The organism is Rothia sp. HMSC065C12 (genome assembly GCF_001812085.1).
Lineage (GTDB): Bacteria > Actinomycetota > Actinomycetes > Actinomycetales > Micrococcaceae > Rothia > Rothia mucilaginosa.
This window is the reverse complement of the sequence record NZ_KV807670.1, coordinates 115343-173013: the sequence shown is the minus strand read 5'-3', so window position 1 is coordinate 173013 and position 57671 is coordinate 115343. Positions and strand designations below refer to the sequence as shown.

At 58.4% G+C, this 57671-nt stretch carries 41 protein-coding genes (2 of these 41 running past the window's edge); 24 read left to right on the top strand and 17 right to left on the bottom strand.

Features of this window, described 5'->3' with window-relative positions; all coding sequences use genetic code 11:
- The 5 genes from ligA to HMPREF2836_RS00895 all read right to left on the bottom strand — a co-directional run.
- On the bottom strand, window positions 1-410 hold the beginning of the coding sequence (ligA, locus tag HMPREF2836_RS00915) for an NAD-dependent DNA ligase LigA (protein ID WP_070629085.1). 1798 nt of this gene lie to the left of the window's left edge; the window shows 410 of its 2208 coding nt (coding positions 1-410); it begins with the start codon at window positions 408-410; the stop codon falls past the left edge of the window.
- Window positions 411-622: 212 nt separating this feature from the next.
- On the bottom strand, window positions 623-1516 hold the full coding sequence (locus HMPREF2836_RS00910) for a PP2C family protein-serine/threonine phosphatase (protein WP_070629083.1): 894 nt from the start codon (window positions 1514-1516) through the stop codon (window positions 623-625).
- Window positions 1513-2664 carry an adenylate/guanylate cyclase domain-containing protein gene (locus tag HMPREF2836_RS00905; RefSeq protein WP_070616794.1) on the bottom strand — a complete coding sequence of 384 codons (1152 nt, stop codon included), beginning with the start codon at window positions 2662-2664 and terminating at the stop codon, window positions 1513-1515. The genes HMPREF2836_RS00910 and HMPREF2836_RS00905 overlap by 4 nt, the downstream gene beginning before the upstream one ends.
- A 324-nt stretch (window positions 2665-2988) precedes the next feature.
- Entirely contained in the window at window positions 2989-3477 is a 489-nt protein-coding gene (locus HMPREF2836_RS00900) for a hypothetical protein (protein WP_005508853.1), read from the bottom strand.
- Window positions 3478-3585: 108 nt separating this feature from the next.
- A complete protein-coding gene (locus HMPREF2836_RS00895; RefSeq protein ID WP_070629082.1) occupies window positions 3586-4527 on the bottom strand; it encodes a biotin--[acetyl-CoA-carboxylase] ligase in 942 nt (313 codons plus the stop codon).
- Window positions 4528-4748: 221 nt separating this feature from the next.
- Between HMPREF2836_RS00895 and HMPREF2836_RS00890 the strand changes: the two genes are divergently transcribed.
- From HMPREF2836_RS00890 to HMPREF2836_RS00870, 5 genes are all read left to right on the top strand, one after another.
- Window positions 4749-5030 carry a YciI family protein gene (locus HMPREF2836_RS00890; RefSeq protein WP_005507003.1) on the top strand — a complete coding sequence of 94 codons (282 nt, stop codon included), beginning with the start codon at window positions 4749-4751 and terminating at the stop codon, window positions 5028-5030.
- A 325-nt stretch (window positions 5031-5355) separates the two neighbouring features.
- Window positions 5356-6957, top strand: a complete 1602-nt coding sequence (locus tag HMPREF2836_RS00885; RefSeq protein WP_070629080.1) for an acyl-CoA carboxylase subunit beta — start codon at window positions 5356-5358, stop codon at window positions 6955-6957.
- Window positions 6958-7023: 66 nt separating this feature from the next.
- A complete protein-coding gene (locus HMPREF2836_RS00880; protein ID WP_246822789.1) occupies window positions 7024-7422 on the top strand; it encodes an acyl-CoA carboxylase subunit epsilon in 399 nt (132 codons plus the stop codon).
- 298 nt (window positions 7423-7720) lie between these two features.
- The gene (locus tag HMPREF2836_RS00875; RefSeq protein ID WP_246822788.1) at window positions 7721-8809 is read left to right on the top strand and encodes a restriction endonuclease; all 1089 of its coding nucleotides are present in this window, start codon (window positions 7721-7723) and stop codon (window positions 8807-8809) included.
- A 487-nt stretch (window positions 8810-9296) separates the two neighbouring features.
- Entirely contained in the window at window positions 9297-11708 is a 2412-nt protein-coding gene (locus HMPREF2836_RS00870) for a restriction endonuclease (RefSeq protein ID WP_070629074.1), read from the top strand.
- A 1-nt stretch (window position 11709) separates the two neighbouring features.
- On the opposite strand, the gene HMPREF2836_RS09180 is transcribed toward HMPREF2836_RS00870, so the two are convergent.
- Window positions 11710-11919, bottom strand: a complete 210-nt coding sequence (locus tag HMPREF2836_RS09180) for a hypothetical protein (protein WP_141752087.1) — start codon at window positions 11917-11919, stop codon at window positions 11710-11712.
- A gap of 22 nt (window positions 11920-11941) precedes the next feature.
- Here HMPREF2836_RS09180 and HMPREF2836_RS00865 point away from each other — a divergent pair, with 22 nt between their 5' ends.
- Window positions 11942-13699, top strand: coding sequence for a DUF885 domain-containing protein (locus tag HMPREF2836_RS00865; RefSeq protein ID WP_070616783.1), 1758 nt, complete (start codon window positions 11942-11944; stop codon window positions 13697-13699).
- 155 nt (window positions 13700-13854) lie between these two features.
- Here HMPREF2836_RS00865 and HMPREF2836_RS00860 read toward each other — a convergent pair whose 3' ends face one another.
- Both HMPREF2836_RS00860 and HMPREF2836_RS00855 read right to left on the bottom strand, forming a co-directional pair.
- Complete coding sequence (locus HMPREF2836_RS00860) at window positions 13855-15147, bottom strand: glutathionylspermidine synthase family protein (RefSeq protein ID WP_070616781.1); 1293 nt, start codon at window positions 15145-15147, stop codon at window positions 13855-13857.
- 140 nt (window positions 15148-15287) lie between these two features.
- Window positions 15288-16205, bottom strand: a complete 918-nt coding sequence (locus HMPREF2836_RS00855) for a hypothetical protein (RefSeq protein WP_070629072.1) — start codon at window positions 16203-16205, stop codon at window positions 15288-15290.
- A gap of 434 nt (window positions 16206-16639) precedes the next feature.
- Here HMPREF2836_RS00855 and HMPREF2836_RS00850 point away from each other — a divergent pair, with 434 nt between their 5' ends.
- The 4 genes from HMPREF2836_RS00850 (at window position 16640) to HMPREF2836_RS00835 (ending at window position 22841) form a co-directional block, all read left to right on the top strand.
- On the top strand, window positions 16640-18058 hold the full coding sequence (locus HMPREF2836_RS00850; RefSeq protein ID WP_070629070.1) for a dicarboxylate/amino acid:cation symporter: 1419 nt from the start codon (window positions 16640-16642) through the stop codon (window positions 18056-18058).
- Between the two features lie 320 nt (window positions 18059-18378).
- Window positions 18379-19086: a Maf family protein gene (locus HMPREF2836_RS00845; protein ID WP_070629067.1), complete on the top strand. Its 708-nt coding sequence runs from the start codon at window positions 18379-18381 to the stop codon at window positions 19084-19086.
- A gap of 151 nt (window positions 19087-19237) precedes the next feature.
- The gene (locus HMPREF2836_RS00840; protein ID WP_070629065.1) at window positions 19238-21058 is read left to right on the top strand and encodes an acetyl/propionyl/methylcrotonyl-CoA carboxylase subunit alpha; all 1821 of its coding nucleotides are present in this window, start codon (window positions 19238-19240) and stop codon (window positions 21056-21058) included.
- Window positions 21059-21440: 382 nt separating this feature from the next.
- A complete protein-coding gene (locus HMPREF2836_RS00835; protein WP_005508870.1) occupies window positions 21441-22841 on the top strand; it encodes an MFS transporter in 1401 nt (466 codons plus the stop codon).
- A 154-nt stretch (window positions 22842-22995) separates the two neighbouring features.
- Here HMPREF2836_RS00835 and HMPREF2836_RS00830 read toward each other — a convergent pair whose 3' ends face one another.
- A complete protein-coding gene (locus tag HMPREF2836_RS00830; protein WP_070629063.1) occupies window positions 22996-24414 on the bottom strand; it encodes an NAD(P)H-quinone dehydrogenase in 1419 nt (472 codons plus the stop codon).
- Window positions 24415-24568: 154 nt separating this feature from the next.
- Window positions 24569-28318: a transcription-repair coupling factor gene (mfd, locus tag HMPREF2836_RS00825; protein WP_070629060.1), complete on the bottom strand. Its 3750-nt coding sequence runs from the start codon at window positions 28316-28318 to the stop codon at window positions 24569-24571.
- 557 nt (window positions 28319-28875) lie between these two features.
- On the opposite strand from mfd, the gene HMPREF2836_RS00820 reads away from it, so the two are divergent.
- From HMPREF2836_RS00820 to HMPREF2836_RS00765, 12 genes are all read left to right on the top strand, one after another.
- The gene (locus HMPREF2836_RS00820) at window positions 28876-31242 is read left to right on the top strand and encodes a fibrinogen-like YCDxxxxGGGW domain-containing protein (RefSeq protein ID WP_049355948.1); all 2367 of its coding nucleotides are present in this window, start codon (window positions 28876-28878) and stop codon (window positions 31240-31242) included.
- Window positions 31243-31770: 528 nt separating this feature from the next.
- Window positions 31771-34239, top strand: a complete 2469-nt coding sequence (locus HMPREF2836_RS00815; RefSeq protein WP_070616767.1) for a fibrinogen-like YCDxxxxGGGW domain-containing protein — start codon at window positions 31771-31773, stop codon at window positions 34237-34239.
- 344 nt (window positions 34240-34583) lie between these two features.
- The gene (locus tag HMPREF2836_RS00810) at window positions 34584-35444 is read left to right on the top strand and encodes a hypothetical protein (protein ID WP_070616766.1); all 861 of its coding nucleotides are present in this window, start codon (window positions 34584-34586) and stop codon (window positions 35442-35444) included.
- 189 nt (window positions 35445-35633) lie between these two features.
- Window positions 35634-39041, top strand: a complete 3408-nt coding sequence (locus HMPREF2836_RS00805) for a fibrinogen-like YCDxxxxGGGW domain-containing protein (RefSeq protein WP_246822787.1) — start codon at window positions 35634-35636, stop codon at window positions 39039-39041.
- Between the two features lie 476 nt (window positions 39042-39517).
- Complete coding sequence (locus tag HMPREF2836_RS00800) at window positions 39518-40306, top strand: CDP-alcohol phosphatidyltransferase family protein (protein WP_070616762.1); 789 nt, start codon at window positions 39518-39520, stop codon at window positions 40304-40306.
- An 11-nt stretch (window positions 40307-40317) separates the two neighbouring features.
- Window positions 40318-41268 (top strand): glycosyltransferase family 2 protein, encoded by a 951-nt coding sequence (locus HMPREF2836_RS00795; protein WP_005506972.1) that lies wholly within the window; start codon window positions 40318-40320, stop codon window positions 41266-41268.
- Between the two features lie 17 nt (window positions 41269-41285).
- Window positions 41286-42641 carry an O-antigen ligase family protein gene (locus HMPREF2836_RS00790; RefSeq protein WP_070616760.1) on the top strand — a complete coding sequence of 452 codons (1356 nt, stop codon included), beginning with the start codon at window positions 41286-41288 and terminating at the stop codon, window positions 42639-42641.
- Window positions 42638-44590 carry a lipopolysaccharide biosynthesis protein gene (locus HMPREF2836_RS09380; RefSeq protein WP_005506968.1) on the top strand — a complete coding sequence of 651 codons (1953 nt, stop codon included), beginning with the start codon at window positions 42638-42640 and terminating at the stop codon, window positions 44588-44590. The genes HMPREF2836_RS00790 and HMPREF2836_RS09380 overlap by 4 nt, the downstream gene beginning before the upstream one ends.
- A gap of 66 nt (window positions 44591-44656) precedes the next feature.
- Window positions 44657-45889: a Wzz/FepE/Etk N-terminal domain-containing protein gene (locus HMPREF2836_RS09375; protein WP_070629057.1), complete on the top strand. Its 1233-nt coding sequence runs from the start codon at window positions 44657-44659 to the stop codon at window positions 45887-45889.
- Window positions 45890-46095: 206 nt separating this feature from the next.
- On the top strand, window positions 46096-46578 hold the full coding sequence (locus HMPREF2836_RS00775) for a UDP-N-acetylglucosamine--LPS N-acetylglucosamine transferase (protein WP_005508881.1): 483 nt from the start codon (window positions 46096-46098) through the stop codon (window positions 46576-46578).
- A 278-nt stretch (window positions 46579-46856) separates the two neighbouring features.
- Entirely contained in the window at window positions 46857-47567 is a 711-nt protein-coding gene (locus tag HMPREF2836_RS00770; RefSeq protein ID WP_070616757.1) for a glycosyltransferase, read from the top strand.
- 248 nt (window positions 47568-47815) lie between these two features.
- Entirely contained in the window at window positions 47816-48313 is a 498-nt protein-coding gene (locus tag HMPREF2836_RS00765; protein ID WP_005508885.1) for a DUF2505 domain-containing protein, read from the top strand.
- A 169-nt stretch (window positions 48314-48482) separates the two neighbouring features.
- Here the strand turns inward: HMPREF2836_RS00765 and HMPREF2836_RS00760 are convergent, their stop codons facing one another.
- From HMPREF2836_RS00760 to rfbB, 7 genes are all read right to left on the bottom strand, one after another.
- Window positions 48483-48980: an FAD synthase family protein gene (locus HMPREF2836_RS00760; protein WP_005508886.1), complete on the bottom strand. Its 498-nt coding sequence runs from the start codon at window positions 48978-48980 to the stop codon at window positions 48483-48485.
- 530 nt (window positions 48981-49510) lie between these two features.
- On the bottom strand, window positions 49511-49981 hold the full coding sequence (gene sufU, locus HMPREF2836_RS00755; protein ID WP_070616754.1) for a Fe-S cluster assembly sulfur transfer protein SufU: 471 nt from the start codon (window positions 49979-49981) through the stop codon (window positions 49511-49513).
- 65 nt (window positions 49982-50046) lie between these two features.
- Window positions 50047-51345, bottom strand: a complete 1299-nt coding sequence (locus tag HMPREF2836_RS00750; protein WP_070629056.1) for a cysteine desulfurase — start codon at window positions 51343-51345, stop codon at window positions 50047-50049.
- Between the two features lie 186 nt (window positions 51346-51531).
- Window positions 51532-52119: an aminoacyl-tRNA hydrolase gene (gene pth, locus HMPREF2836_RS00745; RefSeq protein ID WP_070629054.1), complete on the bottom strand. Its 588-nt coding sequence runs from the start codon at window positions 52117-52119 to the stop codon at window positions 51532-51534.
- A 187-nt stretch (window positions 52120-52306) separates the two neighbouring features.
- Window positions 52307-52927 carry a 50S ribosomal protein L25/general stress protein Ctc gene (locus tag HMPREF2836_RS00740; protein WP_005506952.1) on the bottom strand — a complete coding sequence of 207 codons (621 nt, stop codon included), beginning with the start codon at window positions 52925-52927 and terminating at the stop codon, window positions 52307-52309.
- A gap of 243 nt (window positions 52928-53170) precedes the next feature.
- Window positions 53171-54595: a dTDP-4-dehydrorhamnose reductase gene (gene rfbD, locus HMPREF2836_RS00735; protein WP_070629052.1), complete on the bottom strand. Its 1425-nt coding sequence runs from the start codon at window positions 54593-54595 to the stop codon at window positions 53171-53173.
- The gene (rfbB, locus tag HMPREF2836_RS00730; protein ID WP_044142793.1) at window positions 54595-55593 is read right to left on the bottom strand and encodes a dTDP-glucose 4,6-dehydratase; all 999 of its coding nucleotides are present in this window, start codon (window positions 55591-55593) and stop codon (window positions 54595-54597) included. The genes rfbD and rfbB overlap by 1 nt, the downstream gene beginning before the upstream one ends.
- Window positions 55594-55667: 74 nt before the next feature.
- Between rfbB and rfbA the strand changes: the two genes are divergently transcribed.
- Window positions 55668-56528 (top strand): glucose-1-phosphate thymidylyltransferase RfbA, encoded by an 861-nt coding sequence (rfbA, locus tag HMPREF2836_RS00725; protein ID WP_012904014.1) that lies wholly within the window; start codon window positions 55668-55670, stop codon window positions 56526-56528.
- Between the two features lie 96 nt (window positions 56529-56624).
- Window positions 56625-57671: the 5' portion of a tyrosine-protein kinase domain-containing protein gene (locus HMPREF2836_RS00720; protein ID WP_070616748.1), read on the top strand. The gene runs 426 nt beyond the window's last position; 1047 of the gene's 1473 nt are visible here — the first part of the coding sequence; the start codon lies at window positions 56625-56627; its stop codon lies beyond the right edge, outside the window.

Sequence of the window (57671 nt, the reverse complement as noted above, 5' to 3'; positions counted from 1 at the left end):
ATCTTCAGCTCGGTCAGCCACTGCGGTGCGCTACCGGTGAGGTTCCGGGCGCTCTCTTCGGTCTTGGTCAGCCAGGCGCGCAGCTCTTCGAAGGAGAAGACGTCCTCGAGGGAGTACATGCGCTGCAGGTGGGTGACGGGCGCGAAAGCTTCGATGGCTTCGCCGCCGACTTCCTGGGTGGGCGAGTCGTTGGCGATGATGAGCGGGTGCTCCGCCTCAATGATTTCGAGGCGGCGGTAGAGCTTATCGTACTCGGCGTCAGAGAGGAAGGGCGCATCCTCGTTGTAGTAGGCGCGGCGGGCGGCACGAATCTTATCGGTCAGTTCCGCGTACTCAGCACGCAGGGCCTCGGTAATCTCTGCGGTGTTCTCGGCGGGGGCAGTCTGCTGGGTGGTGTTGTTCTCAGTCACCCGTCCAGTCTAGCGTTTTTGCTCCGCCTCTCCCCTATCGCTCGTCATATTGCTCAGGTCCCGCCAGCGCAAACACTGGCGTAAGAACACCGTAGCTACTTCCCGGATTGCGCTTCCTTAGTTTCTGTACGCGGACGCAATTCACCCCCGCCTTCTACAAGCACTCGCATGAGCACCCATAGAAAATGGGGGTGAATCAACAGGTATGAAGTTTAGGCTTCGACAGCGTCAGCAACAATCACGGTAATGTTGTCGCGGCCACCGGAGCGTAGCGCCTCGTGCTGGAGCACGTCAGCGGCGTCCTGCGGGTGGCGAATCGAAGTGAGCACACGCGCCATGTACTCGTGCGAAAGCTCACCGGAAAGGCCATCGGAGCAGAGCATCAGGCGGTCACCCGGACGAGCGGGCAGAACCCAGAAGTCCGGCTCCCAGTAGTTACCGGTACCCAGCGCACGGGTAATCACGTTGCGGCGCGGGTGGGTCAGCGCCTCCAGGGCGGTAATCTGACCTTCATCGACCAGGTACTGCACCTCGGAGTGGTCGCTAGTGACCTGCTCCAGCGAGGCGGAGCCCTCGGAACCGGGCAGCTTCTCCATGGCGGAGTGGTGAATACCCTCGTCCTCACGCAACAGGCGGTAGGTGCGGGAGTCACCCACGTTGAAGATAACCCACAGGTTACGGTCGCCAATGCGGGTCAGCCATGCACCCGTCACAGTCGTACCGCCGGAGCGGGAAAGCGCCTGCTTAATCTCCTCGTTAGTTTCGCCAATGATGTCGTGCAGGCGGTTGAGGGTGCCCACAATTTCGTTGTTAAGCAGGGTGTTCGCGCGGCGGCGGCGCTTGGTGGGGTCTTCCTCGTCAATAGCGGCCAGGCGCTCAACGTAGGCCTGCTGTTCCTCTTCGCTACGGCCACCGGGCATGGTGAAGAAGGGCGAGTAGGCGAGCTGACGCACGCACAGGCGCGAAGCAACCTCGCCCGCCTCGTGGCCTCCCATGCCGTCCGCGACCACGCAAAGGGAACCTGCGACGACCATCGAATCTTCGTTATTTTCTCGATGTGCGCCGCGGTGCGTTGCACCACCGGTACGTAGTTTCAGTTCAGTCATGAGAGGTCTATCTCCATTGTGTAGTTCACGCGACGAGTCACCGCCACGGGGTCTACGTTACCAAAGCTTCTAACGTTTCGCGTTCCTTGAGAGGTGAGAGTATAGCGATTTCCCACCTGTCGGAGCGTGTTTGCTGTCTCATTATCGGTCAGCACGGTACCCGGTTCAGCCAGGGAAACCAGGCGAGCAGCCAGGTTCACGCTGGAGCCGTACACGTCACCGCGGTTCGCCAGGACCTCGCCCCAGATGAAGGCGACGCGGGAGTCCGGCAGCTGCGGGTCGGCACCGATTTTTTCGGACAGACGCAGGCTGATTTCTGCGATAGCGTCCGGGGTTTCGGTGAGGAAGAAAACTTCGTCACCGAGAGTCTTAATAATGCGACCACCCAGGGGTGCGATAACGTCCAGGCAGCTCTGCTCAAAGTGGTTGATGAGCTGAGAAAGTGCCGCTGCATCCAGGTTACGCACCAGGGATGTGTAGGAGACCAGATCCACGAATCCCACGCCACGCACCAGGGGCAGGCGGGAAAGGCCGGAGGTGGTCACATTGTTCTCACGCAATCCCAGGCGCAGGATTCCGGCGTACATCTGACGGCGGTATGCGTACAGCGCCAGACGCTCGAGAACCTCAAGGTAGCGTGGGAAGTCTTTAAGAAGCTTGCGGCGGGCATCATTATCGCTGAGGTTTTCGGTGACCATGATGTTGTGCACGAGCGCCTCAATCTGCCAGGCGACGGTGCGGTCGGTCAGTTGACCTTCGGCGCGCACGAGGGATGCCACATATTCCATGCGGATGTCGCCTTCTGCGTCCAACTTCTGTAGGTCGGCTAGCATCTGCACGTCTGTTTCAGTGAAGTAGGGCGAGTGGTTGGGAATCGTCGGGAAGCCCATGTTGTGCCAGATGCGCTGGGCGGTTTCGAAGGGAAGTCCGGCGCATTCTGCGGCTTCTACGGGGGTGTAGCGGCGACCCTGTCCCAGGAGCGACTTTTCGAGGGCTCGGATTCCTGCTTTGGATTCCTCGTCGCGGTAGATATTATTCTGCGCGAGATTCTGCAGGATTTTGAGGTTGAGCATTTGGGTTTCGGGGCCCATGGTGGCGCCGGTGTCCTGCGGAGAGTGCGCAGGTTCATGGCGGTCTGCCGTGCTCATTGCCGCTGCCGCTCCTTTCATCCCTGCCGGAAAATACTGTCCGGTTTATACCGTGGTGGCGCTAGGTTACGTGGTACACCGTTGTGCTCTGCGGGTTTCGCATTGCGTCACTGCGATGATGCTCACCGTGTAGCGCCTTGTTAATATACCCCTCCGCTGTGGTGTTTGGGTCACAAAAGCGCCCGCACCCTAGGATAGTTTAGTGGAGTAATTCACATTTAAGAATACTCTAGTCCGCATTTTTTCGGCAGATTTAGCGGCGAGTTTAGGCTCTGAGCCACCCCGATGGTTCCCTCCCAACTCGGTCACAGAGGCGATGAAGCCCTAAATATAGCGAGCGCGCAGGGCGTAGTAGTCGCGTCGGGCGGCTTTAATTTCTTTTTCAAAGCGCTTGGGATCGGGCACGTAGGTCAGGCGGTGGTGCACCCCGCGGCACACCACGTACACCGACCCGTACCCCAGCCAGGCTCCCGGACCGGGTTGTTTTGCCCAGCGCTCCCCCATGGAGTCCAGGTAGAGCGACTCATCTCCGCTGCGGGTCATGATGCCGCGGCGCACCACGAGCCGGTGGGTGGTCAGCAGGTAGTAGGTGGTTGCCCAACGCCAGGCGGTGCGCACGGCACCGAGCAGGGTACCTACCGCACAGATTGTGCCGAGAGTCCACAGAATCGGTGAGGACCGTGCCGTGGAGGCGAAGGTTGACGCGGCGATTGCAACCAGCAGGTAGGCAAGCGTGGGCAGCAGGGCACCGTAGTGCTGTCGGGTCGCAATGATGACATGCTCACCGGGGTTGAGTTTTCCGCGCAAACGCATGGTGTTCCTTAGCTGTGCTGGTTGTTGTATTCCGGCTAGAGGCGCCGGTTGAGGTGGTGCGGGTTCGTTGAGTGTAGCCGTGCCGGGCTGAAATTTTAGGGGCTGCTTCTAGTGTGCCTGCTGAAAATCTCCGTAGCTACCGTTGGCGGGGCGAAGGTGCTCAATATCGCCCACCGCGTAGGGCTCCAGGGTTCCGTCCTCGCGGCAAATAAGGATGCGCCCCTGCGCGTCGAGGTCTTCAGCAACGCCTTCTACGGTGCTTTCGTCGGGCAGGCTCAGGCGCACGCTGGCTCCGAGGGTTGCGGTGGCAGCGCGCGCCTGGTCAAGCAGGCTGAGGCTCTCCGGGTTGAGCGGGTCGGGGCGTTCCGGGTCGCCGCCGGCGCGCACGAAGGCGCGGTAGCGGCGAGCGAAGATGCTCAGCAGTCGGGTGAGGACCTCGGAGGAGTCAACCGCGGCACCTGTGCATAGACTCAGGCTGGTGGCGGTGGGTACGGGCAGCTGTTCGGCGGACATATTCGTGTTCTGACCGATGCCCACAATGATGCTGCGCTGCCCCTCGGTGGAGCCGCTTTCAGGGACGAGCTGGGCGAGGATTCCACAGCCTTTGGCTCCCTGTGCGATGACGTCGTTGGGCCATTTGAGGGCTGCGTCCACGCCGTAGCCGCGCCAAATATCGACCACGCTGAGCCCGGCGATGAGGGTCAGCCAGTGGTAGCTGTCTTCGGGTAGCTCTCGGGCGAGCGGGTCTGCAGAGGCGTGCGGGCGCACCACAATGCTTGCGGCGAGGCAGGCCCCGGGAGGGGCAGTCCAGGCGCGGGCGAGGCGGCCGCGTCCGGCACTTTGGTAGAGGCTGGCGTAGACGGAGAGTTCACCGAGCTGTTCGCGTTCGGGGTCGGTGCCGTCCATGAGTAGTTCGCGGGCGCGGGTGGTGGTGGAGTCGACTTCATCGTAGAGGTTGACGCTGGAGTAGCCCGCATCCAGCGCGATGGTGCGGATGCGCGGCGCATCCAAAACCGAATGGTCACTCTGGGTGTGTATATTCTTCTCCATAGCTTGCGCCTTTCTACTCCGCCCGAAAACTGCTCTAAAACATGCCGACCCGTTACCGAAACCTACGAGCTTCAGCCGAGTCACGTTGATTTCTCACCATATCAATTTCTTGCCGCCGGTGATGCCCACCCGGTACCCGAGACGGTACATTAGACAGTGAGGGTGCATCAAGCACCGACCGGCTGCGGAGGTTCCTCCGCCCTGCTCGAAAGAAGACCGCTATGGCTTATTACGCAATTACTTACGTTTACGCAGCTCCCGAGGAGCAGGCGAAGTACCGTCCGGCTCACCGCGAGTACCTTGGTTCGCAGATTGAGGCGGGCAACCTGATCGTTTCCGGTCCTCTGCTGGACGGCGAGACCCCCGCTGGCGCTCTGCTGATTGCAAAGGTTGATTCCGCTGAGGCCGCCGAAAAGATCGTGGCTAACGACCCGATGAACGTTGGCGGCGCGGTTCTGTCTCACACCGTGACCGAATGGAACCCGGTTCTGGGCACCATCTAAGGTCGAGCGCCGCTTCACGCTGGAAAAGCTTGAACGTAAACCCCCTTTCCGTCGGCAAAGATTGCCTGCGCGAGAGGGGGTTTTCTGTGCTCTTTTGAGCCACTCTTTCGCACTTTTCGTTTACTATATGCGCCTTCTTGGGTACTGAGTGCATAAAAGTGTATCTAGTGTTGATATTCTGGCTTCTCACCTGGCACATGTGCCCTAGTTCGCACTATAGTTGAAGAATATGCACATTGTTCAAGAGCGCTCTTCGGGGCCTTCTGAACAACCATCACCGCAACCACTGGCTCCCGACAATCGGGTGGAGCAGGAACGAGGAATAATGTCCGAGAACCTCCAGCAGGAATTTGATTTGAGCACCACCGCCGGTAAGCTCGCTGATTTTTATGCACGTCGAGAGCGCAGCTTCGCGCCCAGCGGTGAGGCAGCTATCGAGAAGCAGCACGCACGCGGCAAGAACACCGCCCGCGAGCGCATCGAAATGCTTCTGGACGAGGGTTCTTTCGTTGAGTTTGATGCCCTCGCCCGCCACCGCACCACCGCGTTCGGCATGGAGACGAAGAAGCCCCTGGGTGACGGTTTGGTCTCCGGTTACGGCACCGTGGATGGCCGTCTGGTTGCCGTGTACTCTCAGGATTTCACCGTGTACGGTGGTTCCCTCTCGCAGGTGAACGGCGAGAAGATTGTGAAGGTGCAGAAGTTCGCTCTGAAGAACGGTTGCCCGGTCATCGGCATTAACGATGGTGGTGGCGCCCGCATTCAGGAGGGCGTGGCCTCCCTGGCGATGTTTGCTGACATTTTCCGCATGAACGTGCGTGCGTCCGGCGTGGTTCCGCAGATTTCTGTCATTATGGGCCCCTGCGCTGGCGGTGCCGCGTACTCCCCCGCTCTGACTGACTACATCATCATGGTGGATAAGACTTCGCACATGTTCATTACCGGCCCGGACGTCATTAAGACCGTGACCGGTGAGGATGTGGACATGGAGACCCTCGGTGGTGCGCGTCAGCACAACTCCGTGACCGGTACCAGCACCTACCTGGCTGAGGACGAGGAAGACGCGTTTGACTTTGTGCGTGAGCTTCTGGAGTTCCTGCCGTCGAACAACCTTGCCGAGCCCCTGCCCCTGGAGCACGACCAGGAGCCCGTGGTGACCGTTGACGATCTGGATCTGGACACCCTGATTCCGGATTCGGCGAACCAGCCCTACGATATGCGCGCGGTCATTGAATCCGTGGTGGATGACGGCCACTTCCTGGAGATGCAGGCGCTGTACGCCCCGAACGTGATGATTGGTTACGCCCGCGTTGAGGGCCGCACGGTCGGTATTGTGGCGAACCAGCCGATGCAGTTCGCCGGCTGCCTGGACATTTCTGCATCCGAGAAGGCTGCCCGTTTCGTGCGCCATTGCGATGCGTTCAACATTCCGATTCTGACTTTTGTGGATGTTCCCGGCTTCCTGCCCGGCACTGATCAGGAGTTCAACGGCATTATTCGCCGCGGCGCTAAGCTGCTCTACGCTTACGCGGAGGCGACCGTTCCGCTGGTTACCGTCATTACCCGTAAGGCATACGGCGGTGCATACATTGTGATGGGTTCGAAGAAGCTGGGCGCCGATATTAACCTGGCATGGCCCACCGCACAGATTGGTGTGATGGGTGCTCAGGGTGCGGTGAATATTCTGTACCGTCGTGAGTTGGCTGCTCTGGCGGCTGAGGGTGGCGATGTTGAGGCTCGCCGCGCTGAGCTGATCGCCAAGTATGAGGAAGAGCTGCTGAACCCGTACCAGGCTGCTGAGCTGGGGTACATTGACGAGGTTATTGCCCCGAGTGAGACTCGCGTGCGCATCATTTCTTCGCTGCGTGCCCTGCACGATAAGCGTGCGGCAACCCCGGCAAAGAAGCACGGCAACATCCCGCTGTAGGCTTCCGCTGTGCCCGCGCCGCTTGTGGCGCGGGCATTCCCAGGATTTTAGGTTTTCTAAGGAGGCGTGCCTTTGGCAGGCTACAACCCGCTGAGTTATTTCTCATTCGGTAAAAAGAAGGATAGTTCGGAGGCTGCTGAGAGCCCCGAGCAGCTTGAGCGTAGCTCCGCACGTTCTTCTGCGCACGCGGATAGCGCAGCATCCAGCGCCGCGAAGGACTCCGCTCAGTCATCGGTAGATACTGACGCTGAGCAGGAGCCTCTGCTGAAGGTGGTTAAGGGCTCCCCCACCCCGGAGGAGATTGCCGCCCTCACCGCTGTGGTTGCGATGATGCAGGCGAATGCCGCGCAGAAGGAGCAGAACTCGCTGGTGGGTGCTGCTTCGCGCATCCTGAACCGCGGCCAGCGCCTGGGTGTTTCGTTGCGTCCCGGTCCCGGTTCGTGGAGGCGCGCTCGCCCCAGGTAACGCGAGCTGATAACTCTGCTTCTTATATTCCCGTCACGCCAGCTGGTGTGGCGGGAATATATTGTTTTGCCTCAAATTCAAGATTGATATTGCGCTATTGAACATCTAATGCGCTGATTCTTGCGGTTTTGTCATATTAGAAACGATAAAGTCATGATGATACGTACTGATGCTACGATGTATATACCATCACATTAGTGTTAATAAATTGGCAGGGACCATGGCAAAGATGCTGAATAAAAACCATAGGCCCCCACCGGATGTCTATATCGCGCTTCTGTTGCCGACGCTACGGCGCTTGTCGAAGACTGTGCCTCGCACCGCCGCCTATGTTAGTGAGCAGTTGCGGCAGCAGACTAAGGCGTTGGGGTCAAAGAAGAACCTACCGGCTCTTGAATCCACCGATTTTGCGGTGGCTGTGCGCACCACCTTGAAAATCTTGGTGGCACTTCGTTATGCCCAGCTGATGCCTCGTATAACCCCGTGGGAGAAGAGGAAGTACCTGCTCACTCCTCTGGGTGCCGAGCTGACCTGCACCCCGCATCTGCACGGTTCGGTACCGCCGCGTGTGGTGAAGCAGGTGCAGGCGCTGTGTGCGCAGAGTTTGACGGCGAAGAGCGTGAAGAAGCTCAAGAAGCAGGCGAATGCACTCCTGGCGACTGCGGAGGCGGAGCATCGCCTCATTTTTGGCGCTCCTGACACTGGTGCCCTTAACGCTCTGCCGCCTTTCTCAGGCGCTGATCATGCTCAGTTGAACCCCGCTGCTTATGATGCAACCGATGCTGACTGCCCTATACCCGCCCTGAATTCCGCTGGGCCTGCGAATTCCTGGCCTGCCGGTCAGTCTCCGCTGGATATTATTTTGCGTGCCAGCGATTCGCCGGTGATTCACGCTCAGGCCGAGTTTGCGGAGCATTTTACACAGGATTTGATTCAGCACATTCACGCGGTGACGCCAGAATATTTTGAGCAGATTGTTGCCGATATTTTTACGGCTCTCGGTTTTAATACCGAGGTAACCGGCGGTGCCGACGATAAGGGTGTTGACGTTATTGCCCGCTATTCTGATGGCCTGGATTTCGCGCCGATCTATATTCAGGTGAAGCACTATTGCGGAACCATGAAGGTCACCCCCAATGAGATTCAGAAGCTTGCCGGTGCGGTACTTTTACACGGCGGTTTGCAGGGTGTTTTGGTGACCTGCGGTGCTTTTGCACATCCGGTGCCCGAGTATTTGCAGGGTTTGCCGGGGGCACGCAATATTGCTCTGGTTGATCAGCATCAGCTGGTGGAGCTGATGATTCGCCATCGTGTGGGTGTGCTTGATGGTGAGGGCGAGTGCGGTTATCGCATTGATGAGGAGTATTTTGCTCGCGGATTGGAGTAACCGGGGGCTTGGGGTAAGTATTTTCCTCTGAATGTCTCTGGTCTTCGCGCATTTCCTACGTCATTTCACTTAATGTATTTTCACTTTTCCTTGAGGATATTTTTCATATATCGGTTGGTTTTAGAAAACTAGGTTATTTCCTGAACCAGCCGATACAATGGGAGGGTAATGCGTTATATATACTCGCATTATTTCACGAAGTGTATATACCCGTGACGGTATCAGCACTTCACCATAATTTATAGCGTTCTTTCTGAAGTGTTCGTCATAGAAGACGGTACGTGAGCGGAACGTGCTGAGAAATCTACCGTTCCTACTTCTCTTCACGTACTTCTCTTCACAAGGGGTTACCAAAGTGGGTTACCAAAGTGTCGACCCAAAAATAAAGATGGTGTCGCCCAGTATTGTGTGAATATTTTCCCGCTCGAATGACTGCACTTTATGAAGAATGCCCGCACGATAAATAACACCAGATAAGGAGCCCGGCGTGGCTTTTGTGAATAAAACAATGCTCCATATCGACCATTCCGAATTGCACTCTCTGCAGCAGGACACTTCGTGGGAGGCCCTACCCGAGGAAGCACGCGCTCTCAGCGTTGCGGCGGCTTTCTCCCTGCTCCGCCATTTTGAGCGCGCTCAGGACCGTGGCGAGAAGGTTTTCTTCCCCGATATGTACACCCCCGTAGGTGTGGACCTGGGTTTCAACATGACTCAGCGTTTCATTGCGGTCGGTGACAATGTTCTCTTCCGTGAGGCACTCAATAAGCTGATTGCGGCGCTGGTCAACGCTGACTATCTTGAGGTGTCCCTCAGCCAGCTGCATCCGGGCAACCTGCACTACACCCTCAGCGAGGCTGGCCGTGAACTTTTGGGTACCCCGAAGGAACAGCAGGCGCAGGCTCTTCTGCCGGTCCTGCCCCTCCTCAGCGGCGTGTACCTCTACTACCTGAAGCAGTTCTACCCGGTTCTGCTCTCGCATATTACGGTGCGTGAGCTTCTGCCCATCGTCCTGAGTGTTACCCCGGCCTATCCCGCGGCGGCTCCCGTGAAGATTCGTGAGCTGGTGCTGCGCGAGTGCGGTTTTGTGCAGGGCTGGTACGGCCTGTCGTACCTGGAGCAGCGCATTGTTGAGCCGGTGATTGCTCAGGCGCTGAGCCTGCTGACCCGTGAGGGCTACCTGCGCACCAAGACGATTCACGAGCACACGGATTCTCCGCTGACACTGTACTCGCTGTCGCCTTCGGCGAAGGAACTGGTGACCCGCCACGAGGAGACCGGCGTGCCGGCGAGCGAGCTGAGCTCCGTGCTGACGTTGGTGAAGGATGAGGGCACCTCGATTACCGCCGAGGATATTTCCGCAACCGATGCTTTGCTGACCCACATGGGTGTTCTTCTGCTCAATACTCTCAACGACCATGGCGCCGATGTGGAGCTGAGCCTTCCGAGCCTGGAGCAGGTCTTTGACCGCGACGAGCGCATTCAGCAGGCGTCCTCAAACCCCTATTTTGCGCAGATTGACGCGCAGGATTACATCTACGATGTGCTGATTGCCCACCATTACCTGTCCGAGCGTGAGACCGTCTACTCGTTGGGTTCCGCGCTTGCGCCTGCCCTGGCGCAGATGGCTGAGCCGAGCATTCAGAAGCTGGTGGCTTCGGCGCTGCTGGATCCTGCCGCTGTGGACGCTCTGCCGTACCCGCATCAGCTGCTTCACCCGATTCTGAAGCTTGTGGAGGAGAGCCCGCGCATCTCCTACTACGACATTTACGATGAGCTGAAGCTCGCCCTGGACATCCCCTATCTGCAGGGTGAGGTCGCTCCGCACCGTTACAAGCTGACCCCGCGTCTGCGCAACCGCTACTCGGTGGCGATGCACGTGCTGAAGGGCGAGCGCTACCTGAACGCTCTGCGTGAGGGTACCGGTCGTACTTCCCGTAAGAACCCGGAGCGTTATGAGCTGAGCGAGGCAGGTAAGGAACTGCTGAAGCGCTTCCCGGAGGGTGCTCCGGAGGCTGTGACTGCCCGCATGGCGCCGCTGCCGCCGCAGTCGCTCAAGCACAAGCTGCCTCAGGATATTGCGGCTGAGCTGCAGGCTCGTGAGGAGGCTCTTCAGGCAGCAAAGGAGGCGCGTGCGGCGGAGCGTCAGGCTCGCCTGGCGGCTCGTGAGGGTGCTTCGCGTGAGCCGTTGGCTCCGGTGCCGGGTGCTTCTCCGGCGTTGCTGGCGCGTCCGGCTGGTTCGCCGGTGGCGGCCTCCGCGCAGGTGCCGGTTGAGGTTCCGGTTGCACCGGTCGCTGCTGCACCGATCGCTACTGCCCCCGCCCAGCCGGTTGTTTCCGCTCCGGCTGTTTCGACTGCTGAGCCGTCGGCCGCTCTGCAGGTGGCTGCCGCTCAGGTGCGTGAGGCGCTGAAGCGTTACCGTCAGATCTTCCGCCGCGAGGCGCTGGCTCCGGCACTGGCTCAGGTGTCCGAGGAGCGTTTCCGTAGCATTGGTTTCGATCTGTTCCTGATGCGCGGCTACACGGTAGAGGCTCTGGAAGCTCAGGGCGTGGACGGCGTGGCAATCCCCGCTACCGGCGAAAAAGAGCGAGCATTCTATGTTCGTACTCTGCGCCCGGTAGCTGGCGGTGTTCTGTCCGCAAGCGTTCAGCCGCAGGATATTACCGCGTTCTTCCTGGCGATTCACGCCCGCGGCGGTCAGCTCGGCACCTTCATCACGAACGCACCGTTCAGCGATGAGGCGTACGACGAGTTCATCCGCTGCTCGACCAAGTACCCGAACATTCTGGTGGATTTGGTGTCCGGCGATGAGCTGCAGGACCGCCTCATTGCGCACCGCCTCGGCGTGGTCGAGGGCGCGAACGGTCTGCTGGAACTCAACGGCGAATACTTCGCCGGCTAGCCTACCCCGCTAGTAGCTTGTAGCCCATCTTGGGCACGCCCCGGTCTTCCCTCTCCTGCACGTTCAGGAAGGGGAAAGCCGGGGCGTTTTCGCGCATCCGCCCCAGTGAGTTGTCCACAGGTGAGCTGTTTTCCTCGCGTTCGATACCGCTCAGCCCGTAATATTGCCGGTTTAAGCGACCCATATCACCGAAAATCGTGGTTGAAGGCATACCCCTGAGTTAGGATATGAACATGAGCACTTACCAGGAACTTCCCAGCATCTACCGATTGAAGCGCTCGCTGACCGACGTCGATCAGATTGCTAACGAATATTTTGAAAAGGTCCTCGACCTGAACCCCGTCCATGCAACCGAGCTTGGTCGCAAAGGCGTAGAGACCCTGTACCCCGACTACTCGCCCGCCGGCGAGAAGGCTTTTGCGCGCCTTGCGAAGAAGACCTTGAAGAAGGTCGATAACGTCCTGCCTATTGATGACGTTGACCTGGTCACCCTGGATGCTCTGCAGGAGCGCCTGAGCCTGTACCGCAAGCAGTACAAGGCTGGCTTTGGTGGCTGGCAGATGAATAATATTGCCTCCGTCCCGCAGGAGGTGCGCTCGGTTTTCGACCTGATGAAGCGCAACACCCAGCAGGACTGGGAGCACATCATCGGTCGTATGCACCGCGTGACCGAGGCGCTGGAGGGCTACATCCAGACCCTTGAAGCGGCTCGTGAAGAGGGCAAGGTCGCCCCGCGCCGCCAGGTGGATATTGTCATTGAGCAGACCGCCGCGTACTACGCTCCCGGTGGTTTCTTTGACGAGCTTGCCGCTGAGGTCGCCGAGGCTGTCCCCTCACTGAAGGAGGAGGCTGCCGCAGGTGCCGAGGCTGCAAAGGAAGGCTACCGCCGCCTCAACAGCTACCTGGTGGAGAAGCTGCAGCCGGTCGCTCCCTCCCGCGACGCTGTGGGTCGTAAGGCGTACAGCCTGCACTCCCGTTCGTTCCTGGGTACCACCATTGACCTGGACGAAACCTACGCCTGGGGCGTGAAGGAGCTGGAGAGCATTATCGCTCGTCAGCGTGAGGTTGCCGAGGAGATTGAGCCGGGCGCAAGCATTGAGCGTGCGAAGCAGCTGCTCGATGAAGATCCGGCACGTCAGCTGCACGGCACCGATGAGCTGAAGGCGTGGATGCAGAAGCTCGCCGACGCCGCGGTGGAGAACCTGGCGGGTAGCCACTTTGAAATTGGCGGCCCCATGCGCCGCATTGAGTGCTGCATTGCGCCCACGAACGAGGGCGGTATTTACTACACCGGTCCCTCCCCCGATTTCTCGCGTCCTGGCCGCATGTGGTGGTCGGTTCCCGAGGGTGAGGATACGTTCACTACCTGGCGTGAGACCTCCACCGTGTACCACGAGGGCGTTCCGGGCCACCACCTGCAGATTGCTATCGCTACGGCCCTGAAGGGCACCATGAACTCCTGGCGCACGAACATGCTGTGGGTTTCCGGTCACGGTGAGGGCTGGGCGCTGTACGCCGAGCGCCTCATGGAGGAACTGGGCTACCTGAAGGATCCGGGTGACCGCATGGGCATGCTGAATGCTCAGCGTATGCGCGCCGCCCGCGTGGTCTTCGATATTGGTGTTCACTGCGAGATGCCGATTCCCGCGGAGTGGGCTGAGCAGCTGGGCGTTGAGCCGGGCACCATCTGGACCTCTGAGCTGGGTTATGAGTTCTTGAAGCTGAACCTGGACGAGTCCGAGGGCCACCTGCGCTTCGAGTTCCTGCGTTACCTGGGTTGGCCGGGTCAGGCGCCGAGCTACAAGATTGGCGAGCGCCTCTGGCTGGAACTGCGCGATCAGGCTGTGCGCCGCGGCGATGACATTCGCGCGTTCCACACGCGTGCGCTTCTGCTCGGTTCGGTGGGTCTGGATACTCTGCGCCGCGCCCTGACCGATGAGATGATGCTCCCTCTGGACACTGAGGATGACGACGATGAGGACGACGAGTAGCCTCTAGTCTGCTCGCGCCTCGTTGAGTGGTTTTCTAGAGTCTTCTGAACTGGAGTCTCTGGATAGGAGCCTCTGAACAGGATCTCTATTGACGAAGCCCCCGCTTCAGCTTTGGCTGAGGCGGGGGCTTCGTTGTCGAGTTTTAGCTCTCGGGGCTATCCGAAGTTTGCGGCGCCGGGGTCGGTGGTGCCGAATCCCATGCCGGTGGAATCGTTCAGGTCCACCAGGTGCGGGGCGAAGCGGCACCAGTAGTCGGTGAGCGCGCCGTTCGATTCACGGATGCCCACGCCTACGGTGCGTCCGTCGACCACCCACACGCCAAGGATGGGGTGGCTGACCGGGTTAATAATGCCCTCATAGCGCGGTGCCGGGATGTACTCCTGGTAGATGAATTCGCTTTCGGGGGCGTTAGCGAAGAAATCGTCGTCTTCGGGCTTGATGAAGACGTCGTAGTCGGGGGCGTAGATTTCTACGCCGTCGCCTTCGCGTCCGAAGAGGGGCTTGCGAACCCAGTTGCGCATACCGCCGCGGTGACCCGCGTAGGTGGGTACGAGGTTCGGGTGGCCGGGGTACTTATCCCAGAGCGCGGCGAGCAGCAGCTTATTGGAGAGGAACATCTTCCACGCAGGCTCGATCCAGCGGTCCATGGCGCCGTGGTAGGCGAAGAGGAGCTTGTCGTAGCCTGCTTCGCTGTCGGTGACGAGGTCTTCCCAGGGGTAGAGCTTGAAGAGGTTGGTGATGCGCCGTCCCTGTGCGTCTTCCCAGCTCTTGGTGTCTTCGTTGAAGATGACTTCGTCGATGGGAATCATGTGGGTTTTGATGCCCGCCTGCTGTGCCGAGTAGGCGATGAGCCAGAGGTTGTTGTAGTCCTCGTTGGTCTCGTCAATCTCGGGGGACACGTGCGCCAGGTGCAGTACGGGCTGCACGCCCGCGGTGATTTCGGGGGCGAAGATGTGGCGCCAACGGTTGGTGAATGCTTCACCGATTTCACCCCAGTGGGCGTAGCCGCGGGTGTCGAGGCGCTGGTCTTTCGCCCAGGTTTTCTGGCTGACTGCCGCCTCCACGATGCCGGTGGGGGTGTCTGCGTTGTATTCGAGCAGCTTCATCGGGTCGCCGGGCACACCGGAGTAGCTAAAGTCGAAGCGTCCGTAGAAGTCGGCGTCGCGGCGGTTCCAGGATTCTACGGCAAGGTTGAACGCCGCCTGAGGCAGACCGAGGGTGCCGAACGCGCCGGAGGCGATGTACTCGACGGTTTCCAAGCACATGCGGTGCATTTCTTCCGCCTGGGCGCGCACAGAGTCCATTTCTTGCGGGCTGAAAATGTAGGCGGCGTATTCGTTCCAGTAGTGGTCGGTGTCGTGGGGGCCGTCCACGCTGTAGGTGAGGCCTTCCTCAATGATGACGTTCTCCCAGTCGGGTCGGCCGACGGGAAATTCTTCGCGGCGCATGAGGGGCTAGGCTCCTTCGAAGTAGTGAATGGAAATAGTGAGCGGTGTTGTTACGTCACCGCGGGTGTGGTTGTTCTGGTGAGGAAAATGCGGGCGGGACCGTTCAGTCCCTGCCCGCATTCAGTGTCATGGCTGATGGCTTAGCCGCCGGAGCGGCCGCCACCGGACTTGGAGCCGCCACCGAAACCGCCCTTGCTGCCGGACTTCGAGGAAGAGCCAGACTTGGACGAAGAACCGGACTTCGAGGAGGACTTTGAGGTATTCGACTTGCTGTAGGAGCCGGTGCTACCGCTATTGCTGGTGCCCTGCTTACCGCTGGAGACCGAGCCGGTGGTCTTATTACGCACCGAGGAGGTCTTACCGGAGTTATTGGTGCTGGTTACTTTGCCGGAGGAAACGGTGGAGGACTTCTTCGCGGTGCGGTAGGAGTCCTCGAAGCCGCCGCCCTTGGAGGACACGCCACTATAGACGGTGCCGTTGCTGGGGCGGGTGGTGCTACCTCCGGAAAGCTTGGAACCTACAGGAGGAATGTAGTGGGATCCGGAAGAATTAGCGGCACTTTGGCGGCCCAGGTAGTACCAGAGGAACGCATTCGAATTATTGTGGGTGGTGGTCGAACCAGAAGTGCCTGAAGAGCCCGAGGAGCTGGAGGAACCGGAAGAACCAGAAGAGCTTGAGGAGCCCGAGGAATCGCTACTGGACGAGTCGGTCGGCTCCTGAACGCCTGCCTTCTCACATTCGCTATCTTCCACGCGCAGGCCGGTCTTCGCGTCCTGGCAGACGCGGGCGTACTCTTCGCCCTGCGACAGGAACGCGTTCTCTTCCTGGTGCATGGAGTTGTAGGCGAAGATGCCACCGCCAACCAGCAGCACGCCAGCACCCGCTACGGCAATCATCTTGGCGATGCCGGGGCGGGTCGCACCCAGGTTCAGGGTCTGCTGGGCTGAGGTCTGTGCGGCGCGGGTAGCGAAATCTGCAACCGCTTCCATGCGATTGCGGGGCTTCTTCGGGCCGTTAGGGGTGGTGGTTCCGCCGGGGTATTGGGGAGCAGAACTCATGCATCTCTCCTTGAAAGGTGGTGCGTGGCGTAACGCTCAACGCGTACATGAAGCTGAGTGGGTACAGCATCATCCGGCGACTTTCGCCGGACTATCGGTGTGGTTCCAGCATATCAAGCTCTAGCTTTCGGATTATTAGCTGACGGCAAAATCTCAGCAAGCTTCGCCGCATGTTGCGCAGTTGTTTCCTTTCTGTTTGCTTTTGCGGCAATTCCTAATTAACTATCAGCCGATTTAACCGCCTATTAGGAGCAGCGGCGGCGTTGGTTGGGCAGCTGGGTTGGGCTGCGTTGCTGGTTAGACTGCGGGATGTACAGCCGAAAGGTGCCACCGGAAGGTCACGGTTCGTCACACATCCCTCACACTGCACAGGATTGAAACACTTCTTCACACAAACTCGCGCCGGAGCGCGTAAAAGTTTTAGAGTATGCCACATGTCTACACCGCATGCATCATCTCGTTCACGTCTGCCCAAGTGGGCTACTTCTTTCGGCAACCAAATCATTGCCTCCCTCATTCTGGGTATCATTCTCGGCGCGCTCGCCCTCGCACTGGGTGGGGACACGAAGAGCAACCCCAACTGGCTCATGGTGACCTTAGATACCATCGGCTCCTCCTACGTCACCTTGCTGAAGGCGGCCGTTGTTCCGCTGATTTTCACCGCCGTGGTCGCCTCCATCTCTAACCTGTCGCAGGTGACGAACGCGGCACGCCTGGCGGTTAACACGCTCATCTGGTTTGCGATTACCGCGTTCTTCGCGGTGCTCATCGGTATTGCGATGGGCCTGATCGTTCAGCCGGGCGTGGGCGCACAGGTGCAGGGCAAGGCGTACACCGGCTCGACCGGTTCGTGGACCGCATTCCTGACCGGTCTGATCCCGGTGAACTTCCTGGGTCTGGGCGTCAGCGCTAAGTCCGGTGATTCCGGCATCACCGCGTCGGCATCCTTTAACGTACTGCAGATCCTGGTCATTTCCGGTGCGGTCGGCATTGCCGCGCTAAAGGTTGGCGAGGCTGCCAAGCCGTTCATTGACGTGGTCAAGAGCGCCCTGGCGATTATTCAGAAGATTCTGTGGTGGATTATTCGCCTGGCACCGCTGGGCACCGTGGGTCTGATTGCTAAGGCTGTGTTCGCGTACGGTTGGGCGTCGATGGGTTCGCTGGTCGCGTTCGTTATCGCACTCTACATTGGCCTGCTGTTGGTCTTCCTCGTGGTCTACCCGATTATTGTTCGCGCGAACGGCCTGTCGGTTCGTCAGTACTTCTCGGGCGTGTGGCCGGCGCTCCAGCTGGGCTTCGTTTCCCGCTCCTCGATGGGTTCGATGCCGATGACCCAGACCGTTGCCGAACGCAACCTGGGTGTGCCCCGCGCCTACGCGTCCTTCGCGGTTCCGCTGGGTGCGACCACCAAGATGGACGGCTGCGCTTCAGTTTACCCGGCTCTTGCCGCGATCTTCGTGGCTCAGTTCTACGGTATTCAGCTGGACTTCACCCAGTACCTGCTCATTGTGATGGTGTCCGTGCTCGGTTCGGCTGCGACCGCCGGTACGACCGGCGCTATCGTGATGCTGACCCTGACCCTTTCCACTCTGGGTCTGCCGCTGGACGGCGTGGGTCTGCTCCTGGCGATTGACCCGATCGTTGACATGGGTCGTACCGCTCTGAACGTTGCCGGTCAGGCTCTGGTTCCCGCGATTGTGGCTCGCCGCGAGGGCATCTTGGATGAGGAGCTCTACAACGCTCCCCGTTCGGAGGGCGGCTTCGTGGCTCAGGAATTCTACGATGAGCGCATCGCCGGCGAGGCGCAGCGACTTCACGAGGTGGAAGACAACACCGCCGCGGCACACCGCTAATCTGACGAAGGCTCACGCACACACGGCGCTAGGCGGTACCGCTTAGCGCCGTGTCGCTTCTCCACCACCCATGCCTCAGTATGGGCAAAATACATTTGTCAAACGTCATAAAAGTGTCACTATTGATTCTTTTTTTCTTTAACGATTGAGAAGAGTTATGATTTTGAACGGCGTGTTCCATCTCCTACGTGGTTGAGGGGGATGGGACACGCTCTTTTCGTCCCCCCCCCTTACTTTTCCGCCCATTCCCCCAGCTTCTTGACACCCTTCAATCTGCACTCGAGGGTAAGGCTCACCCGCAAGGCTCTAAAATAGAACCTATGAGTACCACACCGATCCGTTTGATTCTTGCCTCCGCATCCCCGGCACGCCGCAAGCTCCTGGAAGACTCCCGCATCGCGTTCACGGTGCGCGTCTCCTCCGTAGATGAGGACGCCGCACTCGCTACCGCCAACGAACAGGCGCGAGCGCAGGGACGTGCGGGACTCACCCCGGCTGAAACCGCCTCCCTGCTGGCGCAGCTGAAGGCGCAGGCAGTTGCCGCTGAACTTGCCGCCGAGGGTGTGCGCGATGCGCTGGTTCTGGGCTGCGATTCGGTGTTCGAGTTTGACGGCGTTGCCTACGGTAAACCGCACACTGCCGAGGCGGCACGCGAGCGCATCAGCGCAATGAGCGGCAACCACGGCGTGCTGCACACCGGTCACGCTCTAGTGGATTTGCGCGGTATTGAGCCGGGCACTGAACCGCCTGCAACTTCTGAGTTGCCCACTGTTTCTGAACTGCGCAGCGCCACCGTCCACTTTGATGAGCTCAGCCCCGAAGAAATCGAGGCGTACATTGCTACCGGCGAGCCGCTCTGGGTAGCCGGTTCCTTCACCCTGGACGGTTACGGTTCGGCGTTTATTCGCGGTATTGAGGGTGAGTTCCACACGGTGGTGGGCCTGTCCATCCACGCGCTACGCGATATGCTGCGCCGCCGCGAAGTAGCGGTGACCGAGTTGTGGCTGGCGCCCCAAGATGAAGATTAGATTCAGCGCAATCGTATAAATCTGTCTCAAAGCGCGCCCTGGAATACACATTATTGAACACCAATCGATAAGATAGAACAGTATGATGCGCGTTATATTCGCCAATCCTGCCGATGTATCCTTGGAGCAGGAGATTAAAGGAGAGCTTTAAGTGACTCAGCACCAGGCAGAAGCCGCCAAGAAATTTACTGCAGTCCCCGGCCGTCACACCGGCCCGGTCAGCAAGATTCTAATCGCTAACCGCGGCGAAATTGCTGTCCGCGTGATTCGTGCAGCCCGCGATGAGGGCCTGCAGACCGTCGCCGTCTACGCTGACCCCGACCGCGACGCCCAGCACGTAAAGCTCGCCGATGAAGCCTACGCTCTCGGCGGTGCCACCGCGGCACAGTCCTACCTGGTGATGGACAAGCTCATTGAGATTGCCATCCGCTCCGGTGCTGACGCCGTGCACCCCGGCTACGGTTTCCTGTCTGAGAACGCGCAGTTCGCGCAGAAGTGCATTGACGCTGGCCTGACCTGGATTGGCCCCTCCCCCGAGTCCATTACCCAGCTGGGCGATAAGGTGGCGGCACGCCACATCGCACAGAAGGTGGGCGCTCCCCTGGTGCCCGGCACCAAGGACCCGGTCAAGTCCGCCGATGAGGTTATTGCTTTCGCTGATGAGCACGGTCTGCCCATTGCGGTGAAGGCCGCATTTGGTGGCGGTGGCCGCGGCATTAAGGTGGCGCGCGACCGCGAGAGCATTGTTGAGATGTACGAGTCCGCCGTGCGCGAGGCAACCGCGGCGTTCGGTCGCGGTGAGTGCTTCATCGAGCGTTTCCTGGATTCGCCCCGCCACGTTGAGACCCAGTGCCTGGCGGATGCACACGGCAACGTTGTGGTGGTTTCCACCCGTGACTGCTCCCTGCAGCGTCGTAACCAGAAGCTCGTTGAGGAGGCGCCCGCACCCTACCTGAGCGATGAGCAGAACGAGCGCCTGTATGAGGCGTCCCGCGCGATTCTGCGTGAGGCTGGCTACCAGGGTGCCGGCACCTGTGAGTTCCTGGTCGGCACCGACGGCACCATCTCCTTCCTTGAGGTGAACACCCGTCTGCAGGTGGAGCACCCTGTCTCCGAGGAGATTTCCGGTCTGGATCTGGTTCGTGAGCAGTTCCGTATTGCCCGCGGCGAGAAGATTGAGGAGAAGGACCCGGTTCTGCGCGGTCACTCCTTCGAGTTCCGTATTAACGGTGAGGATGCGGGCCGTTCCTTTATGCCCGCCCCCGGTACGATCGAGAAGATGACCGTGCCCACCGGCCCCGGTGTTCGCTGGGATTCTGGCTTCGTGGCTGGCGACGTTATCGGCGGTAACTTCGACTCTATGCTGGCTAAGCTCATTGTCACCGGCGCGGACCGTGAGCAGGCTCTGCAGCGTGCTCGCCGCGCCCTGGCTGAGCTGACCATTGAGGGTATGCCCACCGTCATTCCGTTCCACCGCGTCGTTCTGGATGATCCCGCCTTCGCGCCGGCTGAGGGCGGCGAGTTCAAGGTGCACACCCGTTGGATTGAGACCGAATTCAATAACACCATCCCCATGTACTCCGGTGCACCCGGTAACGTGAACTCTGACGAGGACGAGCGCACCACCGTGGTGGTCGAGGTCAACGGTAAGCGTTTGGAGGTGTCCCTGCCCGATTTGAGCGGTGGCGCGAAGCCTGCCGCTAAGCCCGCCGTCAAGACCCGCAAGTCCCGTTCGGCACGCGGCGCGGCGAAGGGTGGCGGCGACGAGCTGACCAGCCCCATGCAGGGCACCATCGTGAAGGTAGCGGCTTCTGACGGCGATACCGTCGCTGAGGGCGACCTGATTCTGGTGCTGGAGGCTATGAAGATGGAGCAGCCCATTACCGCACACAAGGCGGGTAAGGTTTCGGGTCTGTCGGCTAAGCCGGGCGATACCGTCACCTCCGGCGCGGTGCTGGCGACCATCAAGTAACGCTCTATCTCGCTACTGCGGTCTCGATACCGCGAGCGCCATAGGCTATACGAATCCCCCGGAAGGGTATGAGGTAATGTCTCGTATCTTTCCGGGGGATTTTCTATGTCTGCTCTTGCCTGTTTAGGTGGGATTTACGCCGCTAACCCTTGTGTTCGCGTCCAGATAGTGGCTGTATTTGTTTGGGTTTTTCTGAACAGAGTTATAATGTTGCACTTTAGAGGAGCCTTTCAGAATCCGACGCCTGCCGCACCCCACCCGGTGCGGTCACGGCACCCAGTACGCGCCTACGGCACACCCGCCTCCCGCGCTGACCGACAACGGAACACCTACCTCAGGCTCCATGTGTACACACAAATTCACCATCTCGGGAGTTTTCCTCATGAGCGCTTCTGCATCCGACACGAAAGCGTCTGCTGCACCGGTGAAGAATACGACTCCTCGCAGTCGAGTTATTCTCGCCTCGCTCGTTGGTACCACCATCGAGTTCTACGATTTCTACATTTACGCCACGGCAGCAGTGGCTGTGTTCCCCGTACTGTTCTTCCCCTCGAAGGACGCAACCACCGAGCTTCTGGCTTCCTTCGCTACCTTCGGCGTCGCATTCATCGCGCGCCCCCTCGGTTCCGTGATCTTCGGCCACTTCGGCGACAAGATCGGTCGTAAGGCTACCCTCGTCGGTGCACTGCTCACCATGGGTCTGGCAACCTTCATCATCGGCCTGCTGCCCACCTATCACCAGATTGGTCTGTGGGCACCGACCATGCTGACCATTATGCGTTTCTGCCAGGGCTTGGGCCTGGGCGGCGAATGGTCCGGTGCGGCGCTGCTCGCGAGCGAATACGCTGAGGATGGCAAGCGCGCCCGCGCCGCGATGTGGCCTCAGCTGGGTGCACCCATCGGCTTCGTGCTTGCGAACGGCTTCATGCTGTTGCTGACCAGCTGGATTACCTTCAACTCCGCAACCGACGCGAAGAACCTCGAGCACCCCTTCCTCATTTGGGGTTGGCGTATTCCGTTCCTGCTGTCCATCGTGATGGTCGCCGTTGGTCTGTACGTGCGTTTCAAGCTGGAGGAGACCCCCGTCTTCGCCAAGGCTGCCGCTAACAATGAGAAGGTGAAGACCCCGCTCGTTGAGGCGTTCAAGGTCGCTTGGTGGCCCATGATTCAGGGCACCTTCATCATGGTGGCATGCTACGTGCTGTTCTACCTGATGACCGCTTGGGTCCTCTCCTACGGTATCGGCAAGGCGGATAAGGGCGGCCTAGCGATCCCCTACCGCGAGTTCCTGATCATTCAGCTGATCTCCATTATTGGCTTCGCGATCTTCATTCCGATCTCGGGTTGGCTGGCTGACAAGTACGGCCGCCGCACCCAGCAGCTGTGGACCACCATCGCGATGGCTGTCTTCGGTCTGTCCTTCGGTCTGTTCATCTCCCCCTCCGTTGTTGGTACCGGCGCGAACGCAAACGCCGCTGTGGTTACCCTCTTCATCTTTATCGGTATGTGCCTGATGGGTCTGTCCTTCGGTTCCATGTCCGCATACCTGCCGGAGCTGTACCCCACTAACGTGCGTTACACCGCCAGCGGTATCGCCTACAACGTGGCGTCCATCCTCGGTGCGGCACTGACCCCGTTCGTGGCTGTTTGGCTGAACACTTCCTACGGTGTGGCTGCAGTGGGCGGCTACCTGGCATTCGCCTCGATCCTGAGTGTTGTCTTCATCCTGCTCACTCACGAAACCCGTGACGTGGATATGAACGCCGTCAGCACCACGAAGTAAAACTTCGCAGGGGCTAAGGCGTCTCTACAGCAAAGCGGTGGGGGTCGCCTCCTGAATCTAAGGAATTCAGGAGGCGACCCCCACCGCTTTTATACTGTTCCGGGATGCTGCACCAGGCGGGGAACGCCCAGCTCAGCACCTAACAGGTTGATGCCTACAGACCGCGAGTGTGCAGCTTACGTGCAGCCTCAGCAATAGAGCCCGAGAGCGAGGGGTAGACCGTGAAGGTATCCGCCAGGTCATCCACCGCGAGCTTCTTCTCCACCGCCAGGGCAATGGGGTAAATCAGCTCGGAAGCACGCTGACCAACCACCACGCCACCAATGACGGTGCCGGAGTGTCGGCGAGCAAAAATCTTCACGAAGCCGTCGCGCATCGCCATCATCTTCGCGCGCGGGTTCGTGCCCAGCTGCAGGGTCACCGCGTCACCGCGGTAGGCGCCTTCGGCAAGGTCCTTCTCACTCACGCCTACAGTCGCAATCTCCGGGGAGGTGAAGATGTTCGCGGCAACCTTATCGGTACGCAACGGGCGCACCGCATCACCGAGGATATGGGCCATAGCGATACGGCCCTGCATCGCAGCCACGGAAGCCAGCGGGTACACACCCGTGCAGTCGCCGGCGGCGTAAATGCTGTTCACGCTCGTGCGGGACACACCGTCCACCTTAATATGGCCGCTCGGGGTCTGCTCAACACCGATGTCTTCCAGGCCCAAATCTTCAGTGTTCGGAATCGAACCAATAGCAACCAGACAGTGAGTGCCAGAAACCTTACGACCATCCGACAGAGTCACAATAACGCCGGAGCCATCCTCAGTACGCTCAACAGCAGCCGCACGGGAACGCGGCATCACTCGCACGCCGCGACGCTCAAAGACGTCCTCCAACACGCGAGCTGCGTCCTCGTCCTCACCCGGAAGCACACGGTCACGCGAAGACACCAGGGTCACCTTAGAACCCAGACCGTTATACGCCGACGCGAACTCCGCACCGGTCACACCCGAACCAATCACAATCAGCTCCTCGGGAACCTCGGAGAGGTTGTACAGCTGAGTCCAGGTCAGAATGCGCTCGCCATCGGGCATACCGGTCGCCATTTCACGCGGATGCGTACCCACCGACAACAGCACAAAGTCCGCGTGCAGAGGGTAGACCAGACCCGCCTCATCAGTCACCTGGACAGTGTGGCGGTCAAGGAGTTTACCGGTACCGTGAATAATCTTCACGCCAGCAGAAGCCAGGGCACGCTTAATGTCGGCGGACTGCTGCTGGGCCAGGTCGCGGACTCGGCGGTTCACGCGGTCCATATCAACACGAAGCTGCGGCGCCTTACCCTTCGTGTTCTCGATGCCCAGGCTACCCGCCTCGGAGAAGCGGGTCATCATATCCGCCGTAGCAATCAGGGTTTTAGAGGGCACAACGTCAGTCAGAACGGCGGAGCCACCAATGGCGTTGCGTTCGATCAGAGTCACGTCCGCGTTGGAGGCGGCAGCCACCATCGCTGCCTCGTAGCCACCGGGGCCACCACCAATAATTACAATTCGCTGAGATGCGTAGTTCACCGTTGAAGTCATGCCTTAATTGTGAGCTATGCCGCCCCTACGGGGCAAACGCACTCGCCGTGCAGATGTGCCATATTGTGGCAATCTGCACGGCGAGCATCTTCATGGTTCGGCATCATGGTTCGGCAGCCCGATATGACTGGGCGGCGCCTACCCCTGTATGTCTCTACTCCTCGAGAGCCTGCGGCTTCTCCGAGTAAATCGAGTTAATGAACTTCTCAGCCCACTGCAGCATCGCTCCGTCCACCAGGTCCTTACCGCCCACCGGCATGGTCTTCGGGCGCGGAACCAGCGTCAGCCAGGTGTCCATACCCTTCGGCTGGGCGTGGGTGGAGCCAGGGTACACGCGCTTCAGACGCATCTGGCGGGACTCCGGCAGCGGCGTAGCGGTCACCACGCGAACCTTCGGGCCCAACACCACCAGCTCATGAATACCGGCGGCACGGGCGTGCATACGCACCGTCGCCACGGCAAGCAGGTTCTCTACCGCCTCCGGCAGCTCGCCGTAACGGTCGACCAGTTCCTCGCGTGCCTCCGCAATCTTCTCTTCGGTATCGGCGGCAGCAATCTGACGGTACGCCTGCAGGCGCAGACGCTCAGAATCAATGTAGGTGTGCGGAATATGCGCGTTGACGGGCAGGTCAATCTTCGTCTCGACCTCGCGCTCTTCCTTCTCGCCGCGGTAGTTTGCGACCGCCTCGCCGACCAGGCGCAGGTACAGGTCAAAACCGACACCGGCAATATGGCCGGACTGTTCGCCACCGAGCAGGTTACCGGCACCACGAATCTCCAGGTCCTTCATCGCAAGCTGCAGGCCAGCACCCAGCTCATTATGGGTCGCCACAGCCTTCAGACGCTCGTGCGCAATCTCACCGAGGGTCTTATCCACCGGGTACAGGAAGTAGGCGTAGGCGCGCTCGCGGCCACGGCCCACTCGGCCACGCAGCTGGTGTAGCTGGCTCAGACCGTAGTTCTGGGCGTGGTCGACAATGAGGGTGTTCGCGTTCGAAATATCCAGGCCGGTCTCCACGATGGTGGTGCACACCAGCACGTCAAAGCGGCGCTCCCAGAAGTCCACAATAATCTGTTCCAGGCGCGATTCACTCATGCGGCCGTGGGCGGTGGCGATGCGCGCCTCCGGCACGAGCTTGCCGATTTCGGCGGCAACATCGTCGATGTCAGCCACGCGGTTGTGCACGAAGAACACCTGTCCTTCGCGCATGAGCTCGCGGCGGATTGCGGCAGTAATCTGGCTGTCGGTTCGCGGACCGACGAAGGTCAGCACGGGGTGGCGTTCCTCCGGCGCGGTGGCAAGGGTGGAGGTCTCGCGAATACCGGTTAGCGACATTTCCAGGGTGCGCGGAATCGGGGTTGCACTCATGGCGAGCACGTCCACGTTGGTGCGCATCTGCTTGAGCTTTTCCTTGTGCTCCACGCCAAAGCGCTGTTCCTCGTCAATGATGACCAGGCCCAGGTCCTTGAATACCACGCTATCCGAGAGGATGCGGTGGGTACCGATCACCACGTCCACCGCGCCGGATGCGATTTCTTCGGTAATCTGGCGGGTTTCCTTCGCCTTCTGGAAGCGGGATAGCACACGAATCTTCACGGGGAATCCCGAGAAGCGCTCGCTGAACGTCTCGTAGTGCTGCTGCGCGAGCAGGGTCGTGGGTACGAGCACGGCAACCTGTTTGCCGTCCTGCACCGCCTTGAATGCGGCACGTACGGCGACCTCGGTTTTGCCGAAGCCCACATCGCCGGAAATGAGGCGGTCCATGGGGATTTCTTTCTCCATGTCCTCCTTTACCTCGTGGATGGCGGTGAGCTGGTCGGGAGTCTCGTTGTAGGGGAAGGACTCCTCCAGCTCTCGCTGCCAGGGGGTGTCTGCGGCGAAGGCGTGACCGCGCGAGGCCTGGCGTGCCGAGTAGAGTTTCACCAGGTCGGCGGCGATTTCCTTGACTGCCTTACGGGCGCGGGACTTGGTCTTCGCCCAGTCGCTGCCGCCCATCTTGGACAGACTCGGATTCTCGCCACCCACGTAATTGGAGATGAGGTCCAGCTGATCCGAGGGCACAAAGAGACGGTCGGGCGCGCCGCCGCGCTTGGCGGGGGCGTACTCGATGACCAGGTATTCCTTCATGGGCTGCACGCCGTTGACCGGGGAGGCGCCCGCCACCGGGCGGGAGGTCATCTCGACGAACCTGCCGATGCCGTGGCGTTCGTGCACCACGTAGTCGCCGGGGTTCAGCGCGAGCGGGTCAACCGCATTGCGGCGGCGGCGTGTCTTGAATTTCTGTCCTGCGGCGCCTCGGGGTGCGTAGGTACCGCGGCGTCCGAGCAGTTCGGCTTCGGTGAAGACAGCGAGCTTCGCCTCCTCGATGAGGAAGCCTGCGGAGGCAGGTGCCTCGCAGACCTCAACGATGCCGTGTTCGAGGTCCCCGGCGGGGTCGGCTTCGAGGCTGGTTCGGCGGGCTGCGGGTACGGCGGGTGTCCCTTCGCCGGAATGGAAGAGGTCGATGAGGCGGTCAGTGGAGCCGCGGCCGTTGGTGAGGGCGAGGACAGTCCACTGTTGCTGGATGAGGTCGCCGACCTGGCTGAGCATGCGTTCGACGGAACCGTTGAATGCGGTTGCGGGGGTGGCGTTGACGGTGTAGGTGTCGATGCCATCTTCGATGGCGTCAGCGATGCTCTGGTTTTCGAGTGCGCCTGCGACGGCGTCTTCGAGCAGGTCTGCGTCGGTGACGAGTTCGGTGATTTCCCACCAGCTGAGTTTGGCTTCGAGTGCCTGTGTGGTGGTTTGGTCGATGGTGCGGAATCCGCTGTCGCTCATACGCAACTGGCCCAGGTCGATGGGCGAGACGGCGTCTGCTTCCGCGGCAGTGTCCCAGGCGGCGGCGAGGAATTCTTCGTTGGTGGCGACGAGGTCTTCGGCGCGGGCACGCACGCGTTCGGGTTCGACGTTGATAATCATGGACCCAGCCGGCAGTAGCTCGGTGAGGGTGTTCATGGATTCGATGAGTAGCGGGGTGAGTGATTCCATGCCTTCGACGTAGATTCCGCCGGCAATCTTTTCGAGCATGGTTGCGGCTGCCGGGTAGTCGGCTTTCAGGCGTGCGGCGCGGCTCATGACCTCGGGGGTAATGAGCAGTTCGCGGCAGGGCAGCAGGGTGAGTTCGGTGAGCTCCTCTCCCCCGCTGAGGGTGCGCTGGTCAGCGACAGAGAAGTGGCGCATTTCGTCGAGTTCGTCACCAAAGAATTCGAGACGTACGGGGGTAGTTGCGGTGGGCGGGAAGACGTCGATGATGCCGCCTCGTACGGCGTATTCGCCGCGCTTGGCGACCAGGTCTACGCGGGAGTATGCGGCGTCGTTGAGGCCGCGCACCACATCTTTGAAGGGGTATTCTTTGCCGCGGACCAGGTGCACGGGTTCGAGCTTTTCGATGCCGGTGACGATGGGCTGGATGACGGCGCGTACGGGTGCGATAACGACTTGGGGGCGTTTAGCCGCGTCCCCGGTCATGGCGCGCAGTACCTGCAGGCGGCGGCCGACAGTATCGGAGCGCGGTGAGAGGCGTTCGTGGGGCAGGGTTTCCCAGGCGGGGAAGAGCGCAATGTCTGCGGCGGGCAGGTAGGAGCGCAGGGCTGCGGCGAGGTCTTCTGCTTGACGGTCGGTGGGGGCGACGATGAGACTGAGCGCTTCAGCGGTGGTATCACGTACTGCAGTGGAGATGTCTGCAATGAGCGCGGCGTGGGTTCCGGCGACGGCGCCGATGAGGGTGCGTGCGCTGCGTTCGGTGGGCTGTGCGGAGGCGGCGGTGCGGATTGCGGCCCAGCTGCTGAGTTGGTTGAGGGTGTTCAGGAGGGGGTGCAGGGGTGCCTCGAGGGGCTGTGCGGTAGCTTTTCGGGTGGTGCTCACGGGTTCTCCTGAATCTGGGGTCTTCGCCTGCAGCGGTTGAGCTGGTGGAGGGCTGCTATGGATGGTCGGTATTGGGCGGTGCCGGTTGGGGGTGTCCGAGTGAATTTGCCTTTATTTCACGGTGCTTTATATGTGTTTTGGGTGTGTTTTATGCAGCTTTTCCATTGTAGGGCTAGTCTGCTTTTTCTGGCATTTTTCTCTGGTGTTCTTCTGCGATGGAATATATTCCTTTTTGCACTCGATTGTCGCTTTCGTGGGTGATACTTGAGTATGGTTTTCTTCCGTGTCTGTTCCTGTGCCACAACGTTCATCGCATGGGGCGTAAATCACACACTCACGGGCATCTTTGCACTTTGTGCACCATTATTTTCACAGCTTCATCCTGTACCCTAATCATTAACGCTTACAGAAAAACCAGACAGTATATCCCCTTCCGGATTCTGTTTACCTCTTCCAACCAACCTCAGGTTTTCAGTATTTACTGCGGTTTTTCTAGTGCGCTAAATTCACCGTATCTTTCGATGTTTCTTCCGGAACGTCGCATCAGAAAGACGCATATGACAACCACATACACGAACAAACCCGCTGAAAAGCGCCATGTCCATTCATGGTCTGCTAAAAAGTGGGCCGCTTTCGCACTCGCTTTTGGTACCGCTTTCACTGCGGCACCTCTTACTCCTACTACTCCCGCCTCGGCTGCGACCGGAACCCATGACGGTTCCAGCAGCGATAAAGCAGCTGCTTCCTGTTACGAGGTCAAGCAGGTTAATCCTTCTGCCTCCTCTGGCACTTACTGGCTGTACACCCCGCAGATGAGCGGCCCGGCGCAGTTCTACTGCGATCAGGAAACTGATGGCGGCGGCTGGGTCATGATTGGTCGCGGTCGTGAGGGTTGGACCGAGTCTTACAACGGCACCGGCGACCCGAATCAACTGCACCAGAACCCCACCGGTCCTGCCGCTTTTACTCCGGTCCAGCTTCCCGCAAACACTGTCGATGCGCTGCTGAACGGCGTTAAGCCTCAGGACCTTCCCGACGGCATGCGCCTGCGCCGTGCTCACAATGCGAGGGGAACCCAGTGGCAGAACGTTTATGTTCAGCGTCCTCAGACTGAGCAGTGGACCTGGGCGATGAGCTACGGTCAGCGTTGGGGCACCGTGAAGTTCACCGGCGCCGGCATTAACCGCACCGCTCATATGGGCGGTTCCGCTTCGGAGATGGCTCCGGGCATTACCACCAGCTCTGTTCGTTTCTTCGCGAACCCGAACCAGGGCTACCAGATTGGTTTTGCGTACGGTGCACTGGTGAACTTCGGTAATGAGAATTCTGATTCGTATATTTACCACAAGCGCGGTTCCTTCGGTTACTCTATCCCCTTCACTCAGGTGTTCCTGCGCCCGAAGCTGACTCAGCGTGACTTGAACTTCTCGCAGATTGGTTCTGGCTCTGCCGCCAGCAACCGTCGTGCTCTGCCCAATAGCTACACGATGCCCGTTCGTTGGCGCACCAGTGAACAGACTGGCACCGGCAAGAAGAACGAGATGAACACTTACGTTCAGGCTATTACTCAGGTAGGCGACACCGTCTTCACCGGTGGCGACTTCAAGTATGTGGAGTCGGCTGGCGGCGAGCGCGTTGATCAGTCGTACCTGGCTGGTTACAACGTGGATTCGGGTGAGCTGGTTCGTTCCTTCCGCCCGACTTTCAACGGCCAGATTAAGGCTCTTGAGGCTCTGCCGAATAACCGCCTGGCAGTTGGCGGCGAATTTACCGAGGTGAATGGCGAGAAGGTTAACCACTTCGTCATTCTGGACGCGACCACCGGTCAGATTGACCGCACCTGGGACCTTCAGATTCAGCGTCGCAATGGCGATGCCGCACAGGTGAAGACTCTGCTGGTTCAGGACGGTTACCTGTATATTGGCGGTAACTTCACCCACGTGAAGGGCAATACTTCTAAGGCGTACGCTTACTCGCGTGGTGCCGCTCGTATTAAGCTTTCGAACGGCGAGGTGGATTGGAACTGGCGCCCGAACTTCAACGGTACGGTCAACGGCATTACTGCCGCCTCGGATAATTCCACTGTTCACGCTGCGGGTTACTTCACTGAGCTGAATAACCAGCGTGCGTTCCGTCTGGCTGCTTTGAATGGTTCTAACGCTTCGAACATTAAGTGGGAGTGGGAGCCGTCGTTGAAGCTGAACATTACTGACCGTATTGTGTACGCGTTCCAGTTCGATGTTCAGGATGCCGGCTCGACTGTGTGGACTGGCGGTGCTGACCACCTGATTGCGAACTACTCGAAGAATGGTTACGGCCGTATTTCTTCGTCGATTTCTAAGTACGGTGGCGACTGGCAGGATCTGCACTTGAGCGGTAACACCATTTACGGTGCATGCCACTGCGGTGACGTACTCTTTGAGGGCTCTACCGGTTACCACACCTACTGGAAGGAGTCGAAGGCAGTTCACCGTATGCGCCTGGTCGCAGCGTTCGATAAGGACAGCGGCGAGGTTATCGGTGAGTTCAGCCCGGTTCTGAAGGGCGCTAGCGGCTACGGTGTCTGGGAGTCCTTCGTGGATTCTCGCGGCAATCTGTGGGTTGGTGGCGACATTAACCGTTCGCTGGGTGCTAATGGTGAGCAGCGCACTGTCGGTTTCGCTCGCTTTGCTTCTCGCGATGTGACCGCCCCCTCGACTCCGTCGAACCTGTCGGTTCAGCGTGATGGTTCGACCGATAAGCTGTCCTGGTCTGGCGTTCGTGAGAGCGGTACTCGCTACCAGGTGCTACGTGATGACCGTGTGATTGCTACGGTCTCGGGTACCAGCTACGAAGTTGAGCACACCGATGGCGCTCGCTACTACGTGCGTTCCATCGATGCATCTGAGAATTTCTCAGCTTCTACAGGAGCTGCTCAGGCTTAGGTCAGGTTGTTGATCTAGTTTCTTTGAGCCGCCGCCTGATTTGGGCTCTGCTGGGTTTGCGGGGTTCGAATCAGGCGGTGGCGCACCCGGGGTGTATACCCCCTATAGTTTTGGTTTAGCCCAAGTTGCCCAGTTTGCTATCGCTTCGCCTCTGCGGCGGCTATGATGGGTTGGGATTCATTGCGTCGGATGGGTTGCTTCCATCCTTCCGATGATGGGCTGAATCTTGGTCTGTGGTGTTTTTTCACTGTTGGTACGACAGGGGAAGCTTCACAGATTTTTTAGCGTTCTGTTTCTTACGGGTGCGTTGCCGTTGTTGGCTTCGTGCGTGAGGGGCGGGGCGTATTCATTCAATTTCCGATAACTACACTCACTGATTCCGGCAGCAGACTCTCTGTTAGTGCAGTTCATAACGCTTCTTCCCTCCCCGATGCATGGTTACTATGCTGTGCCCTGTGTTGGGTGGGTGTTGCTGTGTGAATTGCATTTTTCTGTTGTGTACCGGTTGAGGTCTCTAGGAGAGACATAATGAATTTTCTTCCGTTCGCGCGTGGAGGGCGTTCGCAGGGCGCTGCTTCGTCCGCTTCTGAGGGCTCTCGAGTAGCTTCTCGTGCTGGTTCCCGCGCTTTGGGTGCTGCGGCTGCTTCTTTTGCGATGGTTGCGGCTTCTTTGGGCCCGATTGCTTCGGGGGCTCAGGCTGCTGATGCTCGCTACTATGACGGTTCGTCGAGTGAGCGCGCAGCAGCAAGCTGTTGGGAAGTTAAGCAGAATAATCCGCGGGGTAAGAGCGGCGCGTACTGGCTGTACACCCCGCAGATGAGCACTCCTGAGCAGTTCTATTGTGATCAGGAAACTGACGGCGGCGGCTGGGTCATGATTGGCCGCGGTCGTGAGAGCTGGACCGAGAACTACAACGGTCGTGGCGATGCTAAGCAGCTTCACCAGAATCCCACTGGTTTTGATGCGGTGCAGTTGCCGGGCCAGACGGTGAACGCGCTGCTGAACGGCACCCATCCGCAGGATTTGCCTGACGGCGTGCGTTTCCATCGCGCCATGAACGTGAATGGTACCGCATGGCAGGATTTTAAGGCTACGCGTGCCGCGAGCACCGAGTGGTCTTGGACCCTTCGCTCAACGATGTACTGGTCGAACATTTCGATTACTCATCCGCGACAGTACCGTGGTTACAACTACTACCGTCAGGAGAAGACGGCGGGCAATATCTTCCGTTACGACTATTCGGACGATTTCCGTTCCCTGCACTTCGTGGAGAAGCCTTCGCAGGGTTATAAGCTGGGCTTTACCTATGGCTCGCGCGCTAAGATTACGGGTTGGTTCCAGGATTACCTGTTGAATAGGACTTCTTCCTATATCTACCGCCCGGCAAATGATTCGACCACCCCCCTGGTGTTCACTCAGATGTTCTTGCGCCCGAAGGTGACTCAGAACGATTTGGCGGCTAAGGGTCTGCACGCTTACGGCCAGCAGGGTGCTCCGGCAAGTAGCCGCCGTGCACTGCCCAATAGCTACTCTGAGAAGTGGAAGTGGCGTACGAGTACTGACACCGGTACCGGCAAGAAGGGTGAAATGAACACCCAGGTTGAGGCGATTACCGAGGTTGGTGGCGCTGTCTTTACCGGTGGCGATTTCGCGTACGTTGAGTCCGCAAGCGGCGAGAAGGTCGAGCAGGCCTTCCTCGCGGGTTACGAGGTAGGTACCGGCGAGCTACGCCGGTCTTTCCGCCCGAAGATTAACGGTCAGGTGAAGTCGGTTGAGGCTCTACCGAATGGCCTGCTTGCCGTGGGTGGTTCTTTCGACCAGGTGAACGGCGAGTACTATAACGGTTTCGTGCTTCTGGATCCGAAGACCGGTCAGGTGGCTAAGGACTGGGATATCCGTGTGGTCAGCCGTATTGCTTCTGTTCCGGTTCAGATTAAGACCCTGCACGTGCGTGACGGCTACCTGTACATTGGTGGTTCATTCACTCATTTGAAGGGTCAGACCTCCCCGACCTACGCGTACTCGAGGAACCTGGCTCGCATTAAGTTGAGCAATGGTGAGGTGGATTGGAACTGGCGTCCGGTCTTTAACGGCACTGTTAACGGTGTGAGCGCTTCCGAGGGTAACAGCCACGTGTACGTGGCCGGCTACTTCACGCAGCTTAACGGTGGTGAGGCATTCCGTATCGCCAACATTACCAATCCCCGCCAGAGCGGCGGCGACTGGACTCATGAGCCCTCGTACGTTCCTTCTAGTGCCCAGACCTGGGATTTGAAGAACGAGCGTAAGATGTGGGGTTTCCAGTTCGATGTTCAGGACGCTGGTTCCTCCGTCTGGCTGGGTGGCACCGAACATATGATTAGCCGTTACGAAAAGTCGAGCATGCGCCGCACCTACAGCGCGATTACTCGCGAGGGTGGCGATTTCCAGGATCTGCACCTGAATGGCAATACCATTTACGGCGCGTGCCACTGCGGTGACTTCATCTACCAGGGTGCAACCAAGGTTGATTCGGAGTGGGTGAACGCTACGGACGCCCAGACGATTCGTTTGGTCGCAGCGTTCGATAAGGATACCGGCCAGGTGCTACCGGAGTGGGCTCCGATTATGAACGGCGCCTACGGCTATGGTGTGTGGGAGTCCTTCGTGGATTCGACCGGCACGCTGTGGGTTGGTGGCGATATCCGTAAGTCGCTGGGTGCTAATGGTGTGCAGCCGACTATTGGCTTCGCTCGTTATGCGCCTCGCGATGTGGCGCCTCCGGCTACTCCGAGCAATCTGAAGGTGACGAAGAACGGCTCCAAGGATCAGCTGACTTGGTCGGGTATTTCCGAACGTAATGTGAAGTACCAGATTCTGCGCGATGATCGTCCTATTGCGACGGTTACGGGTACGAGCTATTCGGTAGATCACCGCGATGGCGCCCGTTATTATGTGCGCGCGGTAGATACTGCGGATAACTATTCGGCAAGTACCGAGGCTGTCCAGGCATCATAACCCCTCATCAGGGCGATATGCGCTTTTGTGACAAAGAATTTTAGTGATGTTCGCCCTATTGTCCCGGGCTGGTCCATAACCAGCCCGGGACTTTTTTGCACATTGTGAATCTATTTCATTCATTTACATGAAGGTTTTTTCATTCAGAGATATATATTTACCCTCTATTCGACCCGAAATAGAGCATTATTTAGGGCCTATTCTCATCATTTATAAAAACGTTATTTTTGCGAGTCCAAGTATTCTCCCAGCTTTGCGTGTTAGCCTTTAGGTGCTTTGTCATCGTGCAAGGTATTATCTTCCGGAAATAGTCAATCTCACTCCAACCACTAAAGAGGCTTCCTATGTCAGCATTCTTCAAGCAGCCCTCCCGGTCCCGCCTTCTGGGCACCTTGGGCACCCTTGCAGTATCTGCTCTGGTTCTGAGCGCTTGCGCTACTGAAAACCCGAGCTCCGACAGCTCTTCTTCGGCTTCTGCATCCGCCAGCGTTTCCGCTTCTGGGCACGCTTCTTCCGCTCAGTCCTCGAGCACCTCTCCCCAGGTTTCCGAGCATGGCACCGCTGAAGCCTCCTCTGAAGCTTCGGGCGACGCATCCCCCAAGGCGGATGCTGAGGCTACTTCTTCTGATGGCCAGAAGCTTGAAGAGATTTACACTGGTTCGGAGGAAATGAAGAAGGCTTCTTCCGTGCCCGTGGACACTGAAGAAGTTAAGAAAACCACCGAGCTGGTCAATTCCTACGAAAACATTCTGACCAAGATTAAGGCGGCTCCTTCTGCTGCGCCTTCCCCGGAACGCACCGCTGATCCGAGTAGCGACGAAGAGGCTGAGCAGCAGAACGTTGAGCAGGCCCGCGCTGTTCTCGATGATGAGACGATTCGTTCCATCGAGGCCGTAGCGGTAGACTCCGCTGCCGCTGAGTTTGCTGTGCAGGCTTCCGAATACGCACTGGCAGGCTGGCACTATGAAGGTTCTTCCACTGTAGTGGGTAACCCCCGTATGGCTGAAACTCAGTACAAGGGCCAGCCCGCACGCATGCTGGAAGTATGCATGGATTCTTCCTCCGTGAAGATCTACGACGAGAATAATCAGCCTGTAAAGGATGACAATTCTCCCAAGCGTTCACTCAATATCTACACCCTCGTTCAGGTCGATGGTCAGTGGAAGATCGCAACCCACGACTTCCCGAACAATCCTGATTGCTAGGGTCTAATTAAAGATGCCGGTTTCCAGCTATGATTCTCTGGAAACCGCGCATTGTCGTCCATCGCGCATTAATGTTGATGCGCACTCGATAACATTTCTTGGCATTCATTTGGAGATATTATGAAAGCCCACTTTGGCATGACGGGCTCAGGCTTTTCTCGTTCTGCTATAACCCGCTCAACTCTTTGCTTGAGCATTGCTACGGCTTTGGCTTTGCCCGTAGCTATCCCCGCTATTACGCCGAGTACCGCTGTCGAACAGACTGCGGAAAAAAGGGACTCTGCTTTCTACAATGGCACGACCTCCGAGCGTGCTGCCGCCAGCTGTTGGGAAGCCAAGCAGGCTAACCCCGAGGCAAAGAGCGGCGCATACTGGCTGTACACTCCCGCGATGAGCCAGCCGACGCAGTTCTACTGTGATCAGGAAACTGATGGCGGCGGCTGGGTCAAGATTGGTGAGGGTCGCGACGGCTGGACTGAAAACTACGAGGGTCAGGGCGATACGTCTCAGCTCTACAGCGATGCCGCACCCGCATCGTCCGGTTTGACGCTTGAGCAGGGTAAGGCGCTGAGCTCCCTGCCCGCAGCGAAGACCCCGATTCAGCTTTCGGGTACCACTATTTCTCAGCTACTTAATGGTGTTCGTCCCGATCAGCTGCCCGATGGTTACCGTTTCCGCCGCGCCCTGAACACTTCGGGCACCAAGTGGCAGGAGGCGACGGTGGATCGCCGCCAGACCTCCGAATGGACCTGGGCTCTGCGTTCGAGCGCTGTCTGGTCGAATGCGACCGTCACCAACCCTGAGGAGTTCTCTTCCTATAACGACGAGGGCCGCAAGTACTGGACTAACAACACCTGGGAAGACCACATTCTGCGTGGCCAGAATAACGGCTTCAAGGCTTTGATATTTGATGAGTTGGCTTCGCAGGATTACCGTATGGGTTTCCGTTACGGTGCGAACGCCCCCATTGGGCAGGATGGCTCTGAGCCGGCGATGACCGACGCTCAGAACTCTTACATTTACGGTAAGGACGGTAGGGGTGAAACCTCATTCGGTTACACCCAGATGTTCCTGCGCCCGAAGCTGACCCAGAACGATTTGCATCTGGGCGCTATCCCGGATTCCGGTACTCAGGCGAGCGCTCGTCGTGCCCTGCCCAGTAGCCGTTCGGCGGATTGGCGCTGGCGCACCAGTGCTAAGACCGCCTCCCGTAAAACCACCGAGATGAACACCTATGTTGAGGCCATCACCGAGGTCAATCACGGCAACGGCACCTCCAGCGTGTTTATTGGCGGCGACTTCGAGTACCTTGAGTCCTCTACCGGTGAGCATGTTGCGCAATCTAATATTGCTGCTTTTGACCCGGAAACCGGCGAGTTGCGCCGCGACTTCAAGCTGACTGTTAATGGTCAGGTGAAGGCTGTTGAGGCTCTGCCGAATAACCGTCTAGCGGTTGGTGGCGCCTTTACCCTGGTTAACGGTAAGAAGCATGAGAGCTTCGTCGTTGTTGATGCCACGACCGGTGAAATTGCCCCTGAATGGGCCCAGGTTAGAGTCGAAGATCGTATTCTCACCGAGCCCATGATGGTGAAGACCATCCATCGTCAGGGTGACTACGTATACATTGGTGGCACCTTTACCCACGTTTATGAAAGTGAAAAGGCGGGTGCTGCGTATTCACGCAATATTGCCCGTTTTAAGTTGGGCGAACCTTCTAACGGCGTGCCCGGTATTGTGAGTATAGACCGTAACTGGCGCCAGGTGTTCAACGGTACTGTCAACGGTATTAGCGCCTCCGCTGATAACTCTCACGTTTACGTCGCCGGTTACTTCACCTGGCTCAACGGCGGTCTTGCCTACCGCGTGGCTGATATTACTCAGAACATGCAGAAGGGTAGTCCGTGGGTGTACCAGCACTCTGAGATTCCTACCGGCGCTAATGTCTCTGATCTGCGTAGCGAAACCAAGATTTGGGGTTTCCAGTTCGACGTTCAGGATGCCGGTACCGGCGTCTGGGTGGGTGGTACTGAGCACCTTATTTCTCGTTACGACAAGGCATCCCTGAGCCCCACCTACACTGCAATTACCCGTGATGGTGGAGATTTCCAGGATTTGCATCTGAACGGCAACACCATTTATGGTGCCTGCCACTGCGGTGACTTCCTCTACCAGGATTCGCGTAATAAGCCGTTCCCGGTGAGCGGTTCAAGCGTGATTCATTCGATCAAGCTGGTTGCTGCGTTCGATAAGGACAGCGGTAAGATGCTGCCGGAGTTCTCCCCCGCTATTAAGGGTGACCACGGCTTCGGTATCTGGGAGTCTTTCGTTGATTCTAAGGGCACTCTGTGGGTTGGCGGCGATATTCACCGTTCGCTAGGTGTTCACGGCACCCAGGATACCGTCGGTTTTGCGCGCTTTGAGGCTCGCGATGTGACCCCTCCGGCTACCCCGCAGAACCTGAAGGTAGAGCTGAAGGACGATAAGGACGTTCTGACCTGGGACGCTGTGCAGGATACCGATAGTGTCCGCTACCAGATTCTGCGTGATGACCGAGTCATCGCTAGTACTTCGGGTACGAAGTTCGAGATTGACCACACCGATAACGCACGTTACTTTGTACGCGCTGCGGACAGCTCGGATAACTACTCTGCCTCCACTCCGGTTCAGGTAGCTCCGGTTCGCCCGACTCCTACCCCCACGGAGACCGCGACCGAGACTCCTACCGCTGATCCGACGGCAAGTGCTGATCCGACCGCTACTGCTGACCCCAGTGCTTCGGCAAGCGCTACCCCGAGTGCAGAAGCAACTACTGAGGCGCCGAAGGCCCAGGATCCGGACCCGAAGACTGAGGAGCCCAAGCCCGAGGACCCGAAGCCTGCCGATCCCAAGCCCGAGGACCCGAAGGAAGAGAATCCTAAGGACGAGGCCGCTAAGGACCAGATTGTTCTGCCCTACGCGTCCGAGTGGAAGTACATGGTCTCCAGTCAGGCTCCTAACCGTAAGTACGGTTGGAAGTACAACTTCCACTTCACCTTGGAAGATATCGCGCAGGAAGCATGGCAGACCGGCAAGACCCCGATTGGTGTCGGCACCGGTAACCTCAACACCTCCGTTCATGTTCCGCTTGTGCGTAACCGCCAAAATATCTACGCCTACACCACCATCCAGCTCACTCGTGAGCAGGCGAGCCGCGACCTGGTGCTGACCACCTACGCGGATGACGCTATTGCGGTGGGTGTCAACGGGGAAGAGGTTGGCCGTTCCAACTTCAACATCAGGGGCAAACTGTGGAATAGCGCGGTTGCATCGAGCTCGATTGATACCGCTAAGGCTCAGAAGACTCCGGTGACCTTCACCGTTCCGGCGTCCAAGCTGAAGGTTGGCGAGAACCTCATCGCAGTTGAGGTTCACCCGGGCATTAGTCGACGTAACGTTCGCCCGAATGTAAGCTTCGACCTGCAGGCAACTGCTAAGGCGCCGGTTGCTGAGCAGCCCATGGTCGATAACGCGAACAACGCGGCAGCCGACCGGGGCGAGCGACGCATCGTCAATAACGGAGTCGGAACCCGCGTTCCGATGCAGGCTCGAAGGAACTAATACCTTCTAGACAATCTCAGCTAAATGGGGTTTGATTTTCTGAATGATTCAGGAAATCAAACCCCATTTGCGTGTGCTACCCGTTTTTCTGTGTTTTTTGCATCATTTATTCCTGTTATTTGTGTTTCTGTTATGTGTATCTCAGCACAATGTTCAGATATGAATTCTAAAACCATAATTCACAGGATGAAGGCGTCGATACCCCCGGTTTGTTAGGCTCCTACCCTGCTCGCAGAAACCCGCCAATCTGCACTATAGAGCATTGTCAGCGGCTTTTTGCGACACAATTGTTGACCCTGACCACACGCCCCCTGTCGCACTTTATCTCGTTGTAAAATATCTATATAGTGGTGTATGTGAAAAAGGGACCAACCACCTCTTTTTTCGCGTGCGGGACTTCCGGACTTTCTCGCAACCGCCCCGAAAGGGAGTAATTCACTCTCCTTCACTCCTCTCACCGATTAAAAGGAATGTGCATGTCCACCTCTGAGGCACCTCACACCCCAAACTCCGCGCCCGCATCGGGATTTTCTGCGAAGTTTTCTCACACCCTGCGCTCTCTTGAAGCAGCGCAGAAGCCTGGCATTGGCGTTCCCGCCTACACCCGCTGGGTCAACCGCCGAGTAGCACGCTACTTCGCTGCGGCAGCTGTCGCACTGGGCATCACCCCCAACGGCGTCACCGCTATTTCCGCCGCATGTTCCGCAGCAGGCCTCGTCGTTCTGATTACGTGCCCGCCCAGCGTTGGTGTAGGTATCTGCGTTGCACTACTCTTCGCCCTCGGTTACGGCCTGGACTCTGCTGACGGTCAGGTTGCTCGCGTGACCGGTGCGTCCTCCCCCGCCGGTGAGTGGCTCGACCATGTGGTCGATTCCATCCGTGTGCCCTCGGTGCACATGGCAACTCTGCTCTCTTTCCTGCTGTACCCGGCACACTATTCCTTCACCGGCTCTAGCGCTTTCAACGGCTGGATCATTGCGATGCCCATGATTTTCACCGCTCTGACCGCCGGTCACTTCATGAGCCAGATTCTGGCTGAACAGCTGCGCAACAACCGCAAGACCGCAGCACCGCCCACCGGTGGCCCCCTGCGCTCCTTCATCAACCTGCACATGGACGCTGGCACCCTCTGCTGGATTTACATTTTTGTTGGCTTCGGCCCCGTATTCGTCATCGTCTACGCGCTGCTTCTGCTGGCTAATGCCGCAACCGTCCTGCTGTCCATGCGTCGCAAGTACGTTAGCCTCGCGACCCCCGCTGAGTAAGGAGAATCCCAATGATGCACTTCACCTCTCGCAACCCTGCTGTTTCCGCCGTTATCGCGACCAACGGCAAGCGCCCCGAGCTGCTGCGCGTGGCTGTCCGCTCTATCCTTGAGCAGAGCTACCGCGGTTTCGTTGAAGTTGTTGTCGTCTTTGACCGTGTTGAGCCCGACCGCCTCGAGGATATTGAGGTCGGCGAAAACCGTGCCCTGAAGATTGTCTCCAATACCCGTTCCGGCGGTCTGGCTGGCGGCCGCAATAGCGGCATCATCGCCTCCAGTGGTGAGATGATTGGCTTCTGCGATGATGACGACTACTGGATGCCTTCCAAGCTCACCCAGCAGGTTGCTCTCTGGCGCGAAAACCCCGAAGCAGCCGCTATCTCTTCGGGTATTACCGTGCGTTCCGGCGGTCAGGACATCGTGCGCCTGGCGCCCGAGCGCGCGACCTTCGCTGACTTCCTGCGTTCGCGCATTACCGAAATTCACCCCTCCGCAATGCTGTACTCCCGCGAGGATCTGCTCGGCGTTGACGGTCAGCCCGCCCGCATCGGTCTGGTCGATGAGGAGTTGCCCGCCGCCTACGGTGAAGACTACGACCTGCTGCTACGCGCAACCCGCCACGGCGATGTGCTGAGCGTGCCCGAGCCGCTGATTCTGGTGCTCTGGGACCGTCCTTCCTTCTTCTCTGGCAAGTGGCAGTCCATGGTTGACGGTCTGAGCTACATTCTGCGTAAGTTCCCCGAATTTGAGCAGGACCCCAAGGGCCTGGCACGTATTGCCGGTCAGATTGCGTACGCTCAGGCGTCTTTGGGCAACAACAAGGAGGCGCGCGCGTACGCTCGCTCCGCTCTGCGCCGTGACCCCAAGCAGCTTCGTGCTTGGGCAGCATACGTTGTATCCACCGGCATTATTAAGCCCGCTACGCTTCTTGATCTCGTCCAGAAGACCGGTCGAGGTCTCTAACCAGGTATCGCACAGACATGGTTTCCTCTTCCGTTCTTTCTCATCCGGGTGCTTCGCCTGTTGCGCTGAAGGATTCCGCAGGGTCGGCTAGTACGCCGCCCAGCGGTATTCTGCGTGCCCGCGCGCGCATCCGTCCGATGTCGACAGCGCAGAAGAAGCTCCCCGCATGGCCTCTGCTGGCGTTGCTGTATGGCTTCCCGGCGCTGTGGGCTCTGGGGCTGCTTCAGATTGCGCCGCTGGTACTGGCAGCGATCATGCTTTTTTACCTCATCATTCGAGGTAATGTGCGTGTGCCCGGTTCCCTGTGGGTGTGGGGCGCATTCTGCGTATGGGTTGTTGTTGCGGCACTTGCTCTGACCCGTTCCACCGACATGATTGGTTGGGGTCTGCGCTTTGTGAACATTCTCAGCGCCGGCATTTACGCCCTGTACTACTACAACGCGCGCTCCTCTATTAGCCTCAACAGGTTGTTGGGTGGTCTGGCGACTCTGTGGGTGACCCTCATTGTACTGGGTTATGGCGGCGTTCTCTTCCCCGAGTTCCGTCTGCGTACCCCGATGAGCTTCATCATGCCTTCTGGTTTCATGCAGAACCCGCTGGTGCGTGACTATATGCTTCCTCCTCTGGCGGAGGTTCAGCGCCCGTGGGGTGCACCTGAGGCGTATATTCGCCCCTCCGCACCGTTCCCCTACGCGAATAGTTGGGGTCTGGCGTACACCCTGCTCACCCCGGTGATGCTGGCGTGCCTGTTGCGTCTGCGTTCCATCTGGCTGCGCGTTGCGTTGCTCATCGGTATGGCTCTTTCTACTGTTCCGGCAATTGCGACTAGTAACCGCGGCATGTTTATTGGTCTGGGTATTAGCGCAGCATATGTTTTGCTGCGTCAGTTCCTGGCAGCTAATTGGCGTGCTGTAGGCATGGGTGTTGCAGCGATTGCGGCTGTCATCGTGGCACTTTTCGCTTCGGGTACTGTGGACAATATTCTGGGCCGTCAGGATTACTCTGACTCGACCGGCGGTCGTGCGGCGCTCTACCGTGCTACCTGGAATGCGACCTTGGAGTCCCCGATTATCGGTTATGGCACTCCGCGCATGGAACCGAGCATTGGTGTGTCGATGGGTACCCAGGGTTACCTGTGGACTTTGATGTTCTGCTTCGGTTTCGTAGGTCTGGCACTATTCGCACTCTTCATGATGTGCACTGTGGCAAGCGGCGCACGAGTGAAGACCTCCTCCGGGTACTGGTTGCATAGTGTGCCGATGGCGTGCTGCGTTGTCTTTATTTTCTACAGCTTCGATATTGCTCAGCTGACGATTCTGATGCTCGCTTCGATGGCGTGCATGCGTTCCATTCGGGATGGTGAGGGGCTATGACGAAGGATCAGTCCCCTCGTGGTTTAGATACCGCTTCGGTTTCGTCTTTTGATGATGCGTATTCGATGGGTGGTCATCCTAGCCGTCGTGCGCGTCTGCGTGAGAGCGGCGAGTATGTGGATCCGGTAGTGGAACAGTCTGATTCTCAGGCAGAGTCTTCTGCTGATGAGTTTGCTCCCACGGTGGATGACATCCGTTCCGGTCGTTTTCCTGCGACCACGGCGCTGTCGATTGTGCCTCCCGCTCAGGGCTTTGCTCCTGAGAAGTCGCTCTCCGATTCTTTGGAAGCGAGTTCTTCGGGTACTTCGACTGCTGGTTCTTCGGAGGCAAGCTCTGCCACTGTGGTGGGCGCTCATCTGCCCGGTTCTCGCAGGACGGCATCAGCTACTGTTGAGTCTGCCGATTCGAAGGCACAGACCGATAGTGCCTCAGCGAAGGATGCTCCAGCGAAGAAGGCTCCTACGAAGGGTAAGCAGCCCAGCCTCGCGAAGAGCGGTTCTCTCGCTTCTCTGTGCGTGATGTACGGTGCCGGTATCGCGTTCGTGACCACGATGGTGGTGTCGAATGGTATTGGTGCTGAGGGTTCGGGCGAGTTTTTCCGTCTGATGGCGTTGTTCGCGATTGCGATTTCGCTGGTGACCTTCGGCGCGGATACGGGTCTAGTTCGTACGATGAGCGCTCAGCGTGCGCTGGGTCGTTACGGCGTGTTGCCGCAGCTGATTCGGTACGGTCTGATTCCTGCGCTGATGACTTCGGTGCTTCTGGTGGCGGGTGTGTACATCTACACCGAGGTTGTGCCGATGGCTCCTGAATATCAGTCGGCTATGCGCGTCAGTTCGGCTTTCGTTCTGGTTGCGGCGCTGATGACGGTGTTCTTCGGCGCGCTGCGTGGTCTGCACCGAGTGGTGACCTTTACGGTCTTGCAGAATGTTCTGCTTCCTACTCTGCGTTTTGCGGCTGTGGGTTTGGTGGTTCTGTTCTCGGGCCAGCTCATGGATCTGGTGTATGCATGGACTGTTCCGGTGGCAATTACTGCGGTGGTTGCTTTGTGGCTTTTGGAGCGGGCGTTCCCCAACGAGGAGCATGTGGAGGTTCTTCCTTCTGAGGATTCTCCGACTGAGACGTTCCGTTCGTTCTGGGGTTTCAGCTCTGCACGCGGTGTCGCTACCGTTGTGGAGACGATCCTGGAGTGGATTGACGTGCTGGTGGTGACGGCGTTCTTGGGTGCCGCTGCCGGTGGTATCTATGGTGCTGTGAACCGTTGTGTTCGTGTGGGCACCATGATTGAACACACCGGTCGTGTGGTGACTGGCCCGTCGATTAGTGCGGCGTTGGCGACCCGTCAGCTGGACCGTGCTCGAGAGATTTTCTTGTCGACCACTCGTGTATTGACTGCTCTGTCGTGGCCGTTCTACCTCTCCCTGGCGTTCTTTGGTCCCGTGCTGTTGCATTTCTTCGGTAAGGGCTTTGAGGCTGGCGCCGGTATCCTCTGGGTGATTTGCCCGGCGGCGATGCTGTCGATGAGTGCCGGTGGCGTGCAGTCTGTTCTGCTGATGAGCGGTAAGAGCCGCTGGCAGCTGTTGAACAAGCTCTCCTCGCTGGTGGTGGCTGTGACTTTGAACTTCACGCTGGTTCCGGTTTGGGGCCTGTACGGTGCAGTGACGGCGTGGGCATCGGCTCTGCTGATTGATACCTTCCTGGCGAGCTACCAGGTATTCCGTTTGGTGGGTATTCGCGCTTCGGTCCGTGAGATGGCTCCTTCGCTCTTCTTGGGCGCGGCTGTTCCGACGGCGTGTGCTCTAGCGTCTTTGGCCGTTTTGGGTCAGAGCGTGCTGGGTGTCATCGTGTACGTGGTGCTGCTGGTGCCGGTGTACGGTGCGGTGCTGTTCCGCTTCCGCAAGGCACTCGGCATTGAGCGTTTCCTTTCCGCCCGCCGAGCGAAGTCTTAGCCTTCCGCTTCTTCTACGTTTTTCTCCGATATTTAGTGTCCGTTTCTCTTCCTCAAGGATGTCCTCATGGATAACACCTCTCATTCCTCCTCGGTTACCCTTGGCAGCCAGGTACGTCGCATTTTCCGACACCGTCTGCTGATTCTGCTGTCAGTCGTGGTCTTCGCTGCGGCGGGTGCCGCCTACGGCTACATGACCAATAGCAAGTACACTTCTAAGGCTTCGCTGGTTGTTTACCCGCTGGTGGTTGATCCCGCCGGTACCGGTAGCGCTAACTCCGCGAAGGTAGATATTGCGACCGAGTCTCGCGTTGCGTCCTCTCGTGAGGTTGCGCAGAACGCCGCGAAGTCTCTGATTGCTAATGGCGATACCCTTTCTGAGGCTCAGCTGACCAGCCGCCTGATGAACTCCGTCAAGGTGACTGGCACCTCCCAGACTGCTGTGCTGGATATTGAGGTAACCCGCCCCAACGGCACGGAGGCTGCACGTTACGCTAACGCTATGGCAAACGCGTACCTGCAGGTTCGTTCCGAGTCTCTGAAGAGCAGCGTTGATTCCGCTCTGCACCAGATTGATGAGCAGATTTCTGGCCTCGAGGGTGATAACAACCGTGCGGCTCTGCTCTCTCAGTTGCAGGATCGTCGTGCTCAGATTCAGCTGACTTCTACTACCGGTGGCCGCGTGATGAGCGAGGCTCAGGTTCCTTCTTCTTCCTCGGCTCTTGGCCCGGTGAAGATGGGTATTGTTGGTGCTGTTGCAGGTCTGCTGATTGGTGCCGTACTGGCTTACGGTCGTGACCGTACCATGCGTCACGTTGGTTACGCTGATCGTCTGGAAGATGCTGGCATCCCCGTTCACGAGCTGGGTTCCACCTCTGAGGCGAATGACGCGTTCATGCTGCTGCGCACCATGGGTGCTCCCGACGGCGATGTGAAGAGCGCTGGTGCTTCCGGCGTTGTCATTCTGCCCGGTACTGACCGCGGTGTTGAGCACCTGTACCAGATGCTGCAGCGTGTTCTGCCTACCGAGTACGCACGTTTCACCGATTACGCTTCGGTTCGTGACGCTCTGACCCGCCACACCCCCGAGTCGCTGGTTGAGAAGAGCGAGACTCCTCTGGTGATTAGCCTGAGCACCGCTACTCCCCTGTCGACCCAGCTGCGTTTTGTTCAGGCTGGCGGCGTGGCTCTGGTTCCGGTGACTGCGGCTACTTCTCTGCTGCAGGTTCGTGAGCTTTTCGCTCAGCTGGATCAGCTTGAGGGCGTGAACGCTCTGGCTGTGTTCCTGGATCGCGAGTAATCAGACCGCGAGTACTCGGGGTTCTGTTGATGGATGCCTCGCCTCTGTGCGGGTTCGTCCTTCGTCCTTGAGCTTAGGGTGCGGTGGTACCTGCTGAGGTGGATCTATTGTGATAGGTCTGTTGATGCCGGTTCCGCCGGGCCCGTCAGCTCACCCTTATCTTCTCTTCTTATTTTTCTCTTGTATTGGGGCTTTAGGAGAACACTATGACTGAGTCAACTTCCTCTCAGGCACCGAAGAAGAAGCTTCTGCTGGTTTCTAGCAGTGGCGGACACTTGAAGCATCTGACAGCTACTTCTGCTGCGTGGCAGGATTATGACCGCGTGTGGGTTAGCTTTAAGCAGCCCGATGTTGAATCTTCTCTCGCTGATGAGAAGACCTATTGGGCGTATTACCCGACCACCCGAAATATTAAGAACGCTATTCGTAATCTGTTCTTGGCATTTCGTATTTTCCCGAAGGAATGTCCGGATGCGGTTGTTTCTGCGGGTGCAGGTGTTGCTGTTCCTTTCTTTGTTGCAGCTAAACTTTTTGGCGTAAAGACTCTTTATATTGAGTGTTTTGACCGCCCGACTCTGCCGACGATGACCGGCAAGATGTTGTACACCTTTGCTGATCGAATTATTGTTCAGAGCGAGGAACAGCAGAAGAATTTCCCTGATTCTCGTGTGATTCATCCCATTTTCTAAGAGTGATGAATTTATCCTGAAAATAGCGTCCTCGCGTGTGCTGAGGGCGTTATTTTCAGGGTATAGTATTTATTAATACATACAGATACGCATAAGTCGTGCGCTCCACTGTGGACTCACCATCCAAGCGAACTAACCACTCGCCAGAGAAGCGTATGCGGAGATTACTCACCATTTTCTCCGGCACGACGCCGCCGCGTATACCAATGATGCCCTCCGGATTTTTTGCGTCAGGTATACGGGGTTACTACCGATAAATACATAGAGAGGAATAGGCGATGTCTATTCAGAACTTCCCCCACGTCAGCGTTGATACTTCCAAGTTCGACCTGCCCGTATTTACCCCTGCCGTCGCGCCCGTTCGTATTCCTACCAAGACTTACGATTTGGTGGTGTCCCTCGGCACCGACGTTCACACTTTTGATCGTCTTCTGCGTTGGGTTGAGGCTTATCTTGAAGCTCACCCCGAGGTCACCTGCCTCGTGCAGCATGGTCACACTGCGCCCATTAAGCACGCAGACAACCTCAAGCTTCTTCCCGCCTCCGAACTGCTGGACTACTACGCAACCGCGCGCGTAGTGCTGGTTCAGGGCGGCCCCGGCTCCATCCAGGATGCACGTCGCACCGGCGCTCTGCCCCTGGCTGTTCCGCGCCGCGCAGAGTTCGACGAGGTCGTTGACAACCACCAGGTCCCCTTCACCACTCTGATGGAGAAGCGCGGCCACGCTGTTGTTGTTGAGAGCCGCGAAGACCTTTTCGCTAAGCTGGATCTTGCTCTGACGAACCCCTCCCTGTTCCGCACCGCTGAGCCGTACGTATCCACCCCGGAGATTTCTGCCGCACAGCTGAGCGAGGAACTGCAGGATCTGCTTGCTGGCAAGACCCACCGTAAGGATTCCTTCTGGGGTCGCCTGAAGCAGGCTGCTCGCGCACACCGTGCGGGTAAGGCTGAGATGGCTCGCATCGACGCGATGGCTCCCAGCGCCTAAAAAGCTTTAGCTTTCTAAATCCCGCATCCTTAGTGATGCGATGTGGGAGCCGCCCGAAGGTGTTTCCCTCATTTTTAGACCGGCATGCGAATCCTCCAACCACCCTGTGAGAGGCTGTGGATGTTTTCCCTTGTTCACGGCATATTCTCAGGTGGATTCGCGTCTTTACATTGGTTGCGAAACCCCGCGCACCGTATCCTTAGAAGGGATAATGCGCGGGGTTTTCGCGCACTACGAAAGGAACAATTATGGCAGTTCAGGAATCGACCGTTATCAACGCAAACGTTGAGCAGGTTATCGAGGCATTCTCCAGCGAGGACTTCGCACGCTTCGTCTGCTCCGAGGTTGGCGTTGAATTCGGCAGCTTCTCCGTTTCCGGTGACACCTCCGCAGAGTTCACCGCAACCACCGAACGTACCGTGCCCGCTGAGCGCGTGCCGGACATCGCTCGTAAGTTCGTCGGCAACGGCGTAGCTATGACCCAGGTGGACACCGTAAGTGCACCGGCTGCTGACGGCTCCCGCACCGTCTCTACCGAGGTGAAGGTTAACGGCGTGCCCGTGTCCGCTCAGGCTACCCAGCACCTGATTCCCGAGGGTGACAAGACCCGTCTGGACGTCAACGGCGAGGTTTCCTGCTCCATCCCGCTGGTGGGCAAGAAGATTGCAGCCGCTGCTGAGCCGCAGGTTGGCCGCGTGCTGAAGGTTCTGGGCACCTCCGCTGAGAAGTGGCTGGCACAGCGCTAAAGCCTATTTAGACGCTCACCTTTGAGGTGTAGCTGATATACGGCTAGATACGCCAAGATACAGAGGATCCCCGTCGTAAGTAATTACGGCGGGGATCCTCTGTTCTTTATGGGTCTCTACGAGCTCTAGAGCCCTGATAAGGACGTATGAGCATTAGGAGGCGACAGCGTTAGGAAGCGACAATCGCCTCGGAGTATTCGCGCTCACCGAGCAGTTCGGCGAAGCGGCGCATCTCTACGCGCAGGTCGTGCTCTGCTTCGAGCAGGTCAACGACCTTGCGCAGCTTGGTGCTGGAGGTGTGCTCGGTGTAGGGGAAGTAGTGTACTTCCACGCCAACCTCTGCGAAGCGTGCTTCCAGGGCGTTACCCTTGTCAGTGCCCTTCCAGTCGTCGCCTTTGAAGAAGACATTGAAGGGCTTCTGCTTCCAGGTTTCGAGCTTGTCGGGGGTGGTTTCGACGTGCACTTCGTCCACGTAGTCGATGTGGCTGACGATGGCGGCACGCTCTTCGATGGGGATGACGGGGCGGCGGCCCTTGGTCACTTCCAGAACGTCATCGTGCACGACGCCTGCAATGAGGTAGTCGCAGTTTTCCTTGGCCTTGCGGAGAATCTCGAGGTGGCCGTAGTGGAAAAGGTCGTAGGCGCCTGCGGCGTAGCCAATAATCATGGGGCTTCCTTGTGGTTGGTAGCGGCGATGGGTATTCCGGTGTGGTTGAGGTACCAGAGGGGTGAGAAACATATCCGCGGTCTGGGGTGAGAGCCTAAGAATAAGTGAAGAATGTGCAATATTGAGAAAATATTTTCTTATTATTGCCCTATTTCTTCTCGCTGTCATCTCAGAGTGTGCGGGTCCGAAAAGAGTTTCTCGAGGGTGCTGGTTGGGCGCCCTTCGTCCTTTTATTTTACCAGTCACCTTTTTGGAGGAAAAAGAGAAAGATATAAAAATGAGGCGGACACAGTGTAGTATCCGCCTCATATTTTCTATACGTCGCTTGAAATCAAAGAAAGCTTATATAGATAAACAATTAACCGCTAGATTTTAGCGAAGAGTTTTAGCCAGTATTTTCTGCACGCTTTGACCGCATATGCTTACGTTCTTGTGCAATATTTTAGGTTCAGTAGCCATTCGGTATTTTCGATTGGCGTTCAAATACTAGCTACTCCCCCACCGGTTCAGCCTACCTTCTCAGCAAAGGTTTAGTTCTTCGCAGTTGCTTCCTTAGTGGCTTCCTCAACGGCAACCCAGGAGAGCATCGCGCACTTCACGCGCGCCATGAACTTCGAAACACCGGAGAATGCAGCCATATCGCCGTACTCTTCTTCGTCCAGGGTCACCTTGCCGCGCGAGCGCAGCATCTCGCGGAACGCATCCACGTGGCGCTGAAGCTCGGAGGTCGTCATGCCAGGAGCCATTTCAGAGAGCACAGAAGCGGCAGCCATGGAGATAGAGCAACCGTCGCCTTCCCAAGAGATCGACTCGATGGTCTTCTCGCCATCCTTCAGTTCATCAGAGAGCACCACACGCAGGTTGATTTCGTCACCGCAGGTGGGGTTGTACTGGTGGTTATCGGCACTTGCGTGACCGGCGGGTACCTCTACGAGGTGCTCGCCGCTACGCTGCTTAGAATGCTCCAGAATAATTTCCTGGTACAGGGATTCAAGAGACACAGTGTTCTTCTTCCGTCAGTTGGTATGTCTGAAAATTCGGGGCGTTAGCGTCTAACATGCCTGTTTTAGAGGCCGAAGTAGGGGCGTACCTCGGCGAGTGCCTTCAGGAAAGCGTCCACATCTTCGGTGGTGTTGTAGATGTAGGTGGAGGCGCGGGTCGAGGCAGTCACGCCGGCGCAGCGGTGTAGCGGCTGGGCGCAGTGGTGACCCACGCGCACGGCGATGCCCTGAGTGTCGAGTAGCTGACCCACATCGTGCGGGTGTACACCCTCGATGGCGAGAGCGACCAGGCCGGCACGCTTGGTGGGATCGGTGGGGCCAAGCAGTCGCACGCCTTCAATCTTCTGAACGCCCTCAACGAGGCGAGCGCCCAGTTCGTGTTCCCACGCCTCAACGTTCTCCATGCCCAAGTGCTGCAGGTAGCACACAGCAGCAGCGAAAGCGACCGCCTGCGAGACACGCTGGGTGCCGGCCTCAAACTTGATGGGGGCGGGCATGTACTCGGCGTCCTGCAGACCCACACGGGTAATCATGGAGCCGCCGGTCAGGAAGGGCGGCAGGGCGTTCAGCAGCTCTGCGCGGCCGTAGAGGGCGCCAATACCGGTGGGTGCCAGCATCTTGTGGCCGGAGAACGCCGCAAAGTCGACGTCCAGGGCGTGGAAGTCTACGGGCATGTGCGGCACGGACTGGCAGGCGTCCAGTACAACGATTGCGCCGTGCTTACGAGCCATAGCAACCATGCGGGGCACATCAGTAATTGCGCCAGTCACGTTCGAGACGTGGGTGAACGCCACGATGCGGGTCTTCTCGTTGATGATGCCCTCGGCTGCCTCGTAGTCGAGCTGACCGTCCTCGGTGGAGGGGATGTGGCGCAGGGTTGCGCCGGTTCGCTGAGCAAGAATCTGCCAGGGAATGAGGTTCGCGTGGTGCTCAATCTCGGTGGTGACAATTTCGTCGCCAGGGCCCAGTGCGAAACGCTCAGCAGCCGGACCGCCGATACCCTGAGAGGCGTTGCCAATGGAGTAGGCGACCAGGTTCAGCGCCTCGGTTGCATTAGAGGTCCACACGAGCTCTTCATCAGTGGCGCCAACGAAGTTCGCAACGGTGATGCGCGCGTCCTCGAACAGGTCGGTTGCCTCAACCGCGAGGGTGTGTGCGCCACGGTGTACAGCAGAGTTAGCGTGCAGGTAGAAGTTACGTTCAGCGTCGAGCACCTGAAGCGGTTTCTGACTGGTCGCCCCCGAATCCAGGTAGACCAAGGGGTGCCCGTTGACCTCAGTGTTGAGGATCGGGAAATCCTGGCGAAGCTGGCGTACGAGGTCGTCGCTCAGCGGGGTGTTGGCGGGGGTGGAGTATTCAGCCACGGGTACCTTCTTCTCTCGCTCATACGCTCCACGGGTCGGGTATTTTCCCGTCGTGGAGCGTATAACGTCATTCTTTTCTAGCTTATTCCCTCACCGGGCTCTTGCATAGTTAGGTAGAGCCTAGTTCACACATCGACCCACACCATGCATTGCCCAGTTCAGCGCATGCCCAGTGCGGTCTTATGCTTAGGAGCCTGCGCCGTGGTAGCGCTGCTGGGTTGCCAGCAGGCCTTCCTTCACGAGCATCATGGTTGCGTCTGCAGCGTTCGAGATGAGGAAGGGCAGGTCCTTCGCTTCGGTGCTGCTGAAGGGCTTGAGCACGAAGTCTGCGGTGTCCATGCGTCCGGGAGGTCGACCGATGCCGGTGCGCACACGGTAGTAGTCTTTGGTGCCCAGTGCCTTGGTGATATCGCGCAGACCGTTATGGCCGCCTTCTCCCCCACCAATCTTGAGTTTAATGGTGTCGAAGGGGATATCGAGTTCATCGTGCACAACGATGATGTGGTCGGGGTCAATACCGTAGAACTTGGCGATGGCGCTGACCGGGCCGCCTGAGGTGTTCATGTAGCCGAGGGACTTCATGAGAACGGCCTTGGGGCCGCCGAAGCCGAGGCGCCCCTCCACCACAACCGCGGAGGCCTTGGAATGCTTCTTGAAGCTGCCGCCAACTTCCTTGGCGAGCTCGTCCAGAACCATCTGACCAATATTGTGGCGGGTTTTCTCGTACTCCGGGCCCGGGTTCCCCAGACCAACAATGAGCCACGCATCAGACATATCTTCGCCCTTTCCACGGCGCTGTAAAAGGTTTTTTAGAAAATTCATGGACTACACCATTCTATGAGTATGGCCCGCTACCACCTCAGAAGAGAGGTAGCGGCGGGCCATCCACAGATCACTGTTGCGCTAGGCGCAGGGCGCGGTCTTAGTGCTTTGAGTTATCTGAGTCGTGAGCTTCGCCAGCCTAATCTGATTCCTCGGAAGCTTCAACGATGTCACCCTCGGGTGCGTTTTCGCCTTCTTCACCGGGCTCGGGAACGTCGAGTTCCTCGGGCTCAGAAACGTTAACGATCAGCAGTTCAGCGTCTGCAACCAGGGTTACGCCTGAGGGCAGTTCAACATCTGATGCCAGAACGTGAGCGCCAGCTTCGCGGCCTTCGATGCTCACGGTCAAAGCTTCGGGTGCCTTCAGTGCGTCAGCTTCAACCAGAAGAACGGTTTCTTCCTGGTTAGCAACGGCGCCAACAGCGGGCTCGCCTTCAACGTGTACAGGAACCTCGATCTCAACGCGCTCGCCGCGCTTAACGGTCAGCAGGTCGATGTGCTGCAGTTCGGGGCGGATTGCGTGACGCTGGATGTCCTTGATCATTGCGAGGTGTGATTCACCTTCGATGTCGAGGTCGAGGATAGCGTTGGGGACGCGGGCAGCCAGGGTGGTTGCGTGGCCGGGGAGTACTACGTGCTTGGGCTCTTCGCCGTGGCCGTAGATGACGGCGGGGATGTCGCCTGCCATGCGGATGCGGCGCGCGTAGCCCTTGCCGAAGTCGCTACGTACGGTAGCTGAAATTTTGATGGTATCTGACATGAGTCGTCCATCCTTTCTTGGTTAGAAGTGATGCGCCAAGTGGAATAGGGACTGGCGCCAGAAATCTCTTTCCAACCAGCCACCGTCAGTTACGGACCTACACGTTTCGTGTATTCCACCGCCTTGGCCAAGACAATATTGTACAGGTTCCCGGCTCTTCTTCAAGGGCCGGGAACCTGTGATATGGCGCTTTTCACGCCTTTTATGCTGTTATCAGCAGATATAGGACCAAATCCTAGAGGATTAGGAACCCATTTCTGCAAGGTAGGCGGCGAGCGCCTCGCGGTGATTGCGCGGGGTGAAGCCCGTAGCAATCAGCTTGGACAGGTCCATTGCCGAGTTCGTCGGACGGTGAGCGAAGAGCTCAGCGTTGGCGAAGTATTCCTCGGTGGTGGTGTCGCTGACGCGTGCCGGGTCGTGGCCGGTGCCCTCGTACACTGCACGAGCGAACTGTGCCCAGTTGATGACCTCACCGGTGTTCGACACGTTGTAGGTGCCGTATTCAGCGCCGGAGAAGAGCAGGTGCAGGGCAGCTGCTGCCAGGTCCTGGGTGAAGGTCGGGCGACCCCACTGGTCGGCGACCACGGACGGGTCAATGCCGCGCTCAGCCAGGGATGCCATGGTACCCACAAAGTTCTTGCCGGCACCAACAACCCAGCTGGTGCGCAGGGTGTAGTGCTTACGCCATGCGGCGGCGGCAACCTCACCGGCAGCCTTGGATGCGCCGTAGACACTCAGCGGTGCCAGGGGGTAATCCTCCGGGTATTCCTCGCCCAGAGGCAAGGAACCGTCAAAGACGTAGTCGGTGGATACGTGAACCAGCGGCAGGTTAGCTTCTTCACAGATGGAGGCAAGAGCGCTCACGCCCAGAGCGTTAGCTGCCCAGGCGTCGCGGCGACTCTCGGGGGTTTCTGCCTGATCCACTGCGGTGTACGCTGCAGCGTTAATGACCGCGCGGAAGGAGCGCCAGCGGAATGCGTCACGCCACTGCTCGGGCTTGCCCAGGTCGAGGCGGTCGCGATCCACAGCCAGGAAGGGTACGTTCTGCTCGGTGAGCTGGCGAACCAGCTCGGTGCCGAGCTGACCGCCAGCGCCAATAATCAGGATTGGGTCGGCTTCCAGGGGCTTGACCTCGTTCAGACGCGGGTGGTTACGGTCCTTCTCGGAGAGCTCTGCCTTCGCCAGGTCGATAGGCCAGTCGATTGCGACGGTCTCATCGGCAAGGTTCAGGAAGCTGTAGCCGGATACTGCATCCGCCGACCAGTGGTCGTTCACCAGGTAGGTGTAGGCGGTGTTCTCTTCCAGGGTCTGGAAGGAGTTACCCACGCCGCGAGGCACGAAGATTGCGGTGTCCGGGCCCAGCTCCACAGTGACGACCTTACCGAAGGACTCGCCAGCACGCAGGTCAACCCACGCACCGAAGATACGGCCGGTCGCAACAGAAACGTACTTATCCCACGGCTCGGCGTGGATACCGCGGGTGGTACCTACCGAAGCATTGAACGAGATGTTGTTCTGCACGGGGTTGAAGTCGGGCAGACCGGCTGCGACCATCTTCTCGCGCTGCCAATTTTCCTTGAACCAGCCGCGGTTATCGCCGTGAACCGGCAGGTCAATGATGAGCAGGCCGGGAATCTCGGTTTCAGTAACCTTCAATTCCTTGGTCATTACTGGCCAGCCTTTGCGTACTTTGCCTCAACCTCAGCCTTCAGGGGCTCCCACCAGCCGCGGTTGTCGGTGTACCACTTAATGGTGTCGGCAAGACCGGATTCGAAGTCGGTGAACTTCGGCTCCCAGCCGAGCTCTGCACGCAGGCGGCTACCGTCGATTGCGTAGCGCAGGTCGTGACCGGGGCGGTCAACCACGTGCTCGAAGTCGTTCTCGTCCTTGCCCATAAGACGCAGGATGGTGCGCAGAACGGTGATGTTGTTCTCTTCGCCGTCTGCACCGATGAGGTAGGTTTCACCAATCTTGCCCTGCTCCAGGATGCGCAACACAGCAGAAGAGTGGTCGGATGCGTGAATCCAGTCACGAACGTTCAGGCCCTCGCCGTACAGCTTCGGGGTCAGACCCGAGAGGATGTTAGTGATTTGGCGGGGAATGAACTTCTCGATGTGCTGGTAGGGGCCGTAGTTGTTGGAGCAGTTAGAGATGGTTGCTTCAATACCGAAGGAGCGGACCCATGCGCGCACGAGCAGGTCGGAGCCTGCCTTGGTGGAGGAGTAAGGGGAAGAGGGGTTGTAGGGGGTGGTTTCGGTGAACTTTGCCGGATCGTCCAGCTCGAGGTCGCCGAAGACCTCGTCGGTGGAGATGTGGTGGTAGCGAGTGCCGTGCTTACGGACTGCTTCCAGAAGACTGAAAGTACCGATGAGGTTAGTGTGGATGAACGGTTCGGGGTTGGACAGGGAGTTGTCGTTGTGCGATTCCGCAGCGTAGTGGACAACAGCGTCTGCCTTGCCGACCAGTTCGTCGGCCAGCTCGCGGTCAGCGATGTCGCCTACGACGAGCTTGAAGCGGGATTCGGGAAGACCCTCCAAAGACGCAGCATTTGCGGCATAGGTCATCTTATCCAGCACAGTAATAGTGTGATCAGTGTTATCGATGAGGTGGTGAACAAAGTTCGAACCAATAAAACCGGCACCGCCGGTAACAAGAATGTGAGCCATACGGTAGATTTTACCTGGCTAAACAGTGATTTTTATGCCTCAACAACGAGATAAACATGACACAATAAGAAGTTATGAAGGGAATTATTCTTGCCGGCGGTACCGGAAGCCGTTTGCACCCTATCACTCAGGGTATTAGCAAGCAGCTCACTCCGGTCTATGACAAGCCGATGATTTACTACCCGCTGTCCACTCTCATGCTGGCGGGTATCCGCGATATTTTGATTATTACCACTCCTGCCGATCAGGAGCAGTTCCAGCGGCTGCTCGGTGACGGTTCCCGTTTCGGTATTAATCTCGAATACAAGGTGCAACCTTCCCCGGATGGTCTTGCACAGGCATTTATTCTGGGTGCCGATTTTATTGGTAACGACCCTGTAGCACTTGTGCTCGGTGACAATATCTTCTACGGCCCCGGTCTGGGCACTCAGCTTGCCACCTACGAGCAGAAGGACGGCGCAACCGTCTTCGCTTACCGGGTTGCTGATCCTCGCGCTTACGGTGTGGTGGAATTCGACGAGAACTTCAACGCACTGTCCATCGAAGAGAAGCCTGAGAACCCCAAGAGCGACTACGCTATTCCAGGTCTGTACTTCTACGACTCGAAGGTTGTAGAGTATGCACGTCAGATTAAGCCTTCTCCGCGCGGTGAGTTGGAAATCACTGACCTTAACCGCGTCTACCTGGAACAGGGTAAACTGAAGGTTGAGGTTCTACCTCGCGGCACTGCGTGGCTCGATACCGGAACCTTTGATTCACTCGCTGATGCCACTAACTTCATCCGCACTGTCCAGAGCCGTCAGGGTCTGTCGGTTGGTTGCCCGGAGGAAATTGCGTGGCGCCACGGTTGGCTCTCCGATGAGCAGTTGCGCGACATTGCTACCCCCCTCGTCAAGAGCGGTTACGGTAGCTACCTGCTCGGATTGCTCCGCTAATAAACACCAGGGGATTTCCGTATCCCTTCACCGCCTGCAACAACACTCCACTTTGCAGGTACACTAACTCAAACTTTCTGGAGTATTCTCACTACCATGACCATTTTGGAATTTTTCCGCACCACGAGGGCTAACCTCTGGCTGCTGATCATTGGCATCGTTGTCGGTGCCGCAGCGGGCTTCGGCTATGCCTCTCTCCAGCCGAAGGTCTACGCTGCATCGTCCTCGGGCTACGTGACCGTGGGCGAGTCCGGCACTGTGGATGTCCTCTCGGGTTCTTCCGCCGCTAAGGAACGCGCTCGCTCCTACGCAGCTATCGTCTCCTCCGAGGCCGTGGCACAGAAGATTAAGCAGAACAACCCCGAGCTCTCCCTGACCACCGGTCAGATTCGTGCGAGCCTCACCGCAACCGCAGGTGACAACGCTGCACTGATTACCGTGAGCGCGCAGGCTTCTTCCCCGAAGAACGCACAGCTGCTCGCTAACGGTGCACTGCAGGCTACTGCCGACTACATTAAGGAAATTGAGCAGAACCCCGGTAACGCTCAGGCACTGGTGAACGGCGAAAACACTGGCGCATCCCCCACCACCAGCAACACCGTCCGTGTGATTCCGCTGAACAACGCAAGCGTGAACCCGCCGCTGGTGGCTCCGAACTACCAGCAGAATGTACTCGTTGGTGCCGCTGCTGGCCTGGCGCTGGTGTACCTGGCTATCTTCCTGCGCCGCGCACTGGATCAGCGCATCCGCACCCGTGACGACGCTACCAAGGCAACCGGCGCAAGCATCCTGGGTGTTCTACCCGTCAGTGATGACCTGAGCGAAGAGAACATCGTTAACGGTGACACCGACGACCACATCGCTCAGGAGTCCATCCGTCAGCTGCGTACCAACCTGCGCTTCGTGAACGTTGACACTCCCCCTCGTTCGTTCATCGTCACCTCCGCGGTGCCCGGTGAAGGTAAGTCGACCGTGTCGCTGTCGCTGGCTCGTGCAATGGCTGACGCAGGTTCGCCCGTCATCCTCATTGACGCCGACCTCCGCCGCCCGACCGTGGCTAAGAAGCTGAAGCTCGACGCTAAGGTTGGTCTGACCCAGGTTCTGGCTGGCCAGGTTGAGATTGCTAACGCTGTACACCAGCTA

Excerpts from the sequence above, each read along its gene's own strand:
- rfbA (WP_012904014.1), top strand. The coding sequence starts at position 55,668 with ATGAAGGGAATTATTCTTGCCGGCGGTACCGGAAGCCGTTTGCACCCT.
- HMPREF2836_RS00855 (WP_070629072.1), bottom strand. The coding sequence starts at position 16,205 with ATGAGTTCTGCTCCCCAATACCCCGGCGGAACCACCACCCCTAACGGC.
- HMPREF2836_RS00790 (WP_070616760.1), top strand. The coding sequence starts at position 41,286 with ATGGTTTCCTCTTCCGTTCTTTCTCATCCGGGTGCTTCGCCTGTTGCG.
- HMPREF2836_RS00830 (WP_070629063.1), bottom strand. The coding sequence starts at position 24,414 with ATGACTTCAACGGTGAACTACGCATCTCAGCGAATTGTAATTATTGGT.
- HMPREF2836_RS00900 (WP_005508853.1), bottom strand. The coding sequence starts at position 3,477 with ATGCGTTTGCGCGGAAAACTCAACCCCGGTGAGCATGTCATCATTGCG.
- HMPREF2836_RS00760 (WP_005508886.1), bottom strand. The coding sequence starts at position 48,980 with ATGATTATTGGCTACGCCGCAGGCGCCTACGACCTTTTCCACTACGGC.
- HMPREF2836_RS00845 (WP_070629067.1), top strand. The coding sequence starts at position 18,379 with ATGAGTACCACACCGATCCGTTTGATTCTTGCCTCCGCATCCCCGGCA.
- HMPREF2836_RS00835 (WP_005508870.1), top strand. The coding sequence starts at position 21,441 with ATGAGCGCTTCTGCATCCGACACGAAAGCGTCTGCTGCACCGGTGAAG.
- HMPREF2836_RS00865 (WP_070616783.1), top strand. The coding sequence starts at position 11,942 with ATGAGCACTTACCAGGAACTTCCCAGCATCTACCGATTGAAGCGCTCG.
- HMPREF2836_RS09180 (WP_141752087.1), bottom strand. The coding sequence starts at position 11,919 with ATGCCTTCAACCACGATTTTCGGTGATATGGGTCGCTTAAACCGGCAA.
- HMPREF2836_RS00765 (WP_005508885.1), top strand. The coding sequence starts at position 47,816 with ATGGCAGTTCAGGAATCGACCGTTATCAACGCAAACGTTGAGCAGGTT.
- HMPREF2836_RS00800 (WP_070616762.1), top strand. The coding sequence starts at position 39,518 with ATGTCCACCTCTGAGGCACCTCACACCCCAAACTCCGCGCCCGCATCG.
- HMPREF2836_RS00850 (WP_070629070.1), top strand. The coding sequence starts at position 16,640 with ATGTCTACACCGCATGCATCATCTCGTTCACGTCTGCCCAAGTGGGCT.
- HMPREF2836_RS00860 (WP_070616781.1), bottom strand. The coding sequence starts at position 15,147 with ATGCGCCGCGAAGAATTTCCCGTCGGCCGACCCGACTGGGAGAACGTC.
- HMPREF2836_RS00810 (WP_070616766.1), top strand. The coding sequence starts at position 34,584 with ATGTCAGCATTCTTCAAGCAGCCCTCCCGGTCCCGCCTTCTGGGCACC.
- HMPREF2836_RS00740 (WP_005506952.1), bottom strand. The coding sequence starts at position 52,927 with ATGTCAGATACCATCAAAATTTCAGCTACCGTACGTAGCGACTTCGGC.
- HMPREF2836_RS09380 (WP_005506968.1), top strand. The coding sequence starts at position 42,638 with ATGACGAAGGATCAGTCCCCTCGTGGTTTAGATACCGCTTCGGTTTCG.
- HMPREF2836_RS00815 (WP_070616767.1), top strand. The coding sequence starts at position 31,771 with ATGAATTTTCTTCCGTTCGCGCGTGGAGGGCGTTCGCAGGGCGCTGCT.
- rfbD (WP_070629052.1), bottom strand. The coding sequence starts at position 54,595 with ATGACCAAGGAATTGAAGGTTACTGAAACCGAGATTCCCGGCCTGCTC.
- HMPREF2836_RS00890 (WP_005507003.1), top strand. The coding sequence starts at position 4,749 with ATGGCTTATTACGCAATTACTTACGTTTACGCAGCTCCCGAGGAGCAG.
- HMPREF2836_RS00885 (WP_070629080.1), top strand. The coding sequence starts at position 5,356 with ATGTCCGAGAACCTCCAGCAGGAATTTGATTTGAGCACCACCGCCGGT.
- HMPREF2836_RS00770 (WP_070616757.1), top strand. The coding sequence starts at position 46,857 with ATGTCTATTCAGAACTTCCCCCACGTCAGCGTTGATACTTCCAAGTTC.
- HMPREF2836_RS00775 (WP_005508881.1), top strand. The coding sequence starts at position 46,096 with ATGACTGAGTCAACTTCCTCTCAGGCACCGAAGAAGAAGCTTCTGCTG.
- HMPREF2836_RS00895 (WP_070629082.1), bottom strand. The coding sequence starts at position 4,527 with ATGGAGAAGAATATACACACCCAGAGTGACCATTCGGTTTTGGATGCG.
- rfbB (WP_044142793.1), bottom strand. The coding sequence starts at position 55,593 with ATGGCTCACATTCTTGTTACCGGCGGTGCCGGTTTTATTGGTTCGAAC.
- HMPREF2836_RS00795 (WP_005506972.1), top strand. The coding sequence starts at position 40,318 with ATGATGCACTTCACCTCTCGCAACCCTGCTGTTTCCGCCGTTATCGCG.
- pth (WP_070629054.1), bottom strand. The coding sequence starts at position 52,119 with ATGTCTGATGCGTGGCTCATTGTTGGTCTGGGGAACCCGGGCCCGGAG.
- HMPREF2836_RS09375 (WP_070629057.1), top strand. The coding sequence starts at position 44,657 with ATGGATAACACCTCTCATTCCTCCTCGGTTACCCTTGGCAGCCAGGTA.
- HMPREF2836_RS00910 (WP_070629083.1), bottom strand. The coding sequence starts at position 1,516 with ATGACTGAACTGAAACTACGTACCGGTGGTGCAACGCACCGCGGCGCA.
- HMPREF2836_RS00820 (WP_049355948.1), top strand. The coding sequence starts at position 28,876 with ATGACAACCACATACACGAACAAACCCGCTGAAAAGCGCCATGTCCAT.
- HMPREF2836_RS00905 (WP_070616794.1), bottom strand. The coding sequence starts at position 2,664 with ATGAGCACGGCAGACCGCCATGAACCTGCGCACTCTCCGCAGGACACC.